The sequence below is a fragment of the Alteromonas sp. KUL42 genome (assembly GCF_006538325.1).
Taxonomy (GTDB): domain Bacteria; phylum Pseudomonadota; class Gammaproteobacteria; order Enterobacterales; family Alteromonadaceae; genus Alteromonas.
In genome coordinates, this window is the sequence record NZ_BJKK01000012.1 from 1 (window position 1) to 57671 (window position 57671).

Sequence of the window (57671 nt, forward strand, 5' to 3'; positions counted from 1 at the left end):
TATTTATTACACTATCGCCTTACGCTAATGCGTAAGCCATCAGTGAGCAAAGTATCAGGCCAGTAACGCCAAAAAAGCCATACTCGAGTTTTTTCTTGCATGCCTTCTGCACCTGCTTTCGCAGTGATAAAGCCCATAATGATGCTGCTTAGCCCTAACGTAAAGGCAATTAGCGCAACACCAAACATAATTGCATTAATCCAATCAGCCATTGTGATAACCCCTTAAAATAATTGGCGGTATTATGCATCAATTCAACGGCTTTGAACATGCTTGTTAGCGGTTTAATTCTATCCAACTTTGGTCTATTAGCTTTCTCTTGATCTTGGTCAAAATTACCATTTAGTTAATTATTTCGCCAAATAGTAAATCAAAAATCAAAGACCCAGTTTTAACAAAACAACTATCACATTGTTTTTAAAGAATAAAAAATAATGGCAAGCGCATTGCAAAATACTAAAAGTAGCCAAGTTTACAGACCATGCAATCACAGTAATGGTCGCAGCACGAAGCCATATTGCCTCGTTACTTTTTGAATTAAGGAACTAACAATGTCGAATAAACTATTAATCTCTGTTGCAGTTGCCGGTGCTTTGTTGAGTGGACAAGCGATGGCACATGGAAATAGCTTTCAAAATAATAGCTGTGATATTGAGCTAGACGGTGAATTGCAATACTACCAAGGTGATCTTACGGTCACTACAGAAAGTGGTTCTGTGATGAGAATCGACAAGCAACACAATTTAACCATTAATGGCGAAGCAATATCACTGAATAGCGAACAGCAACAATGGGTAGACCAATACTACGACAGTATTGATATGGCGATCCCTATGACATTGACCATTGCCAGTGAAGGTCTGCAAATTGCAAATGTAGCCGTTACTGAAGTGTTTACTGAACTGCTTGGCGGCAGCAACTCAATGAACGACGATTTTAGTGAGCTATTTACCTCATTGGAAGCCAAGCTCAATACGTCGTTTTACGATGAAGCCGGTAACATTCGCGTAGATTCAACTAAGTTTGATGAACCAGGCTGGTTTGATGAAAGCTGGGAAGATGAGTTTGAGTCGCAAATTGAATCGCTAGTGAGTGAATCTATGGGCCGCATTCTTATCGCTTTAGGTACACAGATGTTGTGGGAAGGCGGTGATATGAGCGAGTTTGAGCAGAAAATGGAACGCTGGGGTGAAGACTTAGAGCACCGTTTGGAAACGCAAGCCAATGCACTAGAAGAAAAAGCTGACGCGCTGTGTGAAGTATTGCAAAAAGCAGACTATGCCGAAAACCGTATGCAGGCCTCTATAAATGGTTTAGACGATTTAAACTTACTTGAGCTAGAAAGCAGTGATGAAATGAAAATGTAGTTAGTGCTTAGACGTTAATTACTCTAATCCCAAATAGTAACAAATAGTAAAAGCCGAACTTATGGAGCTACTCCAAAATATAAGTTCGGCTTTTTTGTGCATTTAACGATATCCTATAATCTAGACTCCCTAAAACACACACTAGAACCACATCTCTCCTAAAACGATTATGGAAAAATCAATGGCTCATAAATTGGTAATAACCGGCTACGGCTGGTTGGCTGGTTATTTAAGTGACGCACTTAATGGCAAACTAGATATTATTGGTACCAGTAGACAAGAAAATAAGCTCAGCTTGTTAGCCGACAAAGGTGTAACACCCGTCCACTATGCGTTGGGTGAAAGTACACAAGCATTGTGTCAGCACCTGAAACACGCCACCTTGCTTATTAATATCCCGCCAGGCAGACACAATACTGATTTAGATGCGTTTACACAAAATATGAAATCGCTTATTGACGACGCTATAGCAGCACAAACAGCACACATCGTATTTATCAGCACCACATCAGTTTATGGTGATAGTAAAGACCTTTTGTTATGCGATGTGGATGAAAAAAGTGCGGTGGCTCCTGAAACGGCATCAGCCAAAGCACATGTGGCAATAGAGCAATACCTTGCCAGCAACGCGGCATCAACAAAATATACCATTGTTAGATTGGCAGGTTTAGTTGGCCCAGACCGTCACCCTGCGCGTTCATTGAGTGGACGCTCAATCAGTGATGGTAACAAGCGAGTCAACCTGGTTCATATCGCTGACGTGGTTGAAGCACTTTCACGCATAATACAAACACCACCGGCAGAAAATCTTTTGCACCTTTGTAGTCTGGTACACCCAAAACGGGGAGAGTATTACGTTACTGCAGCTAAAGCCTTGGCACTTCCACCACCTGAATTTAGCGAAACCGACCTTCCGCCAATGGGAAAAGTCATTAATTCGTCCAAGAGTTGGCAGGTGCTTGGCATTACACCTACTTATAGCAACCCTGACGATATGTATTAGATTAAAAAAGCGGTGATAGTGTTAACGACTATCACCGCTTTAACTAATCACGACATTTAGAGTAAGTTATTCTTTGGCATCTTAGCCGAATAAACTCACACCAAAGTATTTTACTGCGACAGTATTCACAAAAATAACCAGTAGAATAAGCGGGATGAACGTCTTCAACGACACATCTACATACTTCTCAAACCAACTCCCTTTGAATCCTGTACTTCCCTGTTCAAGGGACGCATTAAAGTTTGCACTCTTCCAACGGTAAATAACGAAAACACAAATCAGTAGCCCGTTAAGCGGTAAGATAGTTTCGTAGAAAACATCAAAAATGACATCGAACAACGACTTGTCAGCGCCAGCGTAATGCATAAAGGCAGTCAAAAACTCGACTTTGCCAAAAGACAGTGCACTTAAAACTGCTAAAACAATCATGATGCTACCAAGTGAAGCTAGTGCCCACTTACGACTTACGCCTTTCTCGTCCATCAATGCTGCTACTGGAACTTCAAAAATAGACACTAGAGATGTGATAGCAGCAAAAAAGACCAATAAGAAGAAAAGGCTCGCCACGATTGACGCACCTAGGTAGCCAATTGAGTCTTGAAGTGCCAAAAAGATACTAGGTAAGTAGGTAAATATCATACCGACTGACGACTCACTTAACTCGTCGGGGTTGATCTCAGGGTTAAACGAGAAAATAGCAGGTAAAATCATTAAGCCCGCAGTAAAAGCTACCGCCGTATCGGTAAGTGCAACGAGTTTAGCAGAGTTAGGTACATCTGCACGTTTGTCGATATAACTGCCATAGGTGATGAGGATACCCATACCTAACGACAGTGAGAAAAACGCTTGCGATAAAGCACCATTTACCACCGACGCAGTTAACTTAGAGAAGTCAGGGACAATGTAAAACTCTACCCCAGCCATCGCGTTTTCGCGGGTTAATACAAACACCACTAAGCCGATAAGCATGACAAACAGAGCCGGCATCAGTAGCTTGGCCGCTTTCTCAATGCCCTCTTTTACACCACCTTGTAAAATAAGATAAACCACACCCACTACAACAGCCATGTAGGCGAAAATAGCAGGAGAGTTGATGAAAATACCAAATGTATCTGGGTTAGCGAGTTTATCTAGGTTGCCGCTGACGGCCTCAAATAAATAACCAAATATCCAGACTGTGATGACCATATAAAATACGGCAATCATGAAAGGTGTAGCAATGGCTAGCCAACCTGCTATTTTCCACTTCGTACTGTTATTACTGATATCGCTGTACGCACCTAGTGGGTCTTTTTTGGCATGACGGCCCACTGACATTTCTGCCAGCATAACAGGCAAACAAATGGCAAACACAAAAATGGCGTACATTAATAAGAATGCCCCACCGCCATTTTTTGCTGCGCCCACTGGAAAGCCGACCAAATTTCCTATACCAACTGCTGAGCCTGCAGCAGCTAAAATAAACCCGATGCGCGATCCGAATTGTTCTCTGGCCTCGCTCATATCCCTTCCTCTTGTTGAGTTATTGTTATTAGTTTATCGGGATGGCGATACTTATGGTGACTCTCTTATGGCGTCAACGCGTAGTATTGCAACCGTTACCGGCTTACCAATACGCTGCACCAATCCCTAACGCAGCATGGTAACAGCAGTCAAAACAAAAGTCTTGATGTTGAATTAACAGAACTATAATTAGACCGTATCACCAAGTTACCACCTCGCCGCGCCAATCAATAAAGTGGCACGCTTGCTCTCTATCTAATTTAGGCAAATGAGTAATGAGTTGTGATGCGGTGAAATCTGCAGTAAACAGTTTTTCTGCCGCTACATTCTTTTGGAAAGGTTTCGACAATGCTGTATCAACAGTTCCTGGGTGATAACACACCAAGACCGAATCTTTAACGCGCCTGCGATATTCAACAGAAGCGGTTTTAACCAGCATATTAAGTGCGGCTTTAGATGCTCGATAGCCATACCACCCGCCAAGTCCATTATCGGAAATACTACCAACCCGTGCACTTAAACACACAATAGTGGCCTGCTTTCTATCAATGATATTAATGAGGTGCTTTAGCCATAGCATGGGAATAATACTATTCACCGCGAAATACACTGATAAGGACTGCTCTGACACTTCTTCCATGCGCTTTTCGGGGTGAATATCAGCATCATGGTTATGCAGCATCCCCAACGCAATCACAACATTGTTAATGTTTATGTCGGCGTCTTTAAAATTTGCCACTAACGCCGATATTTCAGTGTCACTGTGCGAGGCAATGTGGTACGAATGAATGTTGTCGGCGTCTTCGGTGTGCTTTTCACTGTGTCCACGCTTTCTATCAACGGTAAAAACCGTATCTCCTCTTTCACTAAATTTACGCACAAGTGCACGACCAATTCCGCCTGACGCACCAATTATCAAGGTATTATTTGTCATTGGCATCTCCAGGAATGCTCTTTTCAGGAATTCTCTCTTCTGGAATACAGCGCACGCAAGTGCGCTTTTTACCGGTTAGCCAATACGAAATCGTGTAACGATGCTTAGCAAACAGTGTGTAAAACACATCAGCAACATGGCGAATAAGTGGCCAGCGCAGTGGCGCATATAACCATCCCATTCCAACGGTTTTCCACGCTTCGTAAGTTACGTCCAAGCCAGTTATGAGCGTACCGTCATCGCGCATGCCGTGAATACGCGCATTGAGTGCATGCCAATCCAGTTCAGGATATTGCTTTTTGAAATCAAGGTCTTGAATATCGACCAGCGTGAGTTTTTGCTGTTTGTCTCGCTTTTTCAGATGTTTCATTTCGGCCACACACAGCGGACAGTAACCATCGTAGAAAATAATCACCTTGTACCTCACTTCTAACGCACTTGCCATAAGCACAAAACGCCCTAGGATTTTGGTGTATAAGCGGTCTTCACCTAAACCTGCTTTTTGAAACCAAATGCCCTAAACCAAATTCCCAAAATATGTAACGTTTTGTGCTCAAACAGTAAATTTTAATCATTTAATATTCGTTAATACGATAAAAAAACCGTCATGGATGACTTGAGTTGTTTTGCTCTCGCACCCACACTATGAACATAAAATTTTTTGAGGTTAAACCATGGCGAATTTACAAGTTGCAACACTGGCTGGCGGTTGCTTTTGGTGTATTGAATCAGCTTTCAATAGTATTGAAGGCGTAGAAAAAGCGATTTCCGGATATGCGGGCGGAGATAAAGTTGACCCAACGTATGAAGAAGTGTGCACTGGCAACACAGGCCATGCCGAAGTCGTTCAAGTTACCTTCGATGCAGACAATATTAGCTATCGAGAAGTACTAGAAATCTTTTTCGCATTGCATAACCCCACTCAGCTTAATCGGCAAGGCAATGATGTTGGAACCCAGTACCGCAGTGCAGTGTTCTATCACGATGAAGCACAAAAAGCAGAAGCGGAAAAAATAATTGCAGAGATCACCGAAGAAGCGATTTGGCCAGATCCTGTAGTGACTGAAGTAGTAGAAATCAATAACTACTACAGTGCGGAAGATTATCACCAAAGTTATTTTAAGAATAACCCGCAAAATCAATATTGCTCAATGGTTGTAGCGCCTAAGTTAGCAAAATTCAAGAAGACGTTTGCATCGCGCCTACGCACTGAATAATTAGCACTTTACCACAGAGTATTCGCGTGTAAACGTGGTTCGTTTACACGCGTTATTTATAATTAATTGCCTACTTAAAAGGCTTTAATTGAAATCCTAGTCGAACTCTTATTCAAACCAACTTTCTTTCATTTCCAACGGGAAAATGAGTGGTGCCATGTCCTCATAACGAGACTTGTCGGCGTCACAAATAGCGTTTTTCATGTAGTTTTTTACCCATGGATCATTAATTAGCCACAGCGTAGACCCCATCACCACTAGGCCTTCCATTGATGCGTTATCCATTAGGTACTCACCGCAGGCTTCTCCACCATTAACCTTAAATATAACCGGTATGCGTTTGGTTGGCTTGCTTCCCGCGGTATCAATAATCCATAGCTCGTTGTCATTGCGCGCAGCAGCAATCAAAAAGCTATCACCTTTGCCCGTCTTATGCAGTGCCAAACCGTTTATCGGGTGATTTCCCGCAGTGAAGGTAGGAACGTCAAGTGAAGGTGCACTGACTGTTGCAAAGTCATTTATTCCCCAAAAATCATCATCGATATTTAGCGTAAAGATTCGAGGTTGACCCGCTTTGTCTTTTTCTAACCCAAGATAGAGCAAGCCGTTGTCGTCCATAGTTAGCCCTTCTATACCATCGTTCGGGAAGTTACCCACTTCAAATTCAGTAGGAAACTGCAAAGGACGTACATCGCTCATTTCTATTTTTCCCTCTCCCTTTATGGTTAGCTTAACCAGTAGAGTTGGGTAGTCTGTTGAACCTGTTTCTGCATATTTAGCCTCACACGAAGCACTAAGTGCACCAGTTCGAGTGGCATCTTCAGTAACCGTATAAACAATAGAAGGGTCACGAGGATCGGTAGCCAACGCTTCTAAATCAGGCTTTTCACTTAAATATGAATAAAAGCAACTTCTGCGAACGCTTGAAGAAAATGAAAATGCATCACTGGATGTGGTAAATGTCGCGTCAGCTGGATTGATATAGTGAAGTTTGAGCTGCAAGGAAGAATCAGCACTACCATCAGAAATGGTCACCAACTGCCCATCGATGTCGATTAACCCCGAAGTTTGTGGGTTAAACATAACACTACCTTGGGCATCGGTTATCCATTCACCAACCGTCACTTCTTTAAGGTCGACTTTCTTCGGTTTAGTAACTTCCTGTACAGGTTCACTGCAACTTGCAACCAAAGTGACTGCACAAACGGCCAAAAGTGCTTTCTTTAACATCTCGTCATGTTCCTTTTCACGGTTTTAGCATCGCGCTTAAATAATTTGTAAGGGAGTATATCCAGCATACCGTTTATAAACAAAAAAGAGTAAAGTTAGCTGTATTATTTCTAAATTCAATCAAATAAGAGGATTTCGTTATTTCTTTGTCGCACCTCCCACTTGTTGTTGCAGGACCAATTGTTCGCAAAGTTACAGCTACAACCTGTTGTATATGGCTAACAACCACTACACCGGTTGCGCCTAGGTTGTCACTACTGAAAGATCACAACAATGTTGAGGGAGAATCAACCGCTGACACCGTGCAGGTAGGAAAACGTGCCTTTATCCACTTATTACAATTTACCGCCAGTACCTCGTTTAACGAGCGAGAACGAATTAATTACGCCCTGAGTTTTGACAACGAAGAGCTGTCTTTACAATGGCAAGAAGAGTGCGCAGCACTGCTCTATCGCAATCAAGAGCATTTGAGTTTTCACCATACCGCAACACCAGAAACTATTTTGCACGGCTCGTGCAGAAAGCCACATTATCCTAGTGACGATGCACTGGCCCAAGTGGATGAATTACACAAAAAGGCCTTTGAAGGTAACGCTGCTGCGCCAGATTTGCTGTTAATGACAGGCGATCAAATCTATGCCGATGACGTGGCAGGGCCCATGCTAAAAGCTATTCACAGTGCTATCGAGGTACTTGGGTTATTTCATGAATCAGTGGAAGGTGCGGTGATTCAAAATACCAACGAGTTGGCCACCCATCAATATGGGTTTTACCAACGGGAGTTACTGCTACCTCAAATAGCAACAAATACCGTGTTGTCGTCACTCTTTTTTGGTGCCAAGAAAAAGCCCGTATTTACCTCTGTGAATGCGCACAATCATCTTATCGGCAGTGCCGAAGTGATTGCTATGTATCTGTTGGTATGGTCTGACAGCTTGTGGCCGCATGTTCACATAGACAAGTCGCATATCGACAACAAACACGCGGCCAAGTTTGATGCAGAAAATGACGCTATCAAGGGTTTTGTCTCTCAGCTTCCAAAGGTACGCCGAGCACTTGCCCACATCCCCACTTATATGATTTTTGATGATCATGACGTAACAGATGATTGGAATCTCACCCGTGGATGGGAACAAGAAGTGTATGGCAACCCGCTATCAAAACGCATGATTGGCAACGCATTGTTAGGCTACCTACTTTGCCAAGGTTGGGGCAATGCCCCTAAAAAAGTCGCACCGCTAATAGAAACCGTAAGAAAAAATTGCGGTGAAAATGGCTTATCACATCATGACGAAATTATTGATGAATTACTTGATTTTGATCAGTGGCATTATCGATTAGATACCACACCGCCAATCGAAGTCTTGGATACGCGAACGCAGCGTTGGCGCTCTGAGTCAGACATGAACAAGCCATCAGGACTAATGGATTGGGAAGCGCTGTGCGATTTCCAGCACTCAATCATTGGCAAAGAAGCAGTAATTGTTGTATCAGCCGCCCCTATTTACGGAGTTAAAGTAATTGAAGCAATTCAAAAAGTCTTCACCTTTTTTGGTAAAGCCCTTACCGTTGACGCCGAGAACTGGATGGCACATAAGGGCACAGCCAATGTCATTCTTAATATCTTTAGGCATTACAAAACGCCCCCAGAATTCATTATCTTATCCGGTGATGTGCACTATTCGTTTGTTTACGATGTACGTCTGCGCTTTAGACGTCACAGTCCACACATCACTCAATTTACATGCAGCGGGCTTAAAAACGCATTTCCCGACGGATTGATCAAATGGCTTGATAGGTTGAATCGTCTGTTGTATCGCTCTGCTTCGCCACTTAATTTTTTCACACGCCGGAGAAACATGTCGGTTAAAGCGCGCGAACCAAGCATCGGGTATGGTGAATTATTCAACGGATGCGCTTTGGGCGTATTAAAAATTTCACACAAAGACACCGATGTGCACTGCAAAGCTTTGTTGAGCAACGGTAAAGAGGTAGAATTCCCACCAGTGAAAGACGATTAGCTAAAAAGAGGTTTCTAATGAGTAACGGCACGCTGTCAATTGGTTTGTTTTATGGTTCAACAACCTGTTATACCGAAATGGCGGCAGAGAAAATACAAGCCCAACTCAACAGCCTTTTTGATGAAGATATCGTCGCACTTCACAATATTAAAGATATTAGCCTCTCACGCACCGCAGAGTACGACATTGTTATCTTTGGTATTTCCACATGGGACTTTGGCGAGCTCCAAGAAGATTGGGAGTCACATTGGGAAGACGTACACGCCTTAGACCTCTCAAGCAAAACTGTCGCCTTGTTTGGTCTTGGCGATCAGCTAGGCTACGGTGAATGGTTTCAGGATGCATTAGGCATGCTTCACGACGCACTCATTCCTACCGGATGTAAGATTATTGGTTACTGGCCAAATCAAGGCTACGACTTTACTGCGTCAAAGGCGCTTACAGAAGACAAAAGCCAATTTGTTGGCTTATCGCTAGACGATGAAAACCAATATGATGAAACAGAAGCTCGTATTGAAGCCTGGTGTGAGCAACTTCTTGTTGATATGGCGTAAGACGACGTAAACTAGGCTTACGTCGACTTTTTCACCAACTCTGTACGCTGTGGTTGTTGAGTATTATCACTGTGTCCAATGTACCAAATACTATTTCTTTCTCCGTAATAGGCGCGTCGATGAGTTTTCTTGGCGGCGTGGAAAAATATCCAAGCAAACACAAGGGCAACAACGTCGACCATTAATGTATTAGACACCAGTTGCCATTGAATATTTTCATGAATCCACTGGGAAATCAACGTGGTTAGTGGAATGCCTGCACAAGCCAATCCAATAAAAGCTTGTAAAAACACCGCTGATTTCGCTGCACCTCGCCAAAACGTCAAAGCCACAGAAGTCACAAAAATACCATAATAGATGGCGATATACCCTAGGTTGATATCGACACCCGCCAGATAAAGCCATTTTGATGCAAGTATTGAAGTCGCTACACCCAGTACGGAACCCAGACACACACCAATGGTGAGTTTTGCCATTATGGTAACCGAGCGGGATTGTTTCGCTTGTTTTTGGCGGCGCTTTTCCAGCCATAGCAGATTACCTGTATAGAACAGGATTGCCCCCATCATACCCAGTAAAAAGTAAATCCAGCGCCCGGTATCATTGGCAAAATTACCAAAGTGCAGCGCAAAGAAGCTTTTCACCAATGGGCCAAACGCGCCATTTTCCGGAATGCTTAAAGTGCTGTATGTCACGTCCAGTGTAAACGGGTGCATAGCAATGATATCGGTTTCGGCGGCGCGCTGCAGTTTACCGTCGCCGGCTACTTCAATACTCAAACGCGCTCGTGGCGTGGCTAAATCGGCAAACGTTAAACTGACAATATCGTAGCCCTCTACCATGTCTCCGACCGCTTCAAAATAACGTTCTACAGGGGGTAGCTCAGCCACTGAGTACACCTGTTTACTGCCGCCATTGCGCTCGAACATGGGTTCGTCACCGTAAATCAGAGAGAGGCCGCCGTACAGCATGTCGTGGAAAGCAAAGACCACGACTGTCCAAGCTATCAGCAAATGAAATGGCAGGCTGGTGATGCCAATCAGGTTATGGGTATCAAGCCAGAATCGATTTGCGCCTTTCTTTTGTCGCAACGAGAAAAAGCTTTTCACCAGAGTGGGTAGCAGAAAAATAACACCAGACACCAGTGCAATGAAATAGAGTGCTGATGCAACTCCCAGTACCAATACGCCAATATCTTCATGACCGGCTTTACCGGGGATACCTGCGGTGCGATGCAACTGATCAATCAAGTCACCCAGTACATTTTGCTGATTGGCCACTGAAACCAACTCACCTTCCTTGTTGAACGAGGCCTGTCGTAAGTGGCTATCGATACTGAGTCCCCGGCCACCGCCTTGTTCGTACCAGGTCATTGGGCTGTGATGCATTGGACTTTGATGGGGGGCAAAGTGGAGAGTGAAGCCGTTGCTGGCAGTTTCATATTGCGCCGTAGCTTGTTGCACTAGCTCATCGTACTGCCCGACTGAAATAGCTGGCAGCACGTGGTTCTCTGGCACCGCCCACTGGGTAATGGGCGATTTAAACATAGTTAATGCTCCGGCAAAAAAGGCAATAAATAACAACAAGCCGGTCGTAATCCCTGTCCAGGTGTGAATAGACTGGTAAGTGCGAAGAATATCGCTGCGGATCTTCATAAACTGTATCTCAATAGTAAAAAGGTTGCCCACGCGATCAGGTTTGCTGCGCCTAGTACCAGCACAGCCCGCATGCCGGTTCTAAATAAGAATGAGAACGACAGAATCAGTAACCAGACAGGACTGATCATCCACATGTTAAATTGCACTTTATTGGGCGACTGAATCCCACCCGGCCCATACCAGGCAAAAATACCGACCACCGCGAACGCGAACGTCAGTCCAAGCACTGCGCCGGCCAGTGACTTAGTCCACCAGTGAGGTTGAATCTTTTCTTCTGCAGACAGTCGGGCCATTAGGCTTGTCTCCCGGGGCGAACAAGAGAAAGTAGTGGGATCAATGCCAGGATCACCATGATGCTCAACAACCAGATCAGTATGGCTGCCGAGACAGACACTGCATTTAACCAACACACCAGCGCAACACAGGCTAGCAGGTACCCAAGGTATCGCAGAGTCAGTGTTTTTTGCTTCGCAAACAGGCGTTGATTTTTATTGGTGACATAAATCAACAAACAGCCACTGAAAGTAAAGGCCAGTGCCAACACACTCATTATGCCTAATCCATTAGTTTAGTAAATAATAATGCAAATCATACTCATTACTGCAAGTTTGTATAGAAAAATTTGGGTTAATTTACATAAACCTGATCATAGTCAACGATAAATACAAAACTATGTAAATGATATTGATAATGATTATCGTTTGATGTAGTGTCATCGTCCTGCAGGGATAACCATTACAACAACCGTTTCTTTCTCAAACGCCCTCGGATTTTTCATATCACATTAAGGACAAACCATGAGTAAACCAAACGCTTTGTTTAATAAGCGAAAATTAGTATTAGCTTGCTGTGCGGCCATGACAGGTCTTGGTCATTCTGTTGCGTTTGCAGACGCGGCAAGTGCTGAAGATGTTGAAGTGATTTCTGTGGTAGGGCACAAGCTTACCGAATTTGAGCAGCAAAACGACGGTGGTGCGTTAGGTAAGCGTTCTATTCAGGATACCCCTTTTTCGGTAGACGTTATTTCATTGGAAGACATGGAAATTCGTCAGGTAAATACCCTAAACAGCTTGTTCAGTCGTGAAGCCTCGGTGTCAGTTGATGGCAGTGCTTACAGTTCGTTTGGTGACACTATTCGTGTACGTGGTCTTGGCCTGGATTACACACAGAGCTTCAAAATTAATGGTATGTCAATAAACAGTTTCAGTGGTGAGTTACCCTATGAAGCGTTTGAACAAGTGACTCTCATTAAAGGTGCAACCGGCTTTATGTACGGTATGGCGGCCCCCGGCGGTATCGTAAATTACAGTACCAAGCGCGCAACTCAGACTGCTGTGAGTGCCAATGTGGGCTTGCGCAGTGACAGTGTACTGAGTGCACACGTAGATGCCAGTACCCGTTTTGGTGACGATGACAGTTTTGGTGTGCGGGTGAATGCCGTTAAAGAAAACGGTGATACCTACCTAGACAATGGCGGCATCGACCGCGAAACCGTGTCATTGGCATTCGACGCGAACCTGACGGATTCACTGTTGTGGACCGTAGATTTGATATACAGCGACCGCCTGATTGAAAATTCCTGGAACCGCTTCTCGGTGAATATGGCGGCGACTGAACCCCTGCCTGCAACGGTCAGCGGCAGTCGTAACCTGGCTGTGGATGGCACCTTTGACGGCTATAAAAACCTGATTGCGATCAGTAGTTTGAAGTGGAACATCAACGACAACTGGCAATTGCAGCTAGATTACGACTACTCAAAAAATGAAACCCGTTGGGTGAAAAGTCTGAACTACCTGCTAAACAGCGCGGGCGATCTGAATATTCTCACTTACGAACAGTACTTCGACGTTGATTACGATCAGGTACAAGCTATTGTAAATGGCGACTTTTCTACTGGCGGTATAAAGCACAATGTAGTGTTCGGTGTATCGTATCAGGAAGCCACGACTTACCGCAACGACGGCGGTCAGTTTGGCCGTAAGGTAACCCGCAATTACGCAACCAGCAATCTGTATACGCCAGGCGATGTGCCTGCCTATGAAGCTACCTTGCAAAAAGATGCCCCAGTTGCCTGGGTTGATACTCAGCAGTCGGTGTTTGTGAGCGACTTTATTGAGCTTACCGACGAGTGGGAATTGCTGTTGGGGATTCGTTCCAACAATATCGAACACGACACCAGTGAATACTTCTCTTCTTACCATGATAACTACGATGATACTGCGGTATCGCCAACGGTAGCATTAATGTACAAGCCGGCGGCAAACACCACGTATTACGCCAGTTATGTTGAGTCATTTGAAGGGCAGACGTCGGCCGTTGGTGAAGAATATGCTAATGCCAACGATTTGCTGCCGCCGCTGGAAAGCTTGCAGTATGAATTGGGTATGAAAATGGCAGGCGAAGGTTGGTCTGTGAGCTCTGCCTTGTTCCGCATAGAACGTGGGGCAACCATGGTCACTGAAGACAACTACCTGATTCAGGACGGGATCTCACTGTATCAGGGGTTTGAGTTTAGCGGCGCGTTAACGGTGACGGAAAATCTGTCACTTTACGGCGATGCCATGTTCCTGAGTGCGGAGTACGACAAAACCAGTACGGCCAATCAAGGTAATGATGTAGGCGGCGCGCCTGAACAGCAATTTACCTTGCAGACTAACTACAACGTGTCGGCAGTGCCGGGACTTACAGTGAATCTGGGCGGCAAGTTCCACGGTAAAACAGCCCTCGATGCGGCGAATAACTGGGAGCTACCTTCTTATACGCTGGTCTACGGTGGTGTAAGTTATACCACTACTGTTGCCGACAAAGAGCTGACCCTGATTGGCTCGGTAGACAACCTGTTCGACAAAGAATACTGGGCAATCGGTGATTCTTACGGTGGTGGTAACATGCGCATTGGTGAGCCACGTACGTTTGCAGTTAAAGTGAAAATGGATTTCTAAACCACATACAAATACCGCTACACAGAGTAAGGCGACATTCAGTCGCCTTACTTACGTTAAACTTGGATGTTCGCGTTCGAGGTTTGTCTCAAGAACTTTCAGCCATTCTGTCTTTTTTACGCTCATCTGATGGATAACGTACTTGATTTTAGCTGCCAAGTGAATCGACACTAGCCAGTATAGACACCGAAGTGCACTGCAAAGCTTTGTTGAGTAACGTTATGAAGGTAGACTTAGTACTATAGCCTATTCATATTTATTCATAAATTGTGCATGAGTCGAATCCATCAACATTTCTACCGCAACGGACCAAGTCATCGGGACGGGGCAGATGTATCATTTCAAGATATTCGAAAGCTATTTAATTTTTCAACGATCACAGTGGGTCGCTGGGTTACCAAAGAAGAGCAGCAGATCGCAGCCAATTTGTTTTTTGATGCGTTGTACGATCTAGTTGCGATCTTAAATGTAAATGAACAAGTGTTATCGCTTAATGGCTCACTTTCACTGGCATTTGGCAGTGGGGGACAAAAGCACAGTAGCGCCCATTACAACAGTGCCAAAAGACAACTTGCCCTTGCTAAAAATGCTGGCGCAGGCGCCTTGGCACACGAGTGGTTTCACGCCTTCGACCACTATATTGCGCCGCGTATGTTTGAAGATGTGCCTTCGGGTAGTTTCGCTACACAAGCATGGTTAGACAATGCGCGCATTAACTCACATCCACTTAATCAAAAATTGAGCGATTGCTTCTCTTTATTGTTTTTAAATGATCAAAAAAGGCCAAATGAGTACTTTGTGCGATCCGTAGAGGCTGATCGCGCGTTAAAAATGTATTATTATGCTATGCCTCAGGAGATGGCTGCCCGAGCATTTGAAGCTTGTATCCAAGATCACGCGATCAAAAATGCATTTTTGGTACAAGGGACAAAAAAATCAACGGAAGCTAGACTTGGCATTTATCCTCATGGTAACTTGCGTACATCACTCAATCAGGCATTGATGTTGTATTTTTACCAATTAGGTGTCGCTATTTCGCATAAACAACCTTAGTTTGTTGTTTTATTACTGTGAAACTGAGTATTTTTCCAGCAACAAGTGTTAATGAGCACACTGTTTTTGTACAAAAGCCTGTATATTTTTGTAACAAGCAGTATACTAAAGCGCTCGAACGTAACAGAAGAAAGAAGACGAGATGAAAAGAAAGAAGCATACCTCGGCTGAAGACGAGGCTCAGATTGATATGACCCCCATGTTGGACATCGTGTTCATCATGTTGATTTTCTTCATCGTAACGACCTCGTTCGTGAAAGAGAAAGGTTTGGACGTAAATCGTCCAGAAGATAATCAAGCGAAAAACGACCAGCCTTCAAAAGCGCTTTCAATCCGTATTGCTGCTGATGGCACCATTATGATGGGCGGTCGTGAAGTAGATATTCGTCGTGTTGTTGCAAACACGCAAACATATCTTGCTAACAACAATACTGATTCTGCCGCTATCCAGGCTCACGAAGATACAGAGCACGGTACAGTAGTAGAAGTAATGAACCAAGTTAAAGTGGCAGGTATTTCTAAAGTATCTGTGTTAGTGAAAAAAGGCTAACAGCACTTTAAAATTTGAAAAGCCGCCTACGGGCGGCTTTTTTGTATCTGCTGATTTTTTTCCCAGTTCAGGTTTTAGGGGCTTCTCTTAGTTTGCTCACAATACTGATCAAGTTACTTATATTAAAAACCGTTCCAAATATGCTGCCTACCGATATGGCGTAAATAAGCCCCAGCGATTCAGCCACTAAGAATACTTTGCGTATTTTATCTGTATCGCGGATCACCAACGATCCTACAGTAAAAATGAGTGAAGACGCATAAGCCACAAAAATGATCCACGAATGTGCTAAGACAAACCACTCGTAAGCCAGAAACCCCATATTTCCTGCAACAAACGCCAATAAAATAGCCTTGTTTCGATACTTCATTGCGATGAAATTTCGAGTACCCGCTAGCAGTGTGCCTATTCCAGCGGCCATGGCGTCCAATAAAAAGAAATGTGCACTTAAAGCCAGTAAGGCAAACGCGGAGATAAATAAATATCTATCGACATTCACCTGCCTGTAACCCACAAAATTTAGTACTACGGCGACAGCGCCAAAAGCTTCTGCAATAACAGTTATCACGTATAACTCACATTAGAAATTTAAATAAAATGGCTGACACAATGACTTGTACGCGGAAGTATAGTTATTGTGCTCATCTCTGATCACTAAAACGTCGTGTGATGTAGGAGTTGTTAACCCCCCTTACCTATTACGTCGCCGTTTAGCTCTTTATCTCTCACTGGTAGCCGCTTAAACTGAATGGCGTTTAGGTAAGGCTCACGACGCTCGTTATGTTTGACATCAAGAGTTCGCACAGGAAATAGCCCGTGCATGTTTGCTTGTGCTTTGATGAAAGCGAAAGATGAATATGGGTAAACACAAAACACACTGCCCATTGGTGCTAGAAACTGATTGCAAAAGTGAAAAAAATCGTCAGGTGATAAACTTGCTGTTTGTCTTGCTGCAAAACGCTGGCTAGATTGTGTTTCAAAAGCTCGACTAGCTTGTGAAGGCGGTTCAAAATACGGTGGGTTACTTACAATTACATCAAATTGTGAATCAGGCGTATAGTTCACTAAATTTTTGTGTTTCAGAGTCAGCTTGTCACGCCATGGTGAATTTTCGAAATTCTCTGCGGCCTGTTGTGCTGCCGCTTCATCTAATTCTATCGCGAATACATATGAATCAGGTGCGGATTGCTGCGCAAGCATAAGTGCCAAAATCCCCGAACCTGTGCCCACGTCAAGTATGCGTTTTGCCAACTTTGGTTGTGCCCAGCTACCCAATATGAGGCTATCGGTATTTACCTTCATGGCACACTTATCTTGCTTGACAGAAAATTGCTTACAACGAAACATCAATACTTCTTCACTTTAATTTCACCACTTGTGTAGCGACATCATATTTCTGGCAACATCAACAGGATGAACTGGGCGATACTTCTTTAAAGGCCCTTTTAACAAAGCTTGCCAAACCGGCGCTGTCTTCTGCGCAATGTCTTCTGCAAATCGCGATTCATCTCGTGCTCCAATTAGCAATGAAGGTCTAACTGCGCTTGCATTAGGAAGTTGGGGCATTCGCATTATAGCGTTTTCCAATTCACCTTTAACGCGCAAATAGAAGTTGCGACTTTTGGCATTAGCCCCTACTGATGAGATCCACACAAAGCTCTGTGCCCTTTGTGCGCGAGTGAGCTGGGCTGCTACATGAACATATTCAAAATCTACCCGCCGAAACGCTTGTTTTGAGCCCGCCTTTTTTAACGTGGTCCCCAAACAGCAATACACGTGGTCTACGCTAAAATAGCCCTGATAGTCCTGTAGGTTTTCAAAATCAATCACAACGGGTTTAAGCTTTTTGTTCATGTCGTTAAACATGTTTGCCATTAAGGGCTTTCTGACTAAACACACCACTTCGCTGTAGCGTCTGTCTTGTAAAAGTATATTTACGAGCGTTCGTCCCACCAAACCCGTCGCTCCTAGCACTAATGCAGTTTTCATACATTACACCTTGTATCATGATACCGTTTATCTACAATCAAACCTTCGACAGTTAAAGATGCAAATAACAATGAAAAAAGCCCTTTTAATTGGAGCCGCTATGCTCTCTACTGCTTTAAGCGCTGAAACGCTCAATATTGAACGTATTTTCTCTTCTCCTTCACTCGATGGCAATGCGCCACGTTCGTTAAAAGTCTCTCCTGATGGACAACGGGTTACTTTCCTCAAAGGAAAACAAACCGATTATGAACGACTAGACTTATGGGAATACCATATCGAAAGTGGTGAAACCCGCATGCTGTTCGATTCAAACGACCTTCAAAGTGGCGAAGAAGTTTTGTCTGATGAAGAAAAAGCTCGCCGCGAGCGCATGCGACTATCAGGCAGCGGTATTGTCAGCTACCAGTGGTCCGACGATGGTACCGCACTGTTATTCCCGCTTGGTGGTGACGTCTTCTATCACAAATTAGGCGAAAAAGGTGCGAAACAATTACTTGATACTGAAGCCTTCGAGACAGACATCAAACTTTCTCCGAAAGGTAATTACATTTCATTCATTCGCGACCAAAACCTCTATGTGAAACATATTGCTTCAGGTGAAGAAAAAGCTATCACCAAAGAAGGCGGCGACAATATTAAGTATGGTATGGCTGAATTCGTCGCTCAAGAAGAAATGGGCCGAATGACAGGTTATTGGTGGTCTCCCGATGAAACGCAAATTGCGTTTACCAAGGTTGATGAAACGCCCGTTGAAGTCATCACACGTTCTGAAATATACGCCGATGACATCAAGCTTATTGAACAGAAATATCCAAAAGCCGGAACACCCAATGTTCTTGTAGAATTGGCCATTCAAAATATCGAGTCCGGCAAACGTACTTGGGTAGACTTAGGCAAAGACAAAGACATTTACTTTGCGCGCGGCCAATGGATGCCAAATAGCACAACCTTTACTTATCAATGGCAAACACGCGACCAACAAACACTTGAATTACGCGCTTTTGATATTAACAGCGGTAAGCAAAACGTATTACTCACAGAGACCAGTAATACATGGGTTAACTTGCACGATGACCTTTACTTCTTAGAAGACAAAGGCCAATTTATTTGGGCTTCTGAACGCGATGGGTTTAAACATCTCTACCTTTTCGACAATAACGGCAAGTTGGTGAAGCAGCTTACTAATGGTGAGTGGGTCGTCGACAATGTTGAAGCTATTGATACTAGCAACAACCGCTTATACTTTACTGGCCGCAAAGATACGCCACTGGAAAGCCACGTGTATAGCGTATCGCTAGACGGTGGTGATATTACACGGGTTACTGAATTAGGTGCCTATCATAATGCTGCATTTAGTAAAGATGCCTCTATTTTTATTGATTCTTTCTCTACGATTAACTCGCCAGCCCAAGTTAGCCTTAACGACGCAACAGGCAAGCGAATTACATGGCTTGAAGAAAATAAGGTTGAGCAAGGTCATCCGCTATATACCTATATGGATAGCTGGACTGCACCTGAGTTTGGCGATATTACAACCAAAGACGGTGCAACGCTAAAATACCGTATCTATACGCCACAGAGCGCCAAGCAAAACCCTAAGCAAAAGCACCCGGTTATTGTTTACCTTTACGGCGGCCCACATGCTCAAGTTGTTACCAATAGCTGGGCTGGTAACCGCGGTTTACTGTTCCAACACTGGGTTGATAAAGGTTATGTAGTATTCACCCTTGATAACCGTGGTTCAAACTATCGCGGCAAAGGCTTTGAAGATCCTATTTACAAGAAAATGGGCTTTATTGAAGTAGAAGATCAAGTTGCCGGTGTAGAATTCTTGCGTACCTTGCCTTTTGTTGATGCAGAGCGTATTGGTGTGCACGGTCATAGCTACGGTGGTTACATGACATTAATGACCATGTTTAAAGCTGGTGATTACTTTGCCGCGGGTGTATCTGGTGCGCCGGTAACAGACTGGCGTTTGTATGATACGCATTACACCGAGCGCTACATGGGTAACCCCAATACCGATGACGACGCTTACACAGCCTCTTCTGTTTTTCCTTATGCCAAAGATTTAAAAGGTGACCTGCTTATTTATCACGGGATGGCAGATGACAACGTGCTATTCACACACTCAACCATGTTGTATAAACACCTACAAGATTTGGCTATTCCCTTTGAAACAATGGACTACCCAGGCAAAAAACACAGTATTCGCGGTAAGCAAACAGGCATACACTTATACAAAACAATAACTAATTTCTTTGAGCGAAACCTCAAATAAATAGGCCACATACTCCCTCAGCAATCGGAATACTTGATTGTTGAGGGAACTTTAAAATGAGACGTTTGCTTCTAACTGGTTACGATTGTATTAAGCGAATAATTGAGAAGCTAAGTTTTTCTGCACGGCTTGCGCAGAAGACGCACTTAATTCAATTTCAATGGCATCGGCTTTGCCTGACAGCCAAATCTTTAGCTCTGCATCAGTATCGAAATGCCCTGCAGTTTCCACAATGAACTGCGTAATTGATTTATAAGGAATGGAGTGATAGTTCACTTTACGACCGGTTAAGCCTTGCTTATCTATGAGGATCAGTCGCTTATTAGTAAACACACTTAAGTCACGAACAAGTTTAAACGCAGCGGTAACAACTTCGTTGTCCGCTAAAATAGGAGATAATTCCTCCTGCACTTCAGCGGCGTCTGTCTCACTTGCATTTCCCATCAGGGTATCAAATAGGCCCATGATTATATCCTTTTAGGCAGAGGCAAGTTTAACTTGCCATTGAACTCTATGCGCAAGTGGCTTGGGCTTATCAAGGGCAAAACCTTGACCAAAATCCACGTTAAGTTCGCGAAGTACATCTACCGTCGCCTTGTCCACTACAAATTCAGCAACGGTTTGTTTACCCATGCTATGCGCAATGTTGTTAATCGCTGTCACTGTAGCATGGTCAATAGCATCGTGAACAATGTTTCGCACAAACGAGCCGTCAATTTTCACGTAGTCCACATCAAGGTTTTTAAGATAGGTAAATGACGACATACCAGCACCGAAATCATCAAGTGCAAAGCTGCAACCGATATCTCGCAAGGTTGAGATAAAGTGTCGCGCCGCACTTAGGTTAGTTACCGCTGTAGTTTCTGTTATTTCGAAGCAAATTTTTTCCGCCGGTACTGAAGTACACTGCATACGCTGGGTAATTTTATGAAGGGTCATTTCATCGCCCAAGGTCAACCCCGATAGATTAATGGCAATTTTGCCAACTTTGTCGATATGCTCTGAGTTTCTTTCCAAGGTCTTTAACGTATTGTCTACAACCCAATAATCCACTTTATTCATTAAGCCATGTCGCTCTGCCAACGGAATAAATAGCCCAGGACTTATTAACCCATTATCCTGCGAGTGGAGTCTTAGCAGTATTTCGTAATGAGATAGCGGTGCGTTATGCGATTCACTCGATTGAGCCAATGGCATGATTGCTTGACTGTAGAGTTCGAAACCATCATTTTGGAGCGCACGATGAAGCGCGTGTAAGACTTGGTTTTCGCTATCATCAATGTCCATTTGACCATCGTTATCGCGATATACAAAATAGCGATTACGCCCCATGTGCTTCGCTTTATAACAGGCATTGTCTGCCGCTTTAATAAGCGATTCGGCACTTTTGGTATTGGCATTGATTTCAATTACACCAATACTCGCGCCAACGAAAAATAATTTATCATCATAAACAAAGCGGTAGTTAGATACCGAAACGAGTAACTTATCAAGGCACTTAGTCACATCTGCTAAGTCTCTATCGCGGAAAATAATGCAAAATTCATCACCACCAATGCGTGCCAGTAGATCTCTGTTGTTAACATATTGCCTGAATATGGTAGCAATTTCTTTTAACAACTTGTCACCTGCGGGGTGACCACAACTATCATTGACTAGCTTAAAGCGGTCCATATCAATGAAGCACATCACGCTTTTCTTACTACTTTTCGCGTCTTCAAATGAGGATAATGTCGAGACGTTTCCAACAGAAAATTCATCGCTATTTGATCTCTTAGGCGCAGTAATGTCCTTTAAAATTTCCCTAAGTCGGGTATCGAATGCATAACGATTGAGTAAGCCAGTAAGCTGGTCATGATTGGCCTGAAAGTAAACTTCTTCCTGTAAGGCCAACTCTTTGGTGACATCTCTAGCAATACCTTCTACAGCAATTAGCCCACCTTGCTCATCGAGAATAGGCGTATCTGAAAACTCCAAAATATGGTCTTGGCCACTACTACCTCGGTAATGCACTAGATAGGGCTCTGGTTTATTGCCCTGGGCAATAGTTTGACGAATCTCAAACGATTCATCGGGTACTTGGCGTACATACTTGGCTTCATGATCGCAAAACTCACTTGCGCTATACCCTAATATTTTATCAATACCAGCACTAACGTAAACAAAGCGATGCTCAGCAGTTTTTGTGTAAACGAAGTGCCGATACATACCATCAACCAATCTTCTGTAACGCTCTTCACTTCGCTTTAGGTCTTGCTGTGCTCTAAATCGCTCGGTGACATCCCTTACGGTAATGGCGATATTTGTCCCTGCTTTTACCACCTGAATTTTTATCCACTCAGGAATGATGTTATCTGTCTTTAAAGGAATATGTTCCTCATAGGGCATACCAGATTCGGCCACTTTTGTCGCATTGGCAAACTTATCACTAAGCCCAAGGTAACGGGTTTGCTCTTTTAACGTCATGACACTTAACACGCTGCATGCACCACGAAATAAATACCGACTATAAGAATTCGCTTCAACCAATGTGAAGTCATCGTCTGTAGGTTGATAAATCAATAACGCATCAAGAGAGGCTTCACTGGCGGTCAAATAACGCTGCTGACTTACAGATAAATTTACCGCGCCTTTTAATTGCTTGTGGAATACATAGCTCACCAGCGCTGACATCAAAAGACCTATAAGTACAATTAACATACCGGGGTTATAGGGGCTTAGCTGAGATTGCATTGACAGCACAAGCTGTTGCTCAATAAATGGAAATGGCGCGAGAGATACCACAGTGCCATCTTGAACAAGCTCACCGCTTGAAAACAGTGTATTTTCACCTGCAATAAGTTCGAAATTGAATTGTGGCCCGACTAACTCTCCCAACATTACGCCAAGGATAGTTTGCACATCGAAGCCTGCAACAACAAAGCCATGCTGAGGCTCTTGAGGGCTAATGGCTCGCCCCACTAAAATATGATGATGCTTTGTTTGAGGTGAGTAAATTAGCGTACTTTCAAAGGATTCAGACAAAGCTGACACGCTTAAACCTGTGGTGCTCATAGGTTTTTCAACAAGTGTATTGCTGATACGGGTTTTTGTGCCATTAGGCGGTGTAGCCACCCACTGGATAACGCCCTTGTCGTTCACGTAAACTAAAGCACTGAAGCCTTTTTGCATTCCCATAAGCGACATCGCTTGTGCGTTAAACCAATCCACTTTATTGGGTTCAAACGTTGGCCAATTCAGCATAAGGTTGTGAATGGCCTGAACGCGCTCTGTAGAAAATACCTCTAAGCTTATCTTCACTTGCTCTGCAACTGATTGCGCTTTGGAAATACGGGCGCTTTTCTCGTCATTTTGAATGTAGAACCCAGCAAGGGCAAAAAGCGTGGTAAGGAATAAAAACAACATTGCCGGTAGCGCGTAAACACGGTGGTTTGTTCGTTTCAACATGATGGGCTCTCCGCAAGCAAGGTTGCGAAGAGTAATCTAGAAATATGAAAATATTATGAATTGTCTTAAGCCAGATAAATGTTAACGTATAAACATAAAATAAAAAGAGCACAATTTATGACGTCAACGCCATCATTTGAAAGCGTAAAACTGGCTTATGCGCGAATTAAGGACAAGGTAAAACACACGCCCATCGTTGAATCAACGCTCCTCAACCAGTGGATGGGACAGCGTATTCTATTTAAAGCAGAGTGCTTACAAACCATTGGCGCTTTTAAAATTAGAGGTGCAATGAACTTTCTAGCGCGACTACAAGAGGAAGGCCGCTTACCAAAGCGTGTGGTTGCAAATAGTTCTGGTAATCATGCACAAGCTGTCGCCTATGCTGCTGCACATTTTGGCGTTAGCGCTACCATTTTTGCCAGTGAGACCATATCTCCCATAAAGGCCGCAGCAACTCAAAGCTACGGGGCTGAGTTGAAGTTGTTTCCAACTCGCACACAGGCCGATGAAGCAGTCGCAGAAGCGGCAACAGCACCTGACACCATTTGGATCCCACCGTTTAATCACGAAGATATTATTGCGGGGCAAGGTACAGCGGCGCTTGAAGCGCTTGAGGAAATAGGTCATGTCGATGCCGTGTTTGCACCTTGCGGTGGTGGTGGTCTGCTTTCAGGTACCTTACTTAGCACTCGCGCCCTACAACCTGATGCACTCGTTATAGGTGCAGAACCTGCCGAAGCAAACGATGCGTCTTTGTCATTGCAGGCAGGTGAAATCATACCCCTTGATCACGTACCAAATACCTTGGCTGATGGTGCGGCAACACCCTCTGTTGGGGATATAACATTCCCTTTTATACAACAAGTAGATGACTTCTATGAAGTTGACGAATTACAAATAGCCTACTGGACACAATGGCTTCATCACCTACTTAAACTACATATCGAACCCACTTGTGCCATGACAATGGCCGCAGTAGCTTCGTGGGCTGCAAATACTTCCCCAGGACAAACCGCGTTGGTTATATTGTCTGGGGGTAATATTAGCCAAGCTTCTATGGCACACATTTGGGAACGTGACTTTTTGTTACAACCTCCTATTATAAGTTCTGACGACAGCACGGAAGAAGAATAATGAAAATTGCCCTAAATCACCTCAGTAGAATGTTTAACCGTAATCCTATTAATGCCGCAACTGCACGCTTATCAGCTGTGTCTTTCATTGCATTAAGCCTATTTAGTGGTGCCGCGATAGACAGTGCACATGCAGCCACCCTAGTTAAGAATGTTAAAGGGTATACCCTAGATGACAAAGGCGAGCTAGTGCAGTTTTCCAGCATGCTGATGGAAGACGGAAAAGTACTTTCTACACACGCGGATGATACGCCGGCTAAGGTTACTAGCGACATAGACCAGACCATTGATGGTGAAGGCAAAGTGATGCTTCCGGGACTGATTGATGCCCACGGTCATTTGCTTGGTTTAGGGGCGAATCTTTTGGAAGTGGATTTGCGTACCAGTGAAAGTGCTAGCGATGCTGCCAAAACCGTAGCCGAGTATGCTTTCGTTAACAACAATCAACCATGGATAATGGGCCGCGGTTGGAATCAGGAACTATGGTCTGACAGAGCATTTCCAACTGCCGCAGACTTAGACAAAGTTGTCGCGGACCGCCCTGTATTCTTAACCCGTGTGGATGGACACGCGGCTTGGGTGAATACAAAAGCCATGGAACTGGCAGGTATTACAAAAGATACCCCCTCACCAGTGGGTGGTGAGATAATAAAAGATGCAGCGGGTAACCCAACCGGTGTCTTTATTGATAATGCCTCACTACTTATTGAGTCACATTTACCGAAAGCAAGTAATGCGGTTTTCGAGCAACAACTCAACGCAGCAGGTGAGCACTTACTTTCAAATGGCATTACATCAATGCACGATGCCGGTGTGGGACGTGACGTATATGACTTCTATTTAAAAGAAGCGGTAGAAGACGATTTACCGGTGCGCATTTACGCCATGGTAAGTGCAACTGACCCCGACTTAAAAACCATGTTAAGCCACGGCCCCATTCGCGATAGTGAGGACTTTTTATATATTCGCTCAGTTAAAGCATACGGCGATGGCGCGTTGGGAAGTCGTGGGGCTGCGTTACTTGCGCCTTATTCTGATGCACCTCATCAGCACGGTTTACTGCTCACTCAACCTGAAGATATGACCCAATTATTCACTACTGTCATTGGCGCAGGTTTTCAACTTAACTATCACGCCATTGGTGATAAGGCGAATCATGTTGCCTTAAATGAGTTCGAAACGACTTTCAAAAACATCGGCGGTGCAGAGTTGCGCAATCGCATTGAACATGCACAAGTGATAGCGCCTGACGATTTAGCGCGATTTGCTGACTTAAAAGTACTTCCTTCAATGCAACCAACCCATGCAACCAGTGATAAAAACATGGCTGAAGATCGCATCGGCAAAGCGCGTATGAAAGGTGCCTACGCTTGGAAAACCCTACTTAACTCAGGTATCCCGTTGCCATTAGGCTCAGACTTCCCCGTTGAACTGGCGAACCCTTTTTACGGCTTACACGCTGCCGTAACAAGACAAGATCGCAACAACCAGCCTGTGAAGGGATGGTATGCACATGAGGCCTTAACCATAGAGCAAGCGTTTAAAGGCTTTACCCTAGACGCGGCTTATGCAGGCCACATGGAAGATACACTTGGCACCCTTACTCCGGGTAAGTGGGCCGACTTTATATTGGTTGACCAGGATATCTTCACCATCGATCCAAAAGACATCTGGAAGACTCAGGTGCATGCAACCTTTATTGCCGGTGAGCAAGTGTTCGAAAAACAATAGCGCGCCGTTCTCATGCAACGCTCATTATACAATACAGGTTTTCTAACAAAAGGTATTGGCGGTATTGGTGCCGCCTTGCTTGTTTTAAACGGATTGATTGGCGCTGGCATCTTTGCTTTACCCGCTAAAATGGCAGCAGAATTAGGTGCGTTTAGCCCGTTTATATTTCTCATTTTTGGCGCGCTCATGCTGTCCATTGTTTGGTGCTTTGGGCAACTTGCAGCGCTGTATCAAGAGACCGGCGGCCCTGTTATCTACGCGTATAAAGGGTTTGGCGCTGCTGCCGCATTCCAAACGGGCTTTATCTATTATTTAGCCAGAGCCACAGCCATTGCCGCCAATATGCATGTGTTATTGCTATACGCGGGTTACGTATGGCCAGATATCAACACAGGCATAGGAAAATCAATCGCCATTGTGATGTTAACGGGTTTGTTGGTCGTGGTGAATGTGGTTGGCTTACGCGCTGCCATGCGCTCATTAGATACGATTTCACTATTAAAGCTATTGCCGTTCGTCGCGCTTATTGGTGTTGGTTATTGGCAAGTCGACTTTACCTCTTCAGCCCATTCTATATTGTCTAATGCACCAACAGTTCCCGCGTTCGATACTATCTCAGCGGGTGCATTACTCACTTTGTACGCCTTTATTGGTTTTGAAACTGTGGTGGTCACCAGTGGTGAAACCAGCGCGCCAAAAAGAACCATTCCCAAAGCCCTAATGCTCACTGTATCAGGCATCGCTATTTTCTACTTTTGTGTACAATGGCTTTACTGGCATACCATTGGTGATAATCAACCTGAAAGCGCGCCATTAATTGCGCTGGCTTCCGTTATTTTTGGTCCAACAGGGGCATTAATAATGACCTTAACAGCCGTTGTATCAGTGGCAGGGAACTTACTCGCCAATATGATTTCCACCTCTCGATTAACCTATTCTATGGCCCACCAATCGCTAATTCCTCAGAAATTGGGGCAAGGGTACTTAGGAAAGGTACATCATCGCTATGCTACCCCCTACATTTCAGTCTTTGTATTAGGTGTATTTGCTGGTTTAATGGCCCTAAGTGGCAGTTTTGTATGGCTTGCGATTGCCAGTGTTTTAGCCCGTTTAGTCGTTTATGCGGTGTGTACCGTAGTACTTATAAAAGCACAAAACCAACTTACCTATCCGCCTAGCTTATTGAAGCGCGCTGTTCCCTTTTTGGCACTTGTGGTCTGCTTTTGGTCAATTACACAATCCACCACTGATGCTTGGTTTTTCTTGTTAGGTGAACTGGTAGTTGGCGCTCTGCTTTACTATTTGTTTAGCCGCAATATGCCGAAACAATAAAGTTAATACAGGAGCACTTACACGCTTTAATACAAATTAGCGAAAGCGTGTAATCCATTTAGCACTGAATGAGATATGTATTGGCGTACTTGACTCACGCCTTGAAAAACTTAAGACTTTAACAAAATAGACAATGACTAAGGTTATATAGTGGAAATTGTTGTTATTCCCGTTACACCGTTTGCCCAAAACTGCTCTCTCATCTGGGACACTTCTACCATGAAGGGCGCTTTTGTTGACCCAGGTGGCGAAATAGAAAAACTCATCAAAGCAGCAAGTGACAATCAAGTAAATATCGAGAAAATTATTCTGACCCATGGCCACTTAGACCATGTTGGCGGCACTGTGGCACTGGCAGCACATTACAAGGTACCTATTATTGGTCCACATGTTGGCGATAAATTTTGGTTAGATGCGCTTGGACAACAAAGCCAAATGTTTGGTTTTCCGCCTGCTGCCCCCTTTGAACCCAACCAATGGCTAAACCACAAGGACAGTATTGAGCTGGGTGAGTTAACCTTAGATGTACTGCATTGCCCTGGACACACTCCCGGTCATGTCGCACTGGTAGAGCGTTCATCAAATCAAGTTATTGTGGGCGATATTATATTTTCTGGCTCAATTGGACGTACCGACTTTCCCCAAGGCAATCATCAGCAACTTATTGATTCAATAAAAGAGAATATTCTCACTCTACCTGAAAATATGGTGATATACCCAGGCCATGGCCCTACTACAACAGTTGGTCATGAAAAGGCCACCAACCCTTATGTATCAGGTCAGTGGGGTTAAATAATATTGTTTGCTAACCTCGAAGTTGATTACGAGGTTAGCAATGTAGTTACACATATCCACTTCTAGAAATGTTCACAGTAACCCTGCAATATGACACTGCCATGTCGTTCTACCACGTAACTCTGCAACGAAGAACATTATTGATATGCACCACTAGCATAGTGAAGTTCGTAGCTATGGCTGTAAATCTCTAGAATATTTCCAAATGGATCTTCCATATAAATCATGCGGTAAGGTTTTTCTCCAGGGTAGTAGTAACGAGGAGCTTTCATACGCTTCTTACCACCTGCTGCAACTATCTTTTCGGCTAATCCTTCAACGTCTGGATCTTGCACGCAGAAGTGAAAAATTCCGGTTTTCCAATACTCAAAATTATTCTCTGGGTTCTCCTGATTGCTAAATTCAAAAATTTCGACCCCTACTCTGTCACCTGTTGATAAGTGAGCTATGCGAAATTTACCCCACCCCGGTCCGAATACGTCGCTGCACATTTCACCAATTGCAGAGTCATCTTCGACAATCTCAGTGGGCTTCATAATTAAGTACCAGCCGAGTACTTCTGTATAAAACTTAACGGCAGCATCTAAGTCAGGAACTGAGATACCAATATGTGAAAATGTACGTGGATAAGGATTTACAGCTGTGTCTGTCATTATTTCTTCCTCGCTATTTAGCGTGTTTCAACAAGGTATATAAAGTAACTGGACACAAACAAAACATGAAATTATGATTTATTTTAAAAATGATAATATAAATTTATAGCATGCTAAATCCAACGTGGTTAGACACTTTTATAGGCCTTGTAGAAACAGGCAGTTTTACGCGAACGGCTGAGCAGCGTTTTATGACACAGCCAGGCGTGAGCCAACATTTAAAGAAGCTTGAAGATGCGTGTCATTGCACATTGGTGGTAAGACTGGGTAAGGGTATTCAATTAACAGAACAAGGGAAACGTGTTTACGATTACGCAAAATCTCAGCAAGACCGCGAACAAGATTTTATTACTAGTTTAAAGTTCGATAATCCCTTTGAAGGAGAATGTGTAGTAGCCTGTTCTGGTGCTTTAGCACAACGAATTTATCCTGCGTTAGTTGCTCTGCAGGTTAAACATAGTAAGTTAAACATTCACGTAGAAGTCGCACCAAGACAAACTATATTAACGGGTATTGCCAATAACGAAGTTAGCTTAGGTGTCGTTACAAACCAGCCCAATAATAACGACTTATACTGCTCCTATTTAGGCGAGGAAACGCTAGGCCTTATTTTACCTAAGAAACTAAGTGCAACACATCAAGACTATCGCGACAAAGGTCACATTGATATGCTCATTGACGAGCTTGGATTGATTGACCATCCAGATGCTATGTATTATCTAAAGCGCTATATCAAAGACTGTGGCGATGAAAGACTCAATACTATCAACCCAAATAAAGTAAAGCGCGTGGGGTATATAAACCAACTTTCTCAGATTTTGTTACCCGTAAGTGAGGGATTAGGCTTCACAGTACTACCCACGAGCACCTTAAAATCGACTCATTTAGACAACCAACTAGATGTACTTTCTTCTAACCGCGCAGTTACAGAGCCCTTGTATTGCGTGCAGCTGCAACACCACGCGCTTCCTGCTCGATACGGCGAAGTTCAAAAAGTAATCCATAAACTTTTCGCATAAGGCACGGGCTAAATACTTAACACTTTTCGATATGAAGAGCAGGGTCTGGCGAGGTCATTTCAGCCTCTTTTTTATGGTCAGGTACATCAACCATTCCCGACGCGATAATTTCGCCGTCTTGCCACAGCTTCCATTCACCGCGCTCGTAAATATCCCATTGCTCATCATTCGTCAGCGGTTCGGTGGCGATAATACTCACTACATCCTTAGGTGTAGTTTCAGCAGCAAAGTCTATTTCAACTTCCACATCGCTAAGACAAGCAGGTCCAAAAGGAGCCCGTCGAGTAATACTGGCCAATTTTGTACTGCAAAACGTGAACATCCATTCACCATTGCTTAGCAAACAGTTAAAAACGCCCTGCTGAGCGTAAGATTGTGATAACGATACAAGCGTTTCAGTCAACTGCTCTAGTGTTGCATCTCGCGATAGGTTTTGCCTCACATTGTTCATAATGTCACAGAACAGCGCTTCACTATCGGTATCGCCAACAGCTTCATAGATGCCTGTGCTACCAGTAAAACTAGGAAGTTGCCCATTGTGTGCAAACACCCAATATTGCCCCCACAGTTCCCGGGTAAAAGGGTGCGTGTTCGCTAGGTTAATATTGCCCACATTAGCTTGGCGAATATGACAAATGGCGTTTTTGCTTTTAATGGGTAGTTTTGCCACAAAATCAGCAATAGGCGATGTGGCGCAAGGCTCTGGGTCGTGAAACATACGCACGCCTTTCCCCTCATAGAATGCTACGCCCCACCCGTCTTTGTGCGGGCCGGTCTCACCGCCACGACGGGTTAACCCAGTAAAACTGAAACATAGGTCAGTAGGAGTATTCGCACTCATGCCTAATAGTTCACACACAGTGTTTTTTACCTTTCCAGTTGTTGGTATTTCAATATATGGAGAATACGCAAGCCAGTGTGTTGAATCAATTCGACATTCGTGCCATTTTTCTACTTTTTGTAAGTTACTGGTAGGATTAGGTAAAGCGCCCATCAGGTAAACATAAGTGGCTTAATTTGCGTTATTTGGCCTGAGTTTCCCAAAATAGCGATATTTTCTGATTTTTTAATATGTCTGTAATGGCATAACCGATTGCAGTAACACTTATTAGCATCATCTCCCAATTCAAAGGATCAATAAGCTGACCACTTCTGCTCAAAACGCTGAACTGTCATATTGAGATCGTTGGCTATCAGCCACTTTTGAGCGATTTCGACTCTTTGTTGACGCTGCGTGAAATCATTTGCCAACATCACAATTTGTGATGCGATTTTCTGACCTAACTGATCCCTAGGTGCAGTATTCCCCAGCGCTAAATCGTACAACCAACCAACATTGGTACCTACAGGACATAGTCCTCGTCGGCACGCTTCCATCATTGCCACCCCCTGGGATTCATAGCGGGAAGTTTGGATAATGAAATGCTTATTCTGCAACATAGCTTTAAGCTGTGTTTGAGTTTTAAAACCATGAAATTCTATAAAACCTTCCAGACCCTCTTGGGCAGCTTTTTGCTGAACGCGCCCTGCCAACGTGTCCTCTCCTACCCAGTGAAATTGAAAATTAAATGCAGCATTTTTGAGTGCCCGCAAAATGTCCAATAGCAACCAAGGATCTTTAACCTGGTTTATCGACGCGACTTGAATCAACTGCCATTTTTCTATTTTATCGGAAGCGATAGCTTTGAGTGGCCAAAAATCATCGTCAATCCCCAAAGGCACTAGCTGAGCATTAACCTTTCTTTTTCTGAGAATTTCTTGCAAATAAACAGAACCGCAACTGATTTCATCTGCCAATTTCAGTGACAACCAATTTAAGAAACGCGCAGAGTACGACCTGTGGCCGCCGTAGTTTATGTCTGCCAAGTTGATGAGCTCGCCACCAGCGACACTTGCAAACAAAGGCACCCGAAACCTTTTTGCCAATAATGCGCCGAGCACCACTGGTTTTCCCAGCCAAAAACCATGCACCACATCTGGCCGAAAATTATAGTGTTTCATACGCTTGAAGACAGTTGCCGCCGAACTAAACAGATTACTCGTTCTGACCATCGGCAAAGAGATAATCTGAGCACCAGAGAGCTTATATTCAGTGAGTTGCCAATGTTGATGCAAAGCAACAACAAATACCCGATGTCTACTCTCCAAAGCCTCTAACAAATTAAGTAACACAGGTATGACATCAGTCTCACCACTAGGATGCACACCTCCGGGTAGTACAAAAAGTAGATTCATTTACTGATTTTAAGCCAGGGAAAAGGCGAGTCGGTATTGCGCCTTTGTGATTTTTTTGCGGGCAAATATAACCACTCTACTTTATATCCATCAAACAAACTGCGACTATGGTGCTGATAAAATTCAATCATGTTGTCTGCATGCAGCTGCCGATAATAATCTAGACTTCGTTGTTTTGCCGCCGCTACCTCTTCGACAGAATAAATCGGCGTATCGAGAATGTGTATTTCACCATCGTCGGTCAATAGTGACAAGCACAAGTCAAGTAGTTCTATTGGTTGGTCAAAATATTGAAAGCTGCTGTTAAAACAGATAAGTTTCATCGGTTCAAGTAAGCGTTTATCGCGTAACAAATCCAGATAGGCAAAATAAAGATTGTCGCGCTTAAACACTCTGGCAGCCTGTTCAAGTTCGTTTTGATTAATATCAACCGCAAGTACATTAGCCCTTTGAGTTTGCGCCAATAAATTACTGAACCAGCCATTGCCGCACCCGATATCAAGTAGCCAATCGGAGTAGTCAAAACCCTTCCCCTGTAAATATCCTAATATTTGTTCACTTGAATGTTTTCGACAAAGCCATTCTTTGTAATGCAGGTCATCTTCTAACGCATTAGGCAATCGCTTGACTTGCTCATCATCAAGTAAACGTCCCTCTTTGCCTCTAACATCGAGATAGGCCCGTTCGAATGGGTCATAAACATTCGCAGACAACCGCGTAACCGCCTGCTCATTTTGACGCAACTCTTTTAGTAAGCTCATCCTTTATCCCTTATTATTAATTGCCAGCTCTACTCTTTAACTCTATAATTTTTGAGCATAACGACAAAGTTATGGAAAACGCCTATGGTTCGTAACACACTTGCTGTCAAGCTTCAACTACTTGGATATGCTGTTGAATTTGTAAGTACAGAACATCAACTTATCGAAACCGTCAGCCAATGTTATCCAATGGCGGATAGCAACTCACAGTTATGTCAAATTCGCATTAAGTTACAATCCAGTCGCGCCAAACAAAATTTAAATAGCATCCGATTCAGATTATCCAATGGAATGCTCGTAGGCAAAAATGGCGCAAGTTTTTGCTTTGCTGACCGCAGTACTATGAGCGGACATTTACGACTGTGCAATCAAATACAACAAAATCACTACCTGTTGCGCCATCAATTTATCAACGCAGTCTGCTACTTCCTATTGAGTTACCAATTTGTCACACCACTTCATTGTTGTGCTTTTACCATTAATAGTCATACGTTTGTATGTCTTGGCCAAAGCGGCGCTGGCAAGTCAAACCTAGCAATGGCTGCGGTAAAGCACGGATACGAACTCATCAGTGAAGATTTGGCCTTTATTGGTCAAAATCGCCTGTTTGCCGATTGCAGGGAGATACATTTACTCGCGGACAGCGCCAAACGCTTCTGCGAGTTAGAACAACTGAAAATATCCCTTAGTCACAATGGCAAAAGCAAATATATCGTGCCAGTGAACACCCGCACAAATGTCAAGCCTCACGAACGATTGTCTACTATGTTTATCAAACCAAACTTTGGCTCAGACCAATCGAAGATTACCGAGCATCAAGATCCCGCTTGTTTTGACTCTCTGTTCACCCCCACTGAAGCAGGGTTTAACCTGCACTGTAAAACGCGACAGGACGATATTCAGTGGCTTAGTCATCAGCCATCTTACCTCGCCCAATTAGGACGCTCAGGACGGCACTTTTTTGATCAATTGGAAGCATTATCGTGAGCTTACAGGCCCCAAGTATCAATGATATTGCCGAATGTCTGTTTCGTTGGATGGCTATTTTCACTAGCGGTGACTGTAAATACGTGCCTAGCGAATTGTCTAAGTGGACACTACGTGAATGGCGTATAGCTAAATCAGTGTCGATAGTACACGGCATGGGTCCAGTTATCGGATATCTGTTATCTCGTCACGGAGATAGTCCAGCTATTCCAGTAGATATGAATCATTATTTACGTGAGCAGTTTGAAGAAAATCGTCGCCGCATCCACATGATTACCCAAAGCAGTCAACAAATTAGCCAACTACTTGAACAAAATGAGATTGATTTCTTTTACTTTAAGGGATTAACCACAAGTAAACAGCTTTATCCCGATGTCGGAATGCGCCCAATGGCCGATATTGATATTTATGTCGATGTGCAGGACAAAGATAAACTCAGCCAGCTACTGGGCAACCATGGCTTTACACCCCACGTGATAGACCGTGAAGGTATGACGCTATTTCCTGTACAAAATCATCCATCGGATGATACTCCGACGCAATGGCAAGGCACTAACGTCATAGGTGAAGAAAATAGTCTTTGGTATCAGGGTGAAAGTTGTAAACTGCCTTATTCCATCGACATCCACTTTACTATGGATCAGGGTATTCAAGAGTTTCGCTACAATCTGGACGCTATGTTTCGTCAAGCCCTAAAAACAGGTAATGGATTAAGTGCCGAGCAAAACTATGTTTATTTACTACTCCATGCCGCTAAGCATTTACGATGTCGCAGTGCTCGCTGGATCCAATTTTATGATCTACATTTATTTCAACGTCAGGTAACGCTCGATGACGCAAAGGTTTTGGCGATGGCGATAGAGCACGATTGCTGTCATCTGATGTGGTGGTCACTTCAGATGACCAGTAAGCTGTTTTCCACTGAACCGAGCCAACTTGAAAAGCAATTGCAACGGCAAACTAGCTGGCGTTTCCTCTATTTGATGGGGCGCCATAATTTGGTGGAACTGTCTCACTGTAACCCACAAGATATGGGACTGTGGTACGCCTTGCTTTGGACAAGAAAAACCGGTCATATCATTCAATGGCTGAAGCTGTCGGCAAAAGCTTCCAATGTCGATTTCAAACGAGATAACACGCAACTGCATCAGTCTCCGTCAATGGTAAAACGCATGTTCACTCGTATTATCCGACACTTTAGAGCAACCCCTAGAGCGCAATGGCGAATTTTTGCCCTGCAAGGGTTACATCCGCAAAAAGACTGGAACTAACCTTTGATGAACAAACAGACAAAACGCGTATTATTAGCCAATGCTTTTTTTCTCAATAACGACCCTAAGCAATTGGTAGAGAAGTTTAAACCCTACCCACCTTTGGCGGCACTTTATGCCGCAGGCAGTTTACGAGCACAAGAAATTGAAGTTAGCCTGTTCGACGCAACCTTAAGCGATGGGTTACCTGATTTCATAGGCGCTGTAGAAAAGTTTGACCCCGACCTTTTGTTGATCTGCGAAGACAGTTTTAATTTTTTAAGTAAAATGTGTCTTTCCCATGTGCGTGAAACCACCATTGACATGATTGCTTTGGCAAAAGCACGAGATATCCCGATAGCGATCAACAGTTCAGACGCGGCTGATTCGCCCAAACCCTATCTTGATGCCGGTGCCGAGTTCGTTATTTTAGGTGAAGTGGAAACCACCTTAGTCGAATTAGTCAATTGGCTCAATGAAGAACAGCAAGAAGCCGAACTACCCGCAGGGCTGATTTATAATCACAATGGCCAATGGGGCCGCTCAGTAAGACGCAACACCAACCGAGCTATCGACAATTTACCACAGCCGTATTGGGATTTGGTTGACATTGAAAAATACCGTAAAGCGTGGCATCAATACCACGGATATTACGGCGTTAATATAGTTACCACCCGAGGTTGTCCTTACCGCTGCAACTGGTGCGCCAAACCCATCTGGGGGCAACAATATGTTTGCCATAGCCCTGCTTATATAGTTGAACAAATCAAATTACTACAACAGTTTGCACAACCACAACACATCTGGTTTGCCGATGATATCTTTGGTCTGAAGCGCGGCTGGATTGAAGAGTTTGCACAATTAATGAGTGAAGCCAAGTTAAAAACCCCTTTTATGATCCAGACCCGTGCTGATCTCATGACGACATCCACGGTAAACGCCCTTAAAAGCGCCGGTTGCCAAGAGGTCTGGTTAGGCGTTGAAAGCGGCAGCCAGTTGATCCTCGATAGCATGGATAAAGACCTCACCCTTAAACAGGTATCAGAGGCAAGGACCTTATTGCGTGATTGCGACATAAGCTGTGGATTTTTTATTCAACTAGGCTATTTAAACGAAGATATTGAACAAATAAAGCAAACCCGAGAGATGATTGTCGACATGTTACCCGATGAAATAGGTGTCAGCGTCAGTTATCCACTGCCGGGCACCGGCTTTTATGACAAAGTAAAAGCTAGGATGTCAAACAAAACCCACTGGCAAGATAGCAATGATCTCGATGCCGTGTTCAATGCCACCTTTACATCGGATTTCTATCGCCGTATACGCAACCATCTGCACCAGGAATTAACCTCGCTATTACGTAATCCCGACTGTCAAAACACTCAAAAACACTGGCAAAATCAATGGCAGGATTTAATGAGTTCAGCCGAGTCCTACCGCAATCGGCTTTCCACCACATTCGCCGAGGCCTGATATGAGCGACATCATTTTAAGCCATGGTTTTTTTCCTCGCCGAGGATGAGAAGGAGCAAAGTGTGATGCGCCCTCACCCGCCACTCGGTTTGATGTACCTTAGTTCATATCTCAAACAAAGAGGCATGACTGTCGAACTGTTCGACAGTACCTTTGCATTGCGACAGCAGCTGTACGATTTGCTTGAACAAGCCTCAAGCAAAATACTGGGGCTTTATACCAACTTGATGACTCGTCCTTCAATACTCGATATCATCAAGCAAGCCAAGAAAAATGGCTTCACAGTGATACTTGGCGGACCTGAGTCGGCCAACTACATCAAAGAATATCTCGACCATGGCGCCGATTACATCATCTCAGGAGAAGGTGAGCACACTCTGTTTGAACTGCTCTACGCCTTACATAATGGTAAAAATATTTGTAATATTTCTGGGATCAGTTTCTATGACAAGTCTCATAAAATAATAAGCAACCCCACCGGTGCATTGCCCAAATCGTTAGATGATTATCCATGGCCAGACCGTGAAGCAGTCAATATTCAGCAATATCTTGATGCTTGGCAGAGCCATCATGGCGAATCCTGCGTCAGTATGATCACCGCAAGAGGATGCCCATTCAAGTGTACATGGTGTTCTCACTCAGTCTTTGGTTTCACTCACAGACGACGTGATCCCATCGATTGCGCCGACGAACTGCAACACATAGTCAAACGCTATAACCCTAGCCACGTTTGGTACGCCGACGACGTTTTTACCATCCATTACAAGTGGTTGTATAGCTATGCCGAAGCACTTCGTGAAAGAGAACTCAAGGTGCCTTTCGAAACTATCTCACGGGCAGATCGCATGACCAATGAAAAAGTGCTCGATACCTTGGCGGAAATGGGCTGTTACCGCATTTGGATTGGTGCCGAAAGTGGCAGCCAGCGGCTGCTTGACCACATGCAACGACGGGTAACTATAGAGCAAATATTCGAGGCCACTAAGCAAGCTCAAAAACGCGGTATTCAAGTTGGTATGTTCTTAATGTGGGGATATGGTGACGAGCAACTGGAAGACATCGACGAAACCGTACATCAAGTGGCTCGTATAAATCCCGATATTTTTCTCACCACTGTCGCTTACCCCATCAAAGGTACCCGGTTTTATCAGGACAACGAACAAGCTATCAATGTGGTGAACCAATGGCATGAAGGCAGCGATCGAGATCTAATCCTCAGTCAACGCCGCTCACCGCGTTATTATCGTTTTGCGAACCGCTACCTTAAGTCTCATGTAGAGGCTACTCGTCTTGGGCACCAAGCGGGTATAGAAGCAAAACGCAAAGCCAAAATGAAGGCAAAGCACGCTAAATGGTCGCGAGCCCTTTTGGCCGCAGCCGAAGATGAGAAACACCTCGATGACTAGTAGCGCCTTTAGCCGATTGGCCGCGTCTTATGACACCGAATTTTCAGGTACTGTGCTGGGGAGGTATTATCGTGCTCGGGTGCATGCTCGGTGTGAAAAGTACTGGCCTGGAGGCAAACATATTGTTGAGATAAACGCAGGTACCGGCGAAGACGCCCTGTTCTTAGCGTCGCTGGGAAACCGGGTTTTAGCTACTGACATCGCTCAGCCCATGGTTGATAAAATCGCCGAAAAAGCCAACAAACTAGGGCTAACTGATTCTATCGACTGTAAGCCGTTGGCCATCGAACAATTGTGTGATTTGCACGGACAACAATTTGATGGTCTATTATCCAATTTTGGCGGTCTCAATTGCATTGCCGACTTTGAGAGCTTTGTCGATAGTGCTAATAAACTATTGCGACCGGGCAGCTACATGATCTTAGTATTGATGGGCCGCTGGGTCCCCTGGGAATGGGGATATTTTGGCTGTCGCGGCCAGTTCAGCAAGGCAATCAGGAGAGTCGAAGGACGGACACTATGGCGTGAGATGGAAATCTATTATCCCCGTTTGAGTACTGTAAAACGCCAGCTTGGCAAACATTTTGAGCTTATGCATAGCGAAGGGCTAGGCATTGTGATGCCACCAAGTTACGTCAATGACGTAGTCAAACGCCATCCTCGCCTGTTCGCCAAACTTGCTGTTCTGGAAGAAAAGTTGGCCAATTGGTCACCTTTGGCTCACATCGCTGATCATTACCTGCTGATTTACCAAAGAAGGCCCCACCATGACTAAACCGCTGATCATTTTTTATAATCCCCAATGTGCCAAGCCCGGTTACCAACGCTTGCCAGCGGCGATTTTGCAGGTCGCCTCACTGGTTGAAGAGCGTTATCCCTACGAAATAGTCGACGCCAACTTAAGGCAATACCCCAATTACGCCGACTATATCATTGATAAAATCGACCAAGGCGCAAAATATCTGGCAATTAGCATTATGCCTGGCCCACAACTGAACTCCACAGTTGCCGATTTACGCAAGATTAAAGCGGCCTGTCCAGAGGTTACGGTTATTGTCGGCGGTTATTTCCCTCTCAATCATACCGAAGTATGCGTTTTCGACCCTGATATTGACTACGCTGTGGTTGGCCCAGGCGAACAGACTTTTATTGAGTTGATAGATACGCTGGAGCAAAAAGAAAACCTAGCTAACGTTAAAGGCATAGCCTTTTGTAGAGACGGCAAATTCATACAAATGCCGCGACGTGAACCTACTCACCCCAACCGTTTGCCACGCTATCCTTACCACAAGGTTAATGTGGAAGACTATGTTGTCAGCACCTTTCTCGGCTCACGTACTTTAAGTCACCACAGCAGTTTTGGCTGCCCGTTTTTTTGCAAGTTTTTGCGCGGTGGTGGCCTTATCCGAGGGAAAATGGTTCGGCGAAAAGGGCGAGCGACTTGGTGAACTGGCCCAATATATGGTTGATAATTGGCGCATCAACGCGCTGGAATTTCACGACAACAACTTTTTCACTTCAGAAAAACGCGTACAGGATTTTTGCCGCGCCTTAATTGAACGTAAACTCAAGCTCAGCTGGTGGGGTGAAGGCAGAGTCGATACCCTGCATAAATACAAAGACGAGACCTGGGCTCTGATGCGTGATTCCGGACTCAAGATGGTATTTCTCGGTGCAGAAAGCGGCGATGACGAGACATTGGCTCGAATGAATAAAGGTGGCAGCCAATCGGCGGAAAACACCCTTTCGTTGGCAGCGAAGATGAAACGTTTTGGAGTGATCCCTGAGTTCAGTTTTATACTGGGTAATCCACCCGAGCCGGAACGCGATGTAAAAAACACTATATCCTTTATTCGCAAAGTTAAAAGAGTCAATCCCAACGCCGAGATCATTATGTATCGTTATGATCCCGTACCCATTGGCGGTGAAATGTTCGATGCTGTCACCAAATTAGGTTTCGAATTTCCAACTACTCTTGAGCAATGGTGTGACCCCAAATGGCGGCAGATTCAACGCAGAACCACAGCGGACGTACCATGGCTGACTATAAAAGGTCAGCGCAGGGTTAGTGATTTTCAAACCGTACTTAACGCGTTTTATCCCACCGCGACTTCACGTCATATAAAACCCGGTTCATGGCGCTATTGGCTTTTGAAAATAGTTAGCGGTATTCGCTATCACTTACGTTTGTACGACCACCCGGTTGAATTAACTTGGCTTCAAAAGCGGCTGACCTATCAAAGACCGGAGATCTCCGGGTTTTGAGCGCATCTAAATCATTAAAGGCGTTGAATCGAAAGCTATGGCCGAAACATCTGTTTTATGCACCACAGTATTTGGTGCTTGGAGTAAACAACTTGTGCAACCTGCACTGCAAGATGTGCGACGTTGGTACACAGAACTTTGAGTCGATTTTTGCGGAAAACCTCACAGGCACTAGGCCAATGCATATGCCGTTAGAACTGTTTGAAACCATAGTGAAGCAAACCGCATTGAATTTTGCGCAAACAAAACTCGGTTATGCCTTTACCGAGCCACTGTTATACAAGCATCTGGAAGATTCTCTTGAACTCACTAACAAGTATTATTTGCACACTAGCATTACAACTAATGCTTTGAAGCTTGAGCAAAAAGCACAGGCACTCTGTGAGTTCGGTGTCAACGAGATTTTTATCTCACTTGATGGACTTGCCAATACACGCAATCATATTCGAGGTCACATTGACAGTTTTGAAAGAGCGATGGCAGGCATAGAAAAATTACTGAGTATGGCTAACTGTCCTGCAATCTCGGTATTTTGTGTCATTACCCCGTGGAACACCGGTGAGCTCAAAGCATTTGTCGACCATTTTGCCAATATGCCTCTGGCAGGAATAGGCTTTATGCACACAAACTTTACTCCTGAAGCAATAGCTCAGCAGCACAACCTGCTCTATGGCCGTAAATATTTTGCCACGGCTTCCAATGTATTCGATATCAATATTGAACAGATCAACCTACAGCAGTTATGGCAACAAATGAAAGAAATTAACAGTCACAGTTATCCTTTCCCAGTGAGCTTTTCACCTCTTTTGTCTGATCAAGCCGCTGTTGAGCGCTTTTATCAACGTCCACAGGAATTTATCGGTAAACAATGCCTCGACGTATTTAAGAATATGATGATAAAGTCAGACGGGTCTGTGATACCCGCTCATGGTAGATGCTATAACCTCAACGTCGGCAATCTTTATCAAGAAGACCTAAAGAGTATCTGGAACAGTTCTGTGTATGCTCAGTTGCGAGCAGATTTAAACAAAGCCGGAGGTCTATTACCGGCCTGCTCGCGCTGCTGCAGCAGCTTTACCTGAAGGATCTCATAATGAAGAACTGGTTGCGTTGGCTACTGTCTTTTACCTTAAAACCCTTTTTACAACATTATTATCTTAAATCAGCAAGACAGTATCGTTACAAACACTTGAAACTCAAAGTAGAACCTGGAGTGTTTCATCCGGGGTTGTTTTTCAGTTCGAAATTTATGGCCAGTTTTATTCATCGTTTGGAGCTTGCAAACAGTCGAATGTTGGATATGGGCTGTGGCAGTGGCATGTTGTCTTTTGTGGCAGCACAGAAGGGTGCTGAGGTGGTAAGTGTCGACCTCAGTGATGCCGCTTTGGCAAACACACTTAGCAATGCACTGGCTAACAATATTGACGTGACCGTGCTCAAATCCGATCTATTCGATCAAGTTGACGGCCATTTTGACCTTATTGTTGTCAACCCCCCTTACTACCCTCGCAATCCCAAGAACGAGCAGCAATTAGCTTGGTATTGCGGCGAGCAATTTCAATATTTTCAACGCTTCTTCGCCGCCCTTAGCCACCATACCAAAGAAAGTAGCCAAGTGTTTATGGTATTGTCGGAAGGCTGTGATCTGCAAAGCATAAAAGCGATAGCGGCCGAATACCAGTTCACTATGCATTGTATTTGTGAAAAAAACCTCTGGCTGGAACGAAACTATATATTTGCCATTCAAAGAAACCAGACCAATAACTGAGTTAAGTGTGGCTCAGTAGACAAAAAACAGGTTATGCATTAGATGGGCTCTTTAGCCCTGTAAGCGTAAAACAAATACCTCTCGGCCAGACAGATACTTTAGAATCATAGAATCAAGTCACCGCTCCTTGGAGCAAAAAAAGAAACATTTCAACGATTAGATTGGTGATTATTAGCAACTCGTGCTTAGTTTATGTTACGGCTTGACTATACTTTGACCTTTCAAAGGTTAAGCTGATATATTTTTCAAGCAACGCTGACGGATCATCTACACTAAGAAACAGGGCATCCATCGGTTCAATAAAGGTAGCTAGACCCGAATAGTATTGTTGACCTGAAATAAAAGTTAGTTTTACGTTCGCGCTGCCTCTTCCAAAATGGAATTGCTCTTTTATAGTTGATGGAGCCCACTTACCTGCTTCTATTTTTTGAACGTTTAGAAGTGGAATAACTGTCATTCCCCACCACGAATTATTTACCATCAGCTTGTCATTTATCAGATACACAGAATAGTGCTTACTAACTCTGTAATTAGCAATAAACATCACTATGAGGTAAAAAATCAAGGTTGCCACGACAATGGCAACCGTTTCACTCCAAAGTGCAATGGCGAGATAACTTGCATACGTCGCAACTACAAGCGCTACACAAACCAGTGACATATGCCACCATTGTGCGGACCATAAACGCAGATTGGCTATGGCGGGAACATGGTTTCTACTAAAACGAGGAATGGCGTAGTACCAACTGGCGGGCTCATGAGCAAACATAAGTGCCAACTCTAACTTCTTTGCTTCCTTTGATCCTTTTTCATAAATGTTATCGCCTGCATATTGTTCCAGCATATGAACTCGCGGATCGCCAGAGAGCTTTCGAGCCCCCCACAACGCTTTGACTATCGTTACCAGCAGGAGAATTTCAATCACCATCAATACGGCAATAATCGGATATTTAAGATAGGTAATGAATTCAAAGTAATAGGCTAACTTCTCTGGATAGTTATAGCGTGCGACCAAACTACTTAAAGAAAGAACTAACAATAATTTCCACAGAGCCTGATTGCCAATTTGAATGATCCAGAAATAGTAAAGTACAGGCAAAAAGACAAAATATGCCAACGTAACCAGCACGGTATTACGCCACTGTGTGTTAGCCCAAATACTTTTAAGGGAGAAGGTTATTTCAGGAAGGGTTTCAGGTAAAAATAACGTGCCCACATAAAAGCAGGCAGCAGCAACTATCAGAAAAGCTAATCGGTATTTAATGGGTTTGCGCATAATTCATCCCTGAAGTGTTAAACAAGCTGGCTGAATGCCGAACCAGCTTACTACCTACCATACTGAAAACGCGCCGAAACCAAAAGCGTAAATCGTAAAACTAATGGGGTCAGAGTACATTACTTAGAAATGTACTCCGCCCCCATTAATTTAATGTACTCTGACCCCATTTTTTAAGCGGCTTTCACTTTGGGAGAGTCTTCGTGCTCAGTAGCGCTGCTTTGAGTATCTCTTTTTGTGTTGCGTGACTCGTCTATAATTTGGCTATCGCGTACGTTCTTCTGCACCGTAATAGCTGCAAAGAGGCTTAGAGTGAAGGCCATGCCGAAGAAGCCTTTTTCACTTAATAAAAGCTCAGCATTTAATAAGCCAACCACTAACAATACGATGGCTGATGCAGTAGCTACAGCTGATGCAAGGAAATACGCTTTAGTAGTTGGCACACCTTCCATTTTATCGCGTACCGTTTTTTGTAAGCTCACAACAGAAAACAAGCCAAATAACATAATGGTGAAGTAATAACCTTTTTCATTAAGCGCCATTGGGGCATTGTAAAGGCCGATAAAATAAGCGCCTACACCCACAATTAGGGCTGCCAGTGATGCTATGCGAAATGCTTTCGTTGGTTTATTCTGAGTCTGCATTGTTAAATTCCTCTATAATAGTTGCCCCATTGTTACTTGCAAAAATAACTGCCTTTTCCGATAAATCGTATTTCTGCATGTAACGAGCAAGGCTTCCAAATGTAGTTGTTTCCACCTTACGACCGTGATCGGACAGCGTCACGCCGTCGCTGAACATACTCGCCAAGCCAAGTTTTGCGCGGCTCATGTTGACTTTTTGCGGTGTAAAATATGCTTTTGCATTAGCTTTTAGTTGAGCTATATCTGTGGTGGAGTACACCGCAGCATTCAGTACATCTAATGTGTACTCGGTACAGTTTTGTCGTTCACTGTTGAATGGGTTAGCAACGACTGAATAGCGTGGGTTATGCAACAATTTTGCTTTATCTTCGCTGTACATGCTTATAAGCGCTTGCTGTACAGGAACCGATGGGATAATGAGGCCTGCTTCGAGCGCATAAGCACTCCAGAAAAAATCTACAGGATAATCGGTAACTAGATGGCTCACGTCTTGTTCATCAGCATCTTGATACAAATTATGGATAGCATAGCCTTTGGCTGTCTCTCCATTATCAAGCTGTATGCTTGAGTAGATTGCAATAGCAGTGTGCGTGAAGCGAATGCCCTTTGGCATGTCTTCAATCGGTCTGCCTCGCCTTGCAATAATGAAAGCACGAGCTCCTTGGCTTGCCGCATACTTTTCTATTTCTTTAGAAAAAATGGCAATGGCTTCTGGTGAAAACGAAGGTTTTCCGTGCTGCTGACTACCTGCCAAAGCGTGATTAGCGTTGGCAGTAAGTAGTACCAAAGCCACAGCTATTGAATACAAAAATGGTTTCATACTCTTCCCTGCTTAAATTCTTTCGACTTGCACTGAATAAGAGCCACCTAAAGCGCTCGCTATTTATTATGAAGCGCTAGATGCACAACGCTTCGCTGTAGCAGTGTTTTACCAAACTATAGCCACTTTTATAGCGTCCAATCGCGCTTCAAAGTTCGAGCAATTAATTAACCGTTAGCGTTTAGTTGTGGTAGTAGTTGTTGTAGTCGTTGTTGTGTTAGTGGTCGCGACGACTTTGTTTGGCGCAGGGTCTGCAGTAATGATCGTTTCGGTAACCACTAACGGCTGGTTATTATTAACGGAGGACTGATGACTAGATCCGTGAATACTGTGACTACTCTCGTCAATCACACTTTCAGCAACTGCACTACCTGCCACTACAGCACTGCCGGTTAGTAACACCGGAACAGCGACTACGGCACTCGCTACTGACGCCGTCGTAGCTAAGCCTTCAGATGCAGCAAGCGCGCTATGTTTACTGGCTTTGCCACTGTGGTCGATGGAATCATCTGCCATTACAGAATGGGTAAGAAGCGCACTACTTAATAGTGCAGTTAACATCAATGTTGAACGCGAATTTTTCATATCACTTGCTCCTAGTATGTAAAGGCGAGATGTGCCTGAACATGTTCTACACTAGAACCAAGAATAAATTTCGTAAACCGCAATCGCTGATGTAGTATTAAATTACACCACAAGTATAAATATTTAATACCATGAGCCAAATTAACCTTGTTTACGACACGCTTAAACAATGTTTACGAGAGCAGCGATTTACCTACAAACAGATCGCACAGAAACTGAACGTAAGCGAGGCCAGCGTAAAACGAAATTTCTCTTTACAGGCTTTTAGCCTCGATAAACTGGAACAGATTTGTGAATGTCTAAATTTGTCATTAAGCGACCTTTTTAGCCTGTCGCAAAAGCAGCAGGAAAAAATATCACAGCTGTCTGAGAAGCAAGAAATGGAGCTACTTGCCAATCCCAAACTACTGCTCGCAGCAGTTTGCGTGCGCGATGGTTGGCGATTCTCGGAAATCATCAAGCACTACGATATTTCTGAGGTAGAGGGCATTAAGCTAATGACAACCTTAGATAAACTTAAGCTTATAGAGCTGTTACCGAACAACCGCTACAAGCTACTTATTGCGCAAAACTTTCGCTGGATCCCTGGCGGCCCGCTAGAGAAATTTATGGAACAGGAAGTAATGGTAAAGTTTATGGATCCAAAGAAAAACGAGCCATGGATGTTCCGTTTTTATTTGCGCGGCCGCTATTCTCAAACCTCGGTTTCGATTATTCAGCGCCGTCTTGAACAACTGCGACAAGAAGCCGCAAAACTCAGCAGCGAAGATAATGCCCTACCAATTGAAGAACGCCAGCACATTGGTCTTTTAATGGCGATGCGGCCCTGGGAGCCCTCACTTTTTGAAAACATGAAGCGAAAATAAAAGTACTCTGCCCCCATTATTGGGAGGCACTTTTTGCTTGCATGGCGACAGGTACTTTGTTAGAGAGGAGTAGGTAAACAACGCTGGCGATGATTAACCCTACAAACCATGCGTAGGCGTAAAGCGTATCGAAAATAGCCGGCACGCTTTCTACAAAACCAGCTGCGTGAAGAAAACCGGGGACATTGGGTAAAATGCCAATAATAAGCGCAGTCACACCTGCCATGTTCCAACCGTTGTTCGCGCCATATTCGCCAGAGTGTTGAAATAGCGCATCAATGTTTAACGTCGATTTTCTCAAGATAAAATAGTCGGCGATTAAAATACCCGCGATAGGACCAAGAAGCGCAGAATATCCCGTGAGCCATGTAAATAAATAGCCCCCCGCGGTTTCAAGCAGCTTCCAAGGGAAGATAGCAACGCCGATACCAGCGGTTATATAGCCGCCCATTTTGAAGCTTATTTTCGAAGGCGCTATATTCGAAAAGCCATAGGCTGGAGCTACCATATTGGCGGCTAAGTTTGTGGTTAACGTTGCAAGTGCTAACGCAGCAAGCGCCAACACTACCCCCATGCCGCCCATTCTACCGGCTAGTGCGACAGGGTCCCATATGGCCTCGCCATAAATGGTGACCGTTGCCGACGTTACCGCCACACCGATAAAGGCAAACAGCGCCATAGGTAACGGCAAGCCAAAAGCTTGGCCCAACATTTGGTCTTTTTGTGATTTTGCAAAGCGTGTGAAATCGGGAATGTTCAACGCCATGGTTGCCCAGAAACCCACCATGGAGGTTAAGCCCGCGAAGAAGGCTGTCCAAAACTGCCCTTCTTTGGCTCCACCTTCCACAAATTGAGATGGGGTTGACAACATTTCACCAAACCCACCTGCATTAACGTATGCCCAACCAAGAAGCGCTAAGCCCATTAAGATCAAAAATGGTGCAGCAAAAGTTTCAAGCCAACGAATAGATTCGGTGCCGTGTTTTATAAAAACCAAGTGCATCGCCCAGAAAGCGAAGAAGCACAGGGTTTGTGTGATATCGATACCTAAAAATGGTAGTGCCTGCCCCACAAATGCGTCGCCGCTCACGCTATTTAAAATAACGTAAATGGCACTGCCGCCTACCCATGTGTTAATTCCAAACCACCCACATGCGACAAGCCCACGGGCCAAAGCAGGAATTTTCGCGCCTTTGGTGCCAAATGCGCTGCGTAACAGTACAGGAAAAGGTAATCCGTATTTTGCCCCTGCGTGTCCAATTAGCATCATTGGTACTAGTACAATAACGTTACCGAGTAATACAGTAATAACAGCTTGATACCAGTTCATACCTTCCGAGACCAATCCTGCTGAGAGCATGTAAGTGGGTACACACACAACCATGGCAACCCACAGTGCTGCATAGTCTTTCCATCCCCATGTTCTTGCTTCTTGGCTCGTTGGCGCTAAGTCCTCATTCCACAAATCGCTGTCGTAATGGGCGGGCTTAATCATGGTGTGTTTATTCGAATTATCCACGATGTTTGTTCCTTTATGGGGTTGTATGTATTGCAGTGCATTTTTTTGTGCTTGAAGACGGGTTCTCGCTTTTGCACCTGTTCTTGCACTGGTATATCTATTTCTACCTTTAAAAAAGGCTTGTCTTAAATGCTTGTCTTAAACACTTGCTAAAAACGTTGCCTATTTGTCTATGCAGGCAAGTAGAGAAAGTCGAAGCCATAAGACCCCGATTTCCCCATCTATTCACTTACTTTAAAAAACCAATCATGTATTAACTAGAAGTTTCTTCTAATTGTTACACCATAGGTTCTTGGCTTCGCGTAAGATATTTGAGAAGTACCGTAAAACCCTGTCACATCGAAACCGATAAGTTCGTGATCCGAGTCGAACAAGTTATCGACATACGCTGCTACGTGCCATTTGTCTTCACCGTCATCCCACGTTAAACGGGCATCTGCAACACTGTATCCATCAATTTCATGGGCAGTATAGTTTCGAGCATTGTGAAATGTCTCTGTTTGATAGCTGGCAGAAAGCTGCGCTGCCATATTTCCTTCAAAGGCATCCCAGTTGTAGCGAAGCATCGCCGATGCTTGGTATTCAGGTGTGAATGGCGGTGTGGTGTCTGCAAAGTAGCCAGAGGCAACTTCAAGATCTTCCACTACGGCATCGGTATAAGACACATTGAAAAGCACATCTAAACTTTCACTTGGTGTTAAGAACAGCTCTAACTCTAGGCCTTTAAAACTGGCTTTTTCATTCGATACAACACCTGCATTATTTACCCAAGAAAAAGATTGGTAATCGCTGTAGTCATAGTAGAAAACGTTAGCATTAAATACCCCATTGCCTTGCATGAAGCTGTGCTTGAGTCCAGCCTCGTAAGCCGTTAGTTCTTCGGGTTTGTATTGGCTAAAGCCCCCCATCAACGGTGCGTTAAAACTGCCAGCTTTTACACCGCGGTTTACCCCAACGTAGTAGAGGCTATCACCTACGCTGTATTCCAACTGTAATTTTGCAGACCACAAGTTTTGATCATTGGTATCTTCTAATGTTTCAAGGGAGGTTGTGGTGGTATCAATTTCAATCATGCGATCATTGGTATTCGTATTTTGGTAAACATTACCAATGAAGTCTTTGTCTTCACGGGTATAACGCAAACCACCCACTAACACTAAACTGTCTGATAAGCTGTAATCAACCTGCCCAAAAACAGAGTAAGATTCCGTGTCTAGTGACACTAAAGTATTGTTCTCCTCGCCACCTAAAAAGAAGGTAGTTGGTGAGCCCGCTAAGCCCTGGCTATAGTCAGTGTCAATGGACAAGTAATACAAGCCAGTTACCCACTTCATGTCGCCCGTATCACCGGAAAGTCGAAACTCTTGGCTATATTGGTCAATGGTACTATTTGACTGGAAAATAAGTTCAGGCGAAGCAGTTTGGTCAGAGTCTAAACCTACTGTGCGCTTGAATTGTTTGTAATCCGACATGGCAAAGAAATCAAAAGCGTCAAAGGCGTATTCAAATGTCATCGCTAAACCATGCGACTTGATTTTGTTTTGATCATCAAACGCGAAGTCTTTATTGACTAAGCGACCTGAGCCATCTGGGTCGAAGTTTCCATTGAAGTCGCCCCCTTGAACTGGACGAAACGGGTCACCATTGAAGTTGCCGTCTACGCACACGCCAGCACGGATCGTGTCACAGCCCATAGGATCATCTGCCGCAAAAATTACATCAATAACGTTGCCGTTGGCATCTTGAACTTCAGTGGTATTGACCACCTGATAAGGGCCTTCACTTTTTGTTGTGTCAGACCAATTCCCGCTTAACAGTAAAGACCCATCTTCACCTACATCAAACATCAACTGTGCACGAAAGGCTTTGGTATCATCGTTATACCCGTCTTCACCACCGCCAACTGAGCCTAAGCGCGTATCCGGCGCTGCGCCGTCTTCATAGATGTTCTTAAGAATTTCACCTTGTTGATTGGTAAACCCAGAAAAGCGCCCGTAAATACCGTCAGCTAATTCACCAGATATAGCGCCTTCGAAGCGAAATTGGTCGAAACGTGCAGCGGTAAATTCAGCGTATCCCTCAGTTTCAGCGGTGGGCTTTGCCGTTACGGTGTTCACCAAGCCGCCAGTGGCATTACGTCCGAAAAGTGTTCCTTGTGGGCCTTTTAATATCTCAATTCGCGCCACGTCAAATAGACCAAATGTCTGTGCTTGTGTGCTAGCTAGGTAACCGCCATCTACGTACACAGCAACAGGTGCTTCGGCTAAATCTGCATAGTCGTTTTGAACTACACCGCGAATGTTGAAAATGGCACGTTGACCACCGATGTCACCAGCTAAAGAAACGCCCGGTGTAAACGCAATAAGCTCGGTACTACTTTCAAGCCCAAGGGCTTCCAACTGCTCTCCTGAAAATGCGGTAACCGCAATACCCACATCACTGATATTTTGATTACGCTTTTGTGCGGTAACCTCAATACTTTCCCATACATTTTGTGTAGCGCTCGCCACAGGTGTTAATAGTGCCATTGTCACTGACATTGCCAGCAAGCACTTCCGTGTTACCAAAGTTTGCATGTTCTACTCTCATTTATAGTTTTTTTAACAAGCCTTGCGGCGGTGTCGTCCTGATTTTTTTAAGAGTAACTCTGTCGATGTGAACAGCTTATCGAAGGCCACTGAGTTGCAAGCCAAAGGCAGGACTGGAGAGAAACTGCCAATGACTTGCGTTTTAAAATTGTTATAGATGTTTGATAGTGTGCTTAGCTAGGAAATGAAAAGCTCACCCCCTCTCTTACACCGCTGGAAGGCCAGCGTTGCGTGATAGTTTTGCGCTTCGTGTAAAAACGTACGCCATCGGGTCCGTATGCGTGTAAATCACCAAATAACGAGCGTTTCCAGCCACCAAAACTGTGGTAAGACACAGGCACTGGTAATGGCACATTAATGCCCACCATGCCCACTTGAATATTGTCAGAGAAAAATCGAGCTGCTTCGCCATCGCGGGTAAAGATACACGTACCATTACCATATTCATGATCATCAATAAGCTGCATGGCGTCTTGCATACTTTCTACTCTGATGACCTGTAAAACAGGGCCGAAAATTTCAGCTTGATAGCTGCTCATTTGTGGCAATACATGGTCAATTAAAGTTGCACCAACAAAGAAGCCATCTTCATAACCTGCTACGGATATCTGGCGTCCATCAACCACAATTTGCGCCCCCTGTTGTTCTGCGCTTGTGATATAGCCTTCTACTTTGTCTTTGTGCTGCGCGGTGATAACTGGCCCAAAGTCATTACTCGCCTCATCAAACGCCCCCACTTTTAAACCCAACATGGCAGTTTGAAGTTTATCAACTAGACGATCTGCAACTTCATTGCCAACCGCAACTACCACAGACAACGCCATACAACGCTCACCTGACGAACCAAACGCAGCACCAAGTAATTGATTAACTGCATTGTCTACATCGGCATCGGGCATCACTATCGCGTGATTTTTTGCTCCGCCCAATGCTTGGCAACGCTTTCCTGCTGCATTTGCGCGAGTATAGATATACTCAGCAATTGGCGTAGACCCCACAAAGCTAATTGCTTTCACACGTTCATTGTCCAACAGTGAATCTACCGCTTCCTTGTCGCCATTGACTACATTGAAAACACCATCGGGTAAACCAGCTTCTTTTAACAACTTGGCAAGGAATATGGCGCAGCTTGGGTCACGCTCTGATGGTTTAAGTACAAACGTGTTGCCGCAAACAAGAGCAAGTGGAAACATCCAAAGTGGTACCATGGCGGGAAAGTTAAATGGAGTGATCCCAGCCACAACGCCTAAAGGCTGAAACTCACTCCACGAGTCTATCCCCGGGCCAACGTTTTTACTGTGTTCACCTTTTAACAATTGTGGTGCAGCACAGGCAAACTCTACGTTCTCAATACCACGCTGTAACTCACCAGCAGCGTCATGACTTATTTTTCCGTGCTCTGCGCCAATAAGCGCAATAATTTCTTCACTGTGAGCTTCTAACAGATTTTTAAATGCAAACATAATGCGTGCCCGTTTACTCACGGGTGTATTTCGCCATTCGGGAAAGGCACTTTGCGCACTTATCACAGCGTCATTCACCGTTTGCGAAGACGCCAGTAAAACCAGCTTTTCCGCTTGTCCTGTGGCAGGGTTATGTACATCTTGCATACGCCCTTTTGGGGTGCATGTTTCACCATTAATGAAGTGTCCAACTACTTTCATGCTCGCTTCAATCCTTTTTATTTGCTGCAAGCCAAGTCGCGATAACCACGTTGGTAATACAATAGAGCATCGGCCTGTTCATCTTGCTTAATCCCCACAACCTGACAAAAGATAACATCGTGAGTTGCCACACTTTTTACTTCAGTAATGATGCAGTCAAAGCACACCGCGGCATCGACCAATACAGGAGCGCCTGTTACTAGTGTTTCCCATTCTCCACTTTCGAAGCGTTCATTCATTGGGGCTTTCCCACCAAACAAATTAGAAATGGGCTGTTGCGATGAGGTTAGCGTGTTGATAGCAATACTGGTGCTTTTTGCAAAAGCCTTGTGTACCGACGCGCCTCTATTTAGACATACCAGCAAAGTGGCCGGATTGTCGCTAACACTGCAAACCGCCGTTGCAGTAAACCCCGCTTTTCCATCTTCGGTTTGCGTAGTAACGACATTCACTGCCGCAGCCAAACTGGCCATGCCTTGACGATAATCTTCGGGCGATACGGCAGCCACGGTGTCCAATGTTTCTTCATTCAGTGCAAGTAATGACATGCGTAACTCCTTCTCTAATTAATTGGGGTTAGATGATTTGACACGCTTGTTCAAAGCTCAATCTAGGTAAACGCTTATGCACTTTTTCACCATCGCCATAGCCGATATTGAGTAGGAAGTTCACGCGCCATGTGCTGTCTGCAAAGAAGGTTTCATTGAGTAGCGTTGGGTTAAAACCCGACATTGCTCCGGCATCTAGCCCTAGCGCACGTGCAGCGCTTATCAAGTAAGCACCTTGTAGTGAGCTATTGCGCATAGCCGTTTCCAATGCTGCTTCGGGGCTTGAAGTAAACCAACTTTTGGCGTCGGCATACGGGAACAATGTAGGGAGCTGTTCATAGAATTCTTCGTCGTAAGCCACAATTACCGTACAAGGTGCTGTCATCGTCTGTTCAACATTGCCACTAGACAAACAGGGCTTGAGTTTCTCTTTTGCTTCCTCGGATGTGATAAAAACGAATCTGGCAGGACTACAATTTGCTGATGTAGAGCCCACTTTTACCAAGTCATATAGTTGCGTTAGTAACTCTTGTGGTATAGATTTTTCGAGCCACGAGGTATGGGTGTGTGCATCGGTAAAAAGTTGTGCCAGTGCAGTGTCGTGAAGTGGTGTGGTCATAATATTTCAATTCCAATTCTTGTTAACTTTTAAGCCAGTTGGCTCAAACGTTCACGTAATATGTTGTTAAATTCAGAAGTCGCTGTAATGGTTGATGCATGCCCGCCATATTCCATTAGAGCTAACTCAGCATTCGGCATGTGACTTACCAAGATTTTGGAGCGCTGCCACGGTACCAATACATCATCTTTGTTCGCTATGGCCAGTGTGGGGGTGTGGATGTCAGCAAGCTGCGCTTCAATATTAAATGCACTAAGTGCCCCAATCCTCATAAGCAAATTGTGCTCGTTGGGGAAGTGACGAAGTTGATGGGCTTCTTCTTGTGATAGGTGCTCCGCGTTAGCGGCAATCCAATCTGCTGGGTAAAGCAATAACGCCTGCATTTGCAAATAGATATCTTTGTTGCCCGCAGCCAATATGGCCTTTCGAATATTAAAGCAGCGTAGCGTATGCGGGTTAGGGCTGCTCCACGCGTTTATCAACACTAAGCTTTGCACTAATGCCGGATGTGTAGACGCCAAAGCAAGTCCTACAAGGCCACCTAGCGCGTGACCAACAATATGACATTGCTTGATATCAAGATGCACCAACAAGGTACGTAACTCTTTAGCCATATGCGTAATGGTGTAATCTTCTGGCAAGGTTGCAGGGCTTTTCCCTGTGCCAAGCTGGTCATACACAACAATGCGATACGTATCAGACAAATCACGTATTTGAGGTTGCCAAAAGTGCGCCGCGCCACCTAAACCAGAGCTAAAGACCAGTGTTGGCGCATTGGCGCCTTTTAGGCCATGCACTTCAAAATGCATAGGGCTCTGTTTATCATTTACCATATTAGTCGCTACATCTCTGAAAACTACAATACACACGCGTTACCGCTTCGGATAAAGCCAACATCATTGACTATGCGATGTGTGCCACGGAGGCAATCTCGATTAATGCTTCTGGTTTAACCAACCCCACTTTCACGCAGTAGCGCGCAGGTTTTTCACCGGGAAAGTACTCGGCGTAGACCTTATTAACTGCAGCATAGTTATCCCAATCGGTGACAAAAATTGAATTAAATGTGATGTCATCCATGGTGCCACCGGCTTCTTCCACCACTCCTTTGATAGTTTCAAGCACGTGACGGGTTTGTGCTTCAGCGTCTCCCACATGAACTACGTCATTGTTTTCGTCGAAAGGTAGGGTGCCTGACACATACAGAATGTTGTCAGCCATTGAACCTGGTACAAATGGCGCGATTGGTGCGGCGGTTCCCGCTGGAATAATTGCTTTTTTTGGCATCGGAAAATCCTTAAATAATTGGTGTTAGTTATTGGCTAAACAGTTCGCAGAATTGGTCTGTGCTAGATACCCAGCCAAAGAACGTTTGAATATTGAATAGTGCAGATTGTTGAATATCGGGAGCACCCGCCTGATGCGTTGCATCTGCGAGTACCACGCCAAAGTATTCAAGGTGAAACCCGTCTCTCAGCGTTGATTCAACGCACACATTGGTTGCTATACCAGTAAACACAATGTTGCGGATGCCTCTGGCTCGCAGCATACTGTCTAAGTTGGTATTGTAAAAACCACTGTACCGAGTTTTGGGAATAAGAATGTCGCCCTCTTGAACTTTCAGGGCATCAACTAATTGGTAATCCCACCCACCTTTTGCCAACAGACTTCCTTCAAGCGATGCATTTCTTCGCATGGTTTTAAGGGCGTTTGATTTGTACCAATTCGGTGAGCCTGGGCCACCCGCTTCCTTGTATTCTGGATCCCAGCCGTTTTGTAAAAACACCACTGGCATCTTTTGACGTCGCGCGGTTTCAATCACTTTAATTGTATTGGCAATAACGGGGCCGGTGCTTGACACATCAAACCCTGCTTTGTCTAAATACCCATCTTTGCTGGCATAGGCATTCTGCAAGTCCACAACAATAACGGCGGTTTCCGCTGGATTTAGCTTTATGGGTTCAGGCTTTGCCGCCAAAACAGGCTGATTAGCTTGCTGCGCTTGAAAATACCCAGCTACTTCAAACATCTCTCCTGACGACATTACGCAGCCCCTGAAGTATCAAGCAAGTGTTGACGTGATTTCATGAGCGGTTGAATTTTGGTACCGAAATCATCCATACCTTGTAGGAAGTCATCAAATGTAAGTAACACGCCTTCACACCCAGGTACTGTGGCAATCTCATCAAGCATGGCAGCTACGGCTTCATATGAGCCTACTAACGTTCCCATATTCAAGTTAACCGCTGATGTAGGGTTGGTCATGTCGCGAATATTCGTGTCTTTGCCTGAGGTCTTATCTGCCGCACCTTGGGTTGACATCCAATCGAGAGCCGCTTGGTCTTTGCCTTCTTTGTAGCTTTCCCATTTCGCCATGGCTTTTTCGTCGGTTTCATCGGCAATTACCATCATCAGAACGGCTGAGCCGACACTACGACCGTGTTTTTCTGCCGCTTCGGTAAGTCGTGCTGCGGTAGGAGCAAATGCAGTTGGCGTGTTTACCCCCTTGCCGAAACAGAAATTGTAATCTGCATGACGAGCGGAAAAGTCCATTCCAGCAGCACTTTGCCCCGCACAAATTAACGGAATTTTTCGTGATGGCTTCGGTAACATTTGGCAATCATCCATTTGAAAGTGATCACCTTTAAAGTCGCTTTTTCCCGTTTCCCATAACTCTTTCACCACTTGGATGTATTCGTCTAAATACTCATAGCGGTTACCAAAGAATTCATCGCCGGGCCACATGCCCATTTGAGAATATTCAGGGCGCTGCCAACCTGTGACAAGGTTTACGCCAAAGCGCCCATTTGAAATTGAATCGATGGTGGTTGCCATGCGCGCCATAATCGCAGGGGGCAACACTAAGGTGGCAGCGGTTGCATACAGTTGAATTTTTGATGTCACAGCAGCAAGGCCTGCCATTAACGTGAAAGATTCCAAGTTGTAATTCCAGAATTCGGTTTCACCACCAAAGCCACGCAGTTTGATCATCGACAGGGCAAAATCCATATCGTACTTTTCCGCTTTTAGAACAATCTCTTTGTTGAGATCAAAAGTGGGTTTGTACTGCGGAGAGTTTTTCGAAATTAGCCAGCCATTGTTACCAATGGGAATAAATACACCTATATCCATGTTTTTCTCTCTTGCTTGTATGCTTTGTGGGCTGTTTTCACAGCTTATTGTTAATTCGCCTTGCTCAACCACGTGAAACGACGGTACACATTGCATACAGCATTAACTGGGCCATTTTTAATTTCCCCTAACTTTCAACACCTTAACCGCAAACCCAAACCCAAATTAGACCAAATGGTTCAATTTGGAGCATGAAGTCCAATTAATTTGTGCTTTTGTGGTGCAATTTTGTTCAAAGCGGTTTAATGCAAACTCACCAAGGGGTAAAATGGCAACCAGAAGGATAAACAAGGGTTGAAGAAGTACACCATGTCAGACAAGGAACTCCATTTAAAAACGGGCCGAAGCTTTAGCCCTACTACGCAGAAAAGGCGTGCAGAAGCCCTACAAGCCAAGCGCAGTAGGATAATGCAAGCGGCATTGTCACTGTTTGCAAAAAATGGAGTAAGCGGTACCAGTGTGGAACAAATTTCTGAGCTGGCCGATGTGTCCAAAAGCAATTTGTTGTATTACTTTAAAAGTAAAGAACAACTCTATTTAGATGTGATTACCCATCTCCTTGATGTATGGCTAACGCCGCTACAAAGCTTTTCTGCTGAACAAGATCCTATCGAGACATTAAGTGAATACATTAAAGTGAAGCTTGAGATGTCTCGTGATAACCCTGCTGAATCAAAGTTATTTTGTATGGAAGTGGTACAGGGGGCACCGTTACTTATCAAAGAGCTAGAAACGCCATTGAAGGAGCTTCTCGATGCTAAAAGTGCAGTGATAAACGCATGGATAGACGCAGGAAAGTTAAAACCTGTAGAGCCCTACCATTTAATATTCAGCATTTGGGCGATAACCC

At 44.3% G+C, this 57671-nt stretch carries 54 protein-coding genes and 1 pseudogene (1 of these 55 running past the window's edge); 25 read left to right on the forward strand and 30 right to left on the reverse strand.

The features are described 5' to 3' along the window. Positions 1-19 precede the first annotated feature (19 nt). A pseudogene (locus tag EYR97_RS15150) lies at positions 20-212 on the reverse strand (hypothetical protein). 339 nt (positions 213-551) lie between these two features. Here EYR97_RS15150 and EYR97_RS15155 point away from each other — a divergent pair. Both EYR97_RS15155 and EYR97_RS15160 read left to right on the forward strand, forming a co-directional pair. Next, a complete protein-coding gene (locus tag EYR97_RS15155; RefSeq protein ID WP_131094509.1) occupies positions 552-1367 on the forward strand; it encodes a DUF2884 family protein in 816 nt (271 codons plus the stop codon). Between the two features lie 181 nt (positions 1368-1548). Beyond that, the gene (locus EYR97_RS15160) at positions 1549-2370 is read left to right on the forward strand and encodes an NAD-dependent epimerase/dehydratase family protein (protein ID WP_131094510.1); all 822 of its coding nucleotides are present in this window, start codon (positions 1549-1551) and stop codon (positions 2368-2370) included. Positions 2371-2451: 81 nt separating this feature from the next. Here the strand turns inward: EYR97_RS15160 and EYR97_RS15165 are convergent, their stop codons facing one another. The 3 genes from EYR97_RS15165 to EYR97_RS15175 form a co-directional block, all read right to left on the reverse strand. Continuing rightward, positions 2452-3873, reverse strand: a complete 1422-nt coding sequence (locus EYR97_RS15165) for a sodium-dependent transporter (protein ID WP_131094511.1) — start codon at positions 3871-3873, stop codon at positions 2452-2454. A 199-nt stretch (positions 3874-4072) separates the two neighbouring features. Further along, positions 4073-4807, reverse strand: a complete 735-nt coding sequence (locus EYR97_RS15170) for an SDR family NAD(P)-dependent oxidoreductase (RefSeq protein ID WP_131094512.1) — start codon at positions 4805-4807, stop codon at positions 4073-4075. Continuing rightward, complete coding sequence (locus tag EYR97_RS15175) at positions 4797-5222, reverse strand: thiol-disulfide oxidoreductase DCC family protein (RefSeq protein ID WP_131094613.1); 426 nt, start codon at positions 5220-5222, stop codon at positions 4797-4799. Before EYR97_RS15175 ends, EYR97_RS15170 begins: the two co-directional genes overlap by 11 nt. A gap of 259 nt (positions 5223-5481) precedes the next feature. Between EYR97_RS15175 and msrA the strand changes: the two genes are divergently transcribed. Then, positions 5482-6024 carry a peptide-methionine (S)-S-oxide reductase MsrA gene (gene msrA / locus EYR97_RS15180; protein WP_131094513.1) on the forward strand — a complete coding sequence of 181 codons (543 nt, stop codon included), beginning with the start codon at positions 5482-5484 and terminating at the stop codon, positions 6022-6024. A 108-nt stretch (positions 6025-6132) separates the two neighbouring features. Here msrA and EYR97_RS15185 read toward each other — a convergent pair whose 3' ends face one another. Next, positions 6133-7254, reverse strand: coding sequence for a hypothetical protein (locus tag EYR97_RS15185; RefSeq protein ID WP_131094514.1), 1122 nt, complete (start codon positions 7252-7254; stop codon positions 6133-6135). A 248-nt stretch (positions 7255-7502) separates the two neighbouring features. On the opposite strand from EYR97_RS15185, the gene EYR97_RS15190 reads away from it, so the two are divergent. Together EYR97_RS15190 and fldB are read left to right on the forward strand one after the other, a co-directional pair. Then, complete coding sequence (locus tag EYR97_RS15190) at positions 7503-9275, forward strand: alkaline phosphatase family protein (RefSeq protein WP_404840974.1); 1773 nt, start codon at positions 7503-7505, stop codon at positions 9273-9275. A gap of 17 nt (positions 9276-9292) precedes the next feature. Then, positions 9293-9829 carry a flavodoxin FldB gene (fldB, locus tag EYR97_RS15195; protein ID WP_131094516.1) on the forward strand — a complete coding sequence of 179 codons (537 nt, stop codon included), beginning with the start codon at positions 9293-9295 and terminating at the stop codon, positions 9827-9829. Positions 9830-9846: 17 nt separating this feature from the next. Here fldB and EYR97_RS15200 read toward each other — a convergent pair whose 3' ends face one another. Genes EYR97_RS15200 through EYR97_RS15210 form a run of 3 tightly spaced genes read right to left on the reverse strand, consistent with a single transcriptional unit; the run spans position 9847 to position 12037 of the window. Next, positions 9847-11484, reverse strand: a complete 1638-nt coding sequence (locus EYR97_RS15200) for a PepSY domain-containing protein (protein ID WP_131094517.1) — start codon at positions 11482-11484, stop codon at positions 9847-9849. Then, a complete protein-coding gene (locus EYR97_RS15205; RefSeq protein WP_131094518.1) occupies positions 11481-11780 on the reverse strand; it encodes a hypothetical protein in 300 nt (99 codons plus the stop codon). Before EYR97_RS15205 ends, EYR97_RS15200 begins: the two co-directional genes overlap by 4 nt. Further along, entirely contained in the window at positions 11780-12037 is a 258-nt protein-coding gene (locus EYR97_RS15210) for a hypothetical protein (RefSeq protein WP_131094519.1), read from the reverse strand. Before EYR97_RS15210 ends, EYR97_RS15205 begins: the two co-directional genes overlap by 1 nt. A 247-nt stretch (positions 12038-12284) precedes the next feature. Here EYR97_RS15210 and EYR97_RS15215 point away from each other — a divergent pair, with 247 nt between their 5' ends. The 3 genes from EYR97_RS15215 to EYR97_RS15225 all read left to right on the forward strand — a co-directional run bounded on the left by EYR97_RS15215 (position 12285) and on the right by EYR97_RS15225 (position 16032). Beyond that, the gene (locus tag EYR97_RS15215) at positions 12285-14429 is read left to right on the forward strand and encodes a TonB-dependent siderophore receptor (protein ID WP_131094520.1); all 2145 of its coding nucleotides are present in this window, start codon (positions 12285-12287) and stop codon (positions 14427-14429) included. Positions 14430-14702: 273 nt separating this feature from the next. After that, the gene (locus EYR97_RS15220) at positions 14703-15482 is read left to right on the forward strand and encodes a CLCA_X family protein (protein ID WP_131094521.1); all 780 of its coding nucleotides are present in this window, start codon (positions 14703-14705) and stop codon (positions 15480-15482) included. Between the two features lie 142 nt (positions 15483-15624). Further along, positions 15625-16032, forward strand: coding sequence for a biopolymer transporter ExbD (locus tag EYR97_RS15225; RefSeq protein ID WP_131094522.1), 408 nt, complete (start codon positions 15625-15627; stop codon positions 16030-16032). 67 nt (positions 16033-16099) lie between these two features. Here EYR97_RS15225 and EYR97_RS15230 read toward each other — a convergent pair whose 3' ends face one another. The 3 genes from EYR97_RS15230 to EYR97_RS15240 form a co-directional block, all read right to left on the reverse strand. Then, positions 16100-16597 (reverse strand): YgjV family protein, encoded by a 498-nt coding sequence (locus tag EYR97_RS15230; RefSeq protein WP_131094614.1) that lies wholly within the window; start codon positions 16595-16597, stop codon positions 16100-16102. 116 nt (positions 16598-16713) lie between these two features. Then, complete coding sequence (locus EYR97_RS15235; protein ID WP_131094523.1) at positions 16714-17379, reverse strand: tRNA1(Val) (adenine(37)-N6)-methyltransferase; 666 nt, start codon at positions 17377-17379, stop codon at positions 16714-16716. A gap of 21 nt (positions 17380-17400) precedes the next feature. Continuing rightward, entirely contained in the window at positions 17401-18021 is a 621-nt protein-coding gene (locus EYR97_RS15240) for an NAD(P)H-binding protein (RefSeq protein ID WP_131094524.1), read from the reverse strand. 70 nt (positions 18022-18091) lie between these two features. Here EYR97_RS15240 and EYR97_RS15245 point away from each other — a divergent pair, with 70 nt between their 5' ends. Then, a complete protein-coding gene (locus EYR97_RS15245; RefSeq protein WP_131094525.1) occupies positions 18092-20302 on the forward strand; it encodes a S9 family peptidase in 2211 nt (736 codons plus the stop codon). 90 nt (positions 20303-20392) lie between these two features. On the opposite strand, the gene EYR97_RS15250 is transcribed toward EYR97_RS15245, so the two are convergent. Both EYR97_RS15250 and EYR97_RS15255 read right to left on the reverse strand, forming a co-directional pair. Next, on the reverse strand, positions 20393-20767 hold the full coding sequence (locus EYR97_RS15250) for a PH domain-containing protein (protein WP_131094526.1): 375 nt from the start codon (positions 20765-20767) through the stop codon (positions 20393-20395). Positions 20768-20779: 12 nt separating this feature from the next. Continuing rightward, positions 20780-23749, reverse strand: a complete 2970-nt coding sequence (locus tag EYR97_RS15255; protein ID WP_131094527.1) for a bifunctional diguanylate cyclase/phosphodiesterase — start codon at positions 23747-23749, stop codon at positions 20780-20782. A 117-nt stretch (positions 23750-23866) separates the two neighbouring features. Between EYR97_RS15255 and EYR97_RS15260 the strand changes: the two genes are divergently transcribed. From EYR97_RS15260 to EYR97_RS15275, 4 genes are all read left to right on the forward strand, one after another. Continuing rightward, positions 23867-24886 carry a serine/threonine dehydratase gene (locus EYR97_RS15260; RefSeq protein ID WP_131094528.1) on the forward strand — a complete coding sequence of 340 codons (1020 nt, stop codon included), beginning with the start codon at positions 23867-23869 and terminating at the stop codon, positions 24884-24886. Beyond that, positions 24886-26616, forward strand: coding sequence for an amidohydrolase (locus EYR97_RS15265; RefSeq protein WP_242635049.1), 1731 nt, complete (start codon positions 24886-24888; stop codon positions 26614-26616). Before EYR97_RS15260 ends, EYR97_RS15265 begins: the two co-directional genes overlap by 1 nt. Positions 26617-26628: 12 nt before the next feature. Continuing rightward, complete coding sequence (locus EYR97_RS15270) at positions 26629-27948, forward strand: APC family permease (RefSeq protein ID WP_131094529.1); 1320 nt, start codon at positions 26629-26631, stop codon at positions 27946-27948. 150 nt (positions 27949-28098) lie between these two features. Then, the gene (locus EYR97_RS15275; protein ID WP_131094530.1) at positions 28099-28740 is read left to right on the forward strand and encodes an MBL fold metallo-hydrolase; all 642 of its coding nucleotides are present in this window, start codon (positions 28099-28101) and stop codon (positions 28738-28740) included. Positions 28741-28880: 140 nt separating this feature from the next. On the opposite strand, the gene EYR97_RS15280 is transcribed toward EYR97_RS15275, so the two are convergent. Next, a complete protein-coding gene (locus EYR97_RS15280; protein ID WP_131094531.1) occupies positions 28881-29396 on the reverse strand; it encodes a lactoylglutathione lyase family protein in 516 nt (171 codons plus the stop codon). Positions 29397-29506: 110 nt separating this feature from the next. Here EYR97_RS15280 and EYR97_RS15285 point away from each other — a divergent pair, with 110 nt between their 5' ends. Next, positions 29507-30415, forward strand: coding sequence for a LysR family transcriptional regulator (locus tag EYR97_RS15285; RefSeq protein ID WP_131094532.1), 909 nt, complete (start codon positions 29507-29509; stop codon positions 30413-30415). A 16-nt stretch (positions 30416-30431) separates the two neighbouring features. Here the strand turns inward: EYR97_RS15285 and EYR97_RS15290 are convergent, their stop codons facing one another. The 3 genes from EYR97_RS15290 to EYR97_RS15300 form a co-directional block, all read right to left on the reverse strand. Further along, the gene (locus EYR97_RS15290) at positions 30432-31274 is read right to left on the reverse strand and encodes a class II glutamine amidotransferase (RefSeq protein WP_131094533.1); all 843 of its coding nucleotides are present in this window, start codon (positions 31272-31274) and stop codon (positions 30432-30434) included. 275 nt (positions 31275-31549) lie between these two features. Continuing rightward, positions 31550-32650: a glycosyltransferase family 4 protein gene (locus tag EYR97_RS15295; RefSeq protein ID WP_131094534.1), complete on the reverse strand. Its 1101-nt coding sequence runs from the start codon at positions 32648-32650 to the stop codon at positions 31550-31552. Further along, positions 32647-33411: a class I SAM-dependent methyltransferase gene (locus EYR97_RS15300; RefSeq protein ID WP_131094535.1), complete on the reverse strand. Its 765-nt coding sequence runs from the start codon at positions 33409-33411 to the stop codon at positions 32647-32649. Before EYR97_RS15300 ends, EYR97_RS15295 begins: the two co-directional genes overlap by 4 nt. An 84-nt stretch (positions 33412-33495) precedes the next feature. Here EYR97_RS15300 and EYR97_RS15305 point away from each other — a divergent pair, with 84 nt between their 5' ends. The 9 genes from EYR97_RS15305 to EYR97_RS15345 all read left to right on the forward strand — a co-directional run bounded on the left by EYR97_RS15305 (position 33496) and on the right by EYR97_RS15345 (position 42560). Beyond that, positions 33496-34398: a hypothetical protein gene (locus EYR97_RS15305; RefSeq protein WP_131094536.1), complete on the forward strand. Its 903-nt coding sequence runs from the start codon at positions 33496-33498 to the stop codon at positions 34396-34398. Continuing rightward, entirely contained in the window at positions 34395-35669 is a 1275-nt protein-coding gene (locus tag EYR97_RS15310) for a nucleotidyltransferase family protein (RefSeq protein ID WP_131094537.1), read from the forward strand. The genes EYR97_RS15305 and EYR97_RS15310 overlap by 4 nt, the downstream gene beginning before the upstream one ends. A 6-nt stretch (positions 35670-35675) precedes the next feature. Continuing rightward, on the forward strand, positions 35676-37121 hold the full coding sequence (locus EYR97_RS15315; RefSeq protein ID WP_131094538.1) for a radical SAM protein: 1446 nt from the start codon (positions 35676-35678) through the stop codon (positions 37119-37121). Between the two features lie 65 nt (positions 37122-37186). Further along, complete coding sequence (locus EYR97_RS15320) at positions 37187-38527, forward strand: B12-binding domain-containing radical SAM protein (RefSeq protein ID WP_242635055.1); 1341 nt, start codon at positions 37187-37189, stop codon at positions 38525-38527. Next, positions 38520-39302 (forward strand): bifunctional 2-polyprenyl-6-hydroxyphenol methylase/3-demethylubiquinol 3-O-methyltransferase UbiG, encoded by a 783-nt coding sequence (locus EYR97_RS15325; protein ID WP_165478067.1) that lies wholly within the window; start codon positions 38520-38522, stop codon positions 39300-39302. The genes EYR97_RS15320 and EYR97_RS15325 overlap by 8 nt, the downstream gene beginning before the upstream one ends. Beyond that, positions 39295-39975 (forward strand): radical SAM protein, encoded by a 681-nt coding sequence (locus EYR97_RS15330; RefSeq protein ID WP_131094541.1) that lies wholly within the window; start codon positions 39295-39297, stop codon positions 39973-39975. Before EYR97_RS15325 ends, EYR97_RS15330 begins: the two co-directional genes overlap by 8 nt. Continuing rightward, positions 39887-40792: a radical SAM protein gene (locus EYR97_RS15335; protein WP_131094542.1), complete on the forward strand. Its 906-nt coding sequence runs from the start codon at positions 39887-39889 to the stop codon at positions 40790-40792. Before EYR97_RS15330 ends, EYR97_RS15335 begins: the two co-directional genes overlap by 89 nt. 74 nt (positions 40793-40866) lie before the next feature. Then, positions 40867-41874 (forward strand): radical SAM protein, encoded by a 1008-nt coding sequence (locus EYR97_RS15340; RefSeq protein WP_258313262.1) that lies wholly within the window; start codon positions 40867-40869, stop codon positions 41872-41874. 11 nt (positions 41875-41885) lie between these two features. After that, positions 41886-42560 carry a methyltransferase gene (locus EYR97_RS15345; protein WP_131094544.1) on the forward strand — a complete coding sequence of 225 codons (675 nt, stop codon included), beginning with the start codon at positions 41886-41888 and terminating at the stop codon, positions 42558-42560. Between the two features lie 190 nt (positions 42561-42750). Here EYR97_RS15345 and EYR97_RS15350 read toward each other — a convergent pair whose 3' ends face one another. The 4 genes from EYR97_RS15350 to EYR97_RS15365 all read right to left on the reverse strand — a co-directional run bounded on the left by EYR97_RS15350 (position 42751) and on the right by EYR97_RS15365 (position 45885). Next, positions 42751-43836, reverse strand: coding sequence for a hypothetical protein (locus EYR97_RS15350; RefSeq protein WP_131094545.1), 1086 nt, complete (start codon positions 43834-43836; stop codon positions 42751-42753). A gap of 173 nt (positions 43837-44009) precedes the next feature. Further along, positions 44010-44480: an inner membrane protein YiaA gene (gene yiaA / locus EYR97_RS15355; protein ID WP_131094546.1), complete on the reverse strand. Its 471-nt coding sequence runs from the start codon at positions 44478-44480 to the stop codon at positions 44010-44012. Further along, positions 44464-45300, reverse strand: a complete 837-nt coding sequence (locus EYR97_RS15360; protein ID WP_131094547.1) for a DUF2145 domain-containing protein — start codon at positions 45298-45300, stop codon at positions 44464-44466. Before EYR97_RS15360 ends, yiaA begins: the two co-directional genes overlap by 17 nt. A gap of 174 nt (positions 45301-45474) precedes the next feature. After that, positions 45475-45885: a hypothetical protein gene (locus EYR97_RS15365; protein WP_131094548.1), complete on the reverse strand. Its 411-nt coding sequence runs from the start codon at positions 45883-45885 to the stop codon at positions 45475-45477. 131 nt (positions 45886-46016) lie between these two features. Between EYR97_RS15365 and EYR97_RS15370 the strand changes: the two genes are divergently transcribed. Continuing rightward, positions 46017-46751 carry a helix-turn-helix transcriptional regulator gene (locus EYR97_RS15370; RefSeq protein ID WP_110289510.1) on the forward strand — a complete coding sequence of 245 codons (735 nt, stop codon included), beginning with the start codon at positions 46017-46019 and terminating at the stop codon, positions 46749-46751. A 16-nt stretch (positions 46752-46767) separates the two neighbouring features. Here the strand turns inward: EYR97_RS15370 and EYR97_RS15375 are convergent, their stop codons facing one another. From EYR97_RS15375 to rutA, 9 genes are all read right to left on the reverse strand, one after another. Then, positions 46768-48270 carry an NCS1 family nucleobase:cation symporter-1 gene (locus EYR97_RS15375; RefSeq protein WP_131094549.1) on the reverse strand — a complete coding sequence of 501 codons (1503 nt, stop codon included), beginning with the start codon at positions 48268-48270 and terminating at the stop codon, positions 46768-46770. Between the two features lie 257 nt (positions 48271-48527). Then, positions 48528-50846, reverse strand: coding sequence for a TonB-dependent receptor (locus EYR97_RS15380; protein WP_131094550.1), 2319 nt, complete (start codon positions 50844-50846; stop codon positions 48528-48530). A gap of 185 nt (positions 50847-51031) precedes the next feature. Further along, a complete protein-coding gene (locus tag EYR97_RS15385; protein WP_131094551.1) occupies positions 51032-52522 on the reverse strand; it encodes a CoA-acylating methylmalonate-semialdehyde dehydrogenase in 1491 nt (496 codons plus the stop codon). A gap of 17 nt (positions 52523-52539) precedes the next feature. Beyond that, positions 52540-53070, reverse strand: a complete 531-nt coding sequence (locus tag EYR97_RS15390) for a flavin reductase (RefSeq protein WP_131094552.1) — start codon at positions 53068-53070, stop codon at positions 52540-52542. A gap of 28 nt (positions 53071-53098) precedes the next feature. After that, positions 53099-53689, reverse strand: a complete 591-nt coding sequence (locus EYR97_RS15395; protein ID WP_131094553.1) for a malonic semialdehyde reductase — start codon at positions 53687-53689, stop codon at positions 53099-53101. A gap of 29 nt (positions 53690-53718) precedes the next feature. After that, positions 53719-54522, reverse strand: a complete 804-nt coding sequence (gene rutD, locus EYR97_RS15400) for a pyrimidine utilization protein D (RefSeq protein WP_242635050.1) — start codon at positions 54520-54522, stop codon at positions 53719-53721. 70 nt (positions 54523-54592) lie between these two features. Continuing rightward, on the reverse strand, positions 54593-54976 hold the full coding sequence (gene rutC, locus EYR97_RS15405) for a pyrimidine utilization protein C (RefSeq protein WP_131094554.1): 384 nt from the start codon (positions 54974-54976) through the stop codon (positions 54593-54595). A 28-nt stretch (positions 54977-55004) separates the two neighbouring features. Beyond that, entirely contained in the window at positions 55005-55733 is a 729-nt protein-coding gene (gene rutB / locus EYR97_RS15410) for a pyrimidine utilization protein B (RefSeq protein WP_131094555.1), read from the reverse strand. Beyond that, positions 55733-56821, reverse strand: a complete 1089-nt coding sequence (rutA, locus tag EYR97_RS15415; protein ID WP_131094556.1) for a pyrimidine utilization protein A — start codon at positions 56819-56821, stop codon at positions 55733-55735. The genes rutB and rutA overlap by 1 nt, the downstream gene beginning before the upstream one ends. A gap of 309 nt (positions 56822-57130) precedes the next feature. Here rutA and rutR point away from each other — a divergent pair, with 309 nt between their 5' ends. Beyond that, positions 57131-57671, forward strand: the 5' portion of a protein-coding gene (gene rutR, locus EYR97_RS15420) for an HTH-type transcriptional regulator RutR (RefSeq protein ID WP_131094557.1). The gene runs 125 nt beyond the window's last position; the window shows 541 of its 666 coding nt (coding positions 1-541); the start codon lies at positions 57131-57133; the stop codon falls past the right edge of the window.

Excerpts from the sequence above, each read along its gene's own strand:
- EYR97_RS15155 (WP_131094509.1), top strand. The coding sequence starts at position 552 with ATGTCGAATAAACTATTAATCTCTGTTGCAGTTGCCGGTGCTTTGTTG.
- EYR97_RS15160 (WP_131094510.1), top strand. The coding sequence starts at position 1,549 with ATGGCTCATAAATTGGTAATAACCGGCTACGGCTGGTTGGCTGGTTAT.
- EYR97_RS15165 (WP_131094511.1), bottom strand. The coding sequence starts at position 3,873 with ATGAGCGAGGCCAGAGAACAATTCGGATCGCGCATCGGGTTTATTTTA.
- EYR97_RS15170 (WP_131094512.1), bottom strand. The coding sequence starts at position 4,807 with ATGACAAATAATACCTTGATAATTGGTGCGTCAGGCGGAATTGGTCGT.
- msrA (WP_131094513.1), top strand. The coding sequence starts at position 5,482 with ATGGCGAATTTACAAGTTGCAACACTGGCTGGCGGTTGCTTTTGGTGT.
- EYR97_RS15185 (WP_131094514.1), bottom strand. The coding sequence starts at position 7,254 with ATGTTAAAGAAAGCACTTTTGGCCGTTTGTGCAGTCACTTTGGTTGCA.
- fldB (WP_131094516.1), top strand. The coding sequence starts at position 9,293 with ATGAGTAACGGCACGCTGTCAATTGGTTTGTTTTATGGTTCAACAACC.
- EYR97_RS15200 (WP_131094517.1), bottom strand. The coding sequence starts at position 11,484 with ATGAAGATCCGCAGCGATATTCTTCGCACTTACCAGTCTATTCACACC.
- EYR97_RS15205 (WP_131094518.1), bottom strand. The coding sequence starts at position 11,780 with ATGGCCCGACTGTCTGCAGAAGAAAAGATTCAACCTCACTGGTGGACT.
- EYR97_RS15210 (WP_131094519.1), bottom strand. The coding sequence starts at position 12,037 with ATGAGTGTGTTGGCACTGGCCTTTACTTTCAGTGGCTGTTTGTTGATT.
- EYR97_RS15215 (WP_131094520.1), top strand. The coding sequence starts at position 12,285 with ATGAGTAAACCAAACGCTTTGTTTAATAAGCGAAAATTAGTATTAGCT.
- EYR97_RS15220 (WP_131094521.1), top strand. The coding sequence starts at position 14,703 with ATGAGTCGAATCCATCAACATTTCTACCGCAACGGACCAAGTCATCGG.
- EYR97_RS15225 (WP_131094522.1), top strand. The coding sequence starts at position 15,625 with ATGAAAAGAAAGAAGCATACCTCGGCTGAAGACGAGGCTCAGATTGAT.
- EYR97_RS15235 (WP_131094523.1), bottom strand. The coding sequence starts at position 17,379 with ATGTTTCGTTGTAAGCAATTTTCTGTCAAGCAAGATAAGTGTGCCATG.
- EYR97_RS15240 (WP_131094524.1), bottom strand. The coding sequence starts at position 18,021 with ATGAAAACTGCATTAGTGCTAGGAGCGACGGGTTTGGTGGGACGAACG.
- EYR97_RS15245 (WP_131094525.1), top strand. The coding sequence starts at position 18,092 with ATGAAAAAAGCCCTTTTAATTGGAGCCGCTATGCTCTCTACTGCTTTA.
- EYR97_RS15250 (WP_131094526.1), bottom strand. The coding sequence starts at position 20,767 with ATGGGCCTATTTGATACCCTGATGGGAAATGCAAGTGAGACAGACGCC.
- EYR97_RS15255 (WP_131094527.1), bottom strand. The coding sequence starts at position 23,749 with ATGTTGAAACGAACAAACCACCGTGTTTACGCGCTACCGGCAATGTTG.
- EYR97_RS15260 (WP_131094528.1), top strand. The coding sequence starts at position 23,867 with ATGACGTCAACGCCATCATTTGAAAGCGTAAAACTGGCTTATGCGCGA.
- EYR97_RS15265 (WP_242635049.1), top strand. The coding sequence starts at position 24,886 with ATGAAAATTGCCCTAAATCACCTCAGTAGAATGTTTAACCGTAATCCT.
- EYR97_RS15270 (WP_131094529.1), top strand. The coding sequence starts at position 26,629 with ATGCAACGCTCATTATACAATACAGGTTTTCTAACAAAAGGTATTGGC.
- EYR97_RS15280 (WP_131094531.1), bottom strand. The coding sequence starts at position 29,396 with ATGACAGACACAGCTGTAAATCCTTATCCACGTACATTTTCACATATT.
- EYR97_RS15285 (WP_131094532.1), top strand. The coding sequence starts at position 29,507 with ATGCTAAATCCAACGTGGTTAGACACTTTTATAGGCCTTGTAGAAACA.
- EYR97_RS15295 (WP_131094534.1), bottom strand. The coding sequence starts at position 32,650 with ATGAATCTACTTTTTGTACTACCCGGAGGTGTGCATCCTAGTGGTGAG.
- EYR97_RS15300 (WP_131094535.1), bottom strand. The coding sequence starts at position 33,411 with ATGAGCTTACTAAAAGAGTTGCGTCAAAATGAGCAGGCGGTTACGCGG.
- EYR97_RS15305 (WP_131094536.1), top strand. The coding sequence starts at position 33,496 with ATGGTTCGTAACACACTTGCTGTCAAGCTTCAACTACTTGGATATGCT.
- EYR97_RS15315 (WP_131094538.1), top strand. The coding sequence starts at position 35,676 with ATGAACAAACAGACAAAACGCGTATTATTAGCCAATGCTTTTTTTCTC.
- EYR97_RS15320 (WP_242635055.1), top strand. The coding sequence starts at position 37,187 with ATGCGCCCTCACCCGCCACTCGGTTTGATGTACCTTAGTTCATATCTC.
- EYR97_RS15325 (WP_165478067.1), top strand. The coding sequence starts at position 38,520 with ATGACTAGTAGCGCCTTTAGCCGATTGGCCGCGTCTTATGACACCGAA.
- EYR97_RS15330 (WP_131094541.1), top strand. The coding sequence starts at position 39,295 with ATGACTAAACCGCTGATCATTTTTTATAATCCCCAATGTGCCAAGCCC.
- EYR97_RS15345 (WP_131094544.1), top strand. The coding sequence starts at position 41,886 with ATGAAGAACTGGTTGCGTTGGCTACTGTCTTTTACCTTAAAACCCTTT.
- EYR97_RS15350 (WP_131094545.1), bottom strand. The coding sequence starts at position 43,836 with ATGCGCAAACCCATTAAATACCGATTAGCTTTTCTGATAGTTGCTGCT.
- yiaA (WP_131094546.1), bottom strand. The coding sequence starts at position 44,480 with ATGCAGACTCAGAATAAACCAACGAAAGCATTTCGCATAGCATCACTG.
- EYR97_RS15360 (WP_131094547.1), bottom strand. The coding sequence starts at position 45,300 with ATGAAACCATTTTTGTATTCAATAGCTGTGGCTTTGGTACTACTTACT.
- EYR97_RS15365 (WP_131094548.1), bottom strand. The coding sequence starts at position 45,885 with ATGAAAAATTCGCGTTCAACATTGATGTTAACTGCACTATTAAGTAGT.
- EYR97_RS15370 (WP_110289510.1), top strand. The coding sequence starts at position 46,017 with ATGAGCCAAATTAACCTTGTTTACGACACGCTTAAACAATGTTTACGA.
- EYR97_RS15380 (WP_131094550.1), bottom strand. The coding sequence starts at position 50,846 with ATGCAAACTTTGGTAACACGGAAGTGCTTGCTGGCAATGTCAGTGACA.
- EYR97_RS15385 (WP_131094551.1), bottom strand. The coding sequence starts at position 52,522 with ATGAAAGTAGTTGGACACTTCATTAATGGTGAAACATGCACCCCAAAA.
- EYR97_RS15390 (WP_131094552.1), bottom strand. The coding sequence starts at position 53,070 with ATGTCATTACTTGCACTGAATGAAGAAACATTGGACACCGTGGCTGCC.
- EYR97_RS15395 (WP_131094553.1), bottom strand. The coding sequence starts at position 53,689 with ATGACCACACCACTTCACGACACTGCACTGGCACAACTTTTTACCGAT.
- rutD (WP_242635050.1), bottom strand. The coding sequence starts at position 54,522 with ATGGTAAATGATAAACAGAGCCCTATGCATTTTGAAGTGCATGGCCTA.
- rutC (WP_131094554.1), bottom strand. The coding sequence starts at position 54,976 with ATGCCAAAAAAAGCAATTATTCCAGCGGGAACCGCCGCACCAATCGCG.
- rutB (WP_131094555.1), bottom strand. The coding sequence starts at position 55,733 with ATGTCGTCAGGAGAGATGTTTGAAGTAGCTGGGTATTTTCAAGCGCAG.
- rutA (WP_131094556.1), bottom strand. The coding sequence starts at position 56,821 with ATGGATATAGGTGTATTTATTCCCATTGGTAACAATGGCTGGCTAATT.